52 protein-coding genes (1 of these 52 running past the window's edge) are annotated in these 57,671 nt (G+C 59.8%); 21 read left to right on the top strand and 31 right to left on the bottom strand.

What is annotated here, in order from left to right; genetic code table 11:
- Positions 1-278: 278 nt before the first annotated feature.
- Positions 279-518 carry a hypothetical protein gene (locus ACA074_RS20210; protein ID WP_497677662.1) on the top strand — a complete coding sequence of 80 codons (240 nt, stop codon included), beginning with the start codon at positions 279-281 and terminating at the stop codon, positions 516-518.
- 436 nt (positions 519-954) lie between these two features.
- Here the strand turns inward: ACA074_RS20210 and ACA074_RS20215 are convergent, their stop codons facing one another.
- From ACA074_RS20215 to ACA074_RS20230, 4 genes are all read right to left on the bottom strand, one after another.
- Positions 955-1,995 carry an AI-2E family transporter gene (locus ACA074_RS20215; protein WP_497677663.1) on the bottom strand — a complete coding sequence of 347 codons (1,041 nt, stop codon included), beginning with the start codon at positions 1,993-1,995 and terminating at the stop codon, positions 955-957.
- Between the two features lie 69 nt (positions 1,996-2,064).
- Complete coding sequence (locus ACA074_RS20220) at positions 2,065-2,871, bottom strand: DUF4892 domain-containing protein (protein ID WP_187681300.1); 807 nt, start codon at positions 2,869-2,871, stop codon at positions 2,065-2,067.
- Positions 2,872-2,986: 115 nt separating this feature from the next.
- The gene (locus ACA074_RS20225) at positions 2,987-3,841 is read right to left on the bottom strand and encodes an alpha/beta hydrolase (protein WP_497677664.1); all 855 of its coding nucleotides are present in this window, start codon (positions 3,839-3,841) and stop codon (positions 2,987-2,989) included.
- Positions 3,838-4,644, bottom strand: a complete 807-nt coding sequence (locus tag ACA074_RS20230; protein ID WP_187681298.1) for an alpha/beta fold hydrolase — start codon at positions 4,642-4,644, stop codon at positions 3,838-3,840. Before ACA074_RS20230 ends, ACA074_RS20225 begins: the two co-directional genes overlap by 4 nt.
- A gap of 216 nt (positions 4,645-4,860) precedes the next feature.
- On the opposite strand from ACA074_RS20230, the gene ACA074_RS20235 reads away from it, so the two are divergent.
- Positions 4,861-7,854: an RHS repeat-associated core domain-containing protein gene (locus ACA074_RS20235; RefSeq protein WP_497677665.1), complete on the top strand. Its 2,994-nt coding sequence runs from the start codon at positions 4,861-4,863 to the stop codon at positions 7,852-7,854.
- A gap of 1 nt (position 7,855) precedes the next feature.
- On the opposite strand, the gene ACA074_RS20240 is transcribed toward ACA074_RS20235, so the two are convergent.
- The 5 genes from ACA074_RS20240 to ACA074_RS20260 all read right to left on the bottom strand — a co-directional run bounded on the left by ACA074_RS20240 (position 7,856) and on the right by ACA074_RS20260 (position 12,029).
- Complete coding sequence (locus tag ACA074_RS20240; RefSeq protein WP_497657916.1) at positions 7,856-8,299, bottom strand: hotdog fold thioesterase; 444 nt, start codon at positions 8,297-8,299, stop codon at positions 7,856-7,858.
- 32 nt (positions 8,300-8,331) lie between these two features.
- Complete coding sequence (locus tag ACA074_RS20245; protein WP_497677666.1) at positions 8,332-9,987, bottom strand: AMP-binding protein; 1,656 nt, start codon at positions 9,985-9,987, stop codon at positions 8,332-8,334.
- A 202-nt stretch (positions 9,988-10,189) separates the two neighbouring features.
- Positions 10,190-10,642, bottom strand: coding sequence for a phosphohistidine phosphatase SixA (gene sixA / locus ACA074_RS20250; protein WP_489878976.1), 453 nt, complete (start codon positions 10,640-10,642; stop codon positions 10,190-10,192).
- Entirely contained in the window at positions 10,639-10,986 is a 348-nt protein-coding gene (locus ACA074_RS20255; protein ID WP_095137170.1) for a DUF4389 domain-containing protein, read from the bottom strand. Before ACA074_RS20255 ends, sixA begins: the two co-directional genes overlap by 4 nt.
- A 17-nt stretch (positions 10,987-11,003) precedes the next feature.
- Complete coding sequence (locus tag ACA074_RS20260; RefSeq protein WP_187681295.1) at positions 11,004-12,029, bottom strand: NAD(P)H-dependent glycerol-3-phosphate dehydrogenase; 1,026 nt, start codon at positions 12,027-12,029, stop codon at positions 11,004-11,006.
- Positions 12,030-12,225: 196 nt separating this feature from the next.
- On the opposite strand from ACA074_RS20260, the gene ACA074_RS20265 reads away from it, so the two are divergent.
- From ACA074_RS20265 to ACA074_RS20290, 6 genes are all read left to right on the top strand, one after another.
- Entirely contained in the window at positions 12,226-14,349 is a 2,124-nt protein-coding gene (locus ACA074_RS20265; protein ID WP_497677667.1) for a TonB-dependent receptor plug domain-containing protein, read from the top strand.
- A gap of 1 nt (position 14,350) precedes the next feature.
- Positions 14,351-15,283 carry an ABC transporter substrate-binding protein gene (locus ACA074_RS20270; protein ID WP_497615138.1) on the top strand — a complete coding sequence of 311 codons (933 nt, stop codon included), beginning with the start codon at positions 14,351-14,353 and terminating at the stop codon, positions 15,281-15,283.
- The gene (locus ACA074_RS20275) at positions 15,280-17,184 is read left to right on the top strand and encodes an ATP-binding protein (RefSeq protein WP_497677668.1); all 1,905 of its coding nucleotides are present in this window, start codon (positions 15,280-15,282) and stop codon (positions 17,182-17,184) included. Before ACA074_RS20270 ends, ACA074_RS20275 begins: the two co-directional genes overlap by 4 nt.
- A gap of 247 nt (positions 17,185-17,431) precedes the next feature.
- Positions 17,432-17,947, top strand: coding sequence for a 3-hydroxyacyl-[acyl-carrier-protein] dehydratase FabA (gene fabA / locus ACA074_RS20280; protein ID WP_003227150.1), 516 nt, complete (start codon positions 17,432-17,434; stop codon positions 17,945-17,947).
- 11 nt (positions 17,948-17,958) lie between these two features.
- Complete coding sequence (gene fabB / locus ACA074_RS20285) at positions 17,959-19,179, top strand: beta-ketoacyl-ACP synthase I (protein ID WP_187681291.1); 1,221 nt, start codon at positions 17,959-17,961, stop codon at positions 19,177-19,179.
- Positions 19,180-19,567: 388 nt separating this feature from the next.
- On the top strand, positions 19,568-19,756 hold the full coding sequence (locus ACA074_RS20290; protein ID WP_187680916.1) for a hypothetical protein: 189 nt from the start codon (positions 19,568-19,570) through the stop codon (positions 19,754-19,756).
- Positions 19,757-19,825: 69 nt separating this feature from the next.
- On the opposite strand, the gene ACA074_RS20295 is transcribed toward ACA074_RS20290, so the two are convergent.
- The 7 genes from ACA074_RS20295 to ACA074_RS20325 all read right to left on the bottom strand — a co-directional run bounded on the left by ACA074_RS20295 (position 19,826) and on the right by ACA074_RS20325 (position 28,180).
- Positions 19,826-20,368: a DUF2058 domain-containing protein gene (locus ACA074_RS20295; protein WP_497677669.1), complete on the bottom strand. Its 543-nt coding sequence runs from the start codon at positions 20,366-20,368 to the stop codon at positions 19,826-19,828.
- 25 nt (positions 20,369-20,393) lie between these two features.
- Complete coding sequence (gene mazG / locus ACA074_RS20300; RefSeq protein WP_489878972.1) at positions 20,394-21,227, bottom strand: nucleoside triphosphate pyrophosphohydrolase; 834 nt, start codon at positions 21,225-21,227, stop codon at positions 20,394-20,396.
- Between the two features lie 72 nt (positions 21,228-21,299).
- A complete protein-coding gene (gene relA / locus ACA074_RS20305) occupies positions 21,300-23,543 on the bottom strand; it encodes a GTP diphosphokinase (RefSeq protein WP_401271187.1) in 2,244 nt (747 codons plus the stop codon).
- A 101-nt stretch (positions 23,544-23,644) separates the two neighbouring features.
- Positions 23,645-25,021: a 23S rRNA (uracil(1939)-C(5))-methyltransferase RlmD gene (gene rlmD / locus ACA074_RS20310; protein WP_497677670.1), complete on the bottom strand. Its 1,377-nt coding sequence runs from the start codon at positions 25,019-25,021 to the stop codon at positions 23,645-23,647.
- A complete protein-coding gene (gene cysM, locus ACA074_RS20315) occupies positions 25,021-25,923 on the bottom strand; it encodes a cysteine synthase CysM (protein ID WP_187680918.1) in 903 nt (300 codons plus the stop codon). Before cysM ends, rlmD begins: the two co-directional genes overlap by 1 nt.
- Before the next feature lie 81 nt (positions 25,924-26,004).
- A complete protein-coding gene (locus ACA074_RS20320) occupies positions 26,005-27,471 on the bottom strand; it encodes a sensor histidine kinase (RefSeq protein WP_497677671.1) in 1,467 nt (488 codons plus the stop codon).
- Positions 27,458-28,180 carry a response regulator transcription factor gene (locus ACA074_RS20325; RefSeq protein WP_401271193.1) on the bottom strand — a complete coding sequence of 241 codons (723 nt, stop codon included), beginning with the start codon at positions 28,178-28,180 and terminating at the stop codon, positions 27,458-27,460. The genes ACA074_RS20320 and ACA074_RS20325 overlap by 14 nt, the downstream gene beginning before the upstream one ends.
- A 219-nt stretch (positions 28,181-28,399) precedes the next feature.
- Between ACA074_RS20325 and ACA074_RS20330 the strand changes: the two genes are divergently transcribed.
- Entirely contained in the window at positions 28,400-31,153 is a 2,754-nt protein-coding gene (locus ACA074_RS20330; protein WP_489879130.1) for a response regulator, read from the top strand.
- Positions 31,154-31,235: 82 nt separating this feature from the next.
- Entirely contained in the window at positions 31,236-32,225 is a 990-nt protein-coding gene (locus ACA074_RS20335) for a 2-hydroxyacid dehydrogenase (protein ID WP_489878968.1), read from the top strand.
- Between the two features lie 3 nt (positions 32,226-32,228).
- On the opposite strand, the gene ACA074_RS20340 is transcribed toward ACA074_RS20335, so the two are convergent.
- Positions 32,229-32,681, bottom strand: coding sequence for a hypothetical protein (locus tag ACA074_RS20340; protein ID WP_401271197.1), 453 nt, complete (start codon positions 32,679-32,681; stop codon positions 32,229-32,231).
- Between the two features lie 133 nt (positions 32,682-32,814).
- Here ACA074_RS20340 and ACA074_RS20345 point away from each other — a divergent pair, with 133 nt between their 5' ends.
- Positions 32,815-33,249, top strand: coding sequence for a hypothetical protein (locus tag ACA074_RS20345; RefSeq protein ID WP_401271200.1), 435 nt, complete (start codon positions 32,815-32,817; stop codon positions 33,247-33,249).
- Positions 33,249-33,653, top strand: a complete 405-nt coding sequence (locus ACA074_RS20350) for an META domain-containing protein (RefSeq protein WP_187680907.1) — start codon at positions 33,249-33,251, stop codon at positions 33,651-33,653. Before ACA074_RS20345 ends, ACA074_RS20350 begins: the two co-directional genes overlap by 1 nt.
- Before the next feature lie 99 nt (positions 33,654-33,752).
- Here ACA074_RS20350 and ACA074_RS20355 read toward each other — a convergent pair whose 3' ends face one another.
- Complete coding sequence (locus tag ACA074_RS20355; RefSeq protein WP_497677672.1) at positions 33,753-34,220, bottom strand: TlpA disulfide reductase family protein; 468 nt, start codon at positions 34,218-34,220, stop codon at positions 33,753-33,755.
- 113 nt (positions 34,221-34,333) lie between these two features.
- On the opposite strand from ACA074_RS20355, the gene arsC reads away from it, so the two are divergent.
- The 3 genes from arsC to ACA074_RS20370 are packed head-to-tail and all read left to right on the top strand — an operon-like array spanning position 34,334 to position 35,707.
- The gene (gene arsC, locus ACA074_RS20360; RefSeq protein ID WP_497677673.1) at positions 34,334-34,687 is read left to right on the top strand and encodes an arsenate reductase (glutaredoxin); all 354 of its coding nucleotides are present in this window, start codon (positions 34,334-34,336) and stop codon (positions 34,685-34,687) included.
- Positions 34,684-35,280, top strand: coding sequence for an NAD(P)H:quinone oxidoreductase (wrbA, locus tag ACA074_RS20365; protein ID WP_187680904.1), 597 nt, complete (start codon positions 34,684-34,686; stop codon positions 35,278-35,280). Before arsC ends, wrbA begins: the two co-directional genes overlap by 4 nt.
- A 1-nt stretch (position 35,281) precedes the next feature.
- Positions 35,282-35,707 carry a DUF2069 domain-containing protein gene (locus ACA074_RS20370; protein ID WP_401271208.1) on the top strand — a complete coding sequence of 142 codons (426 nt, stop codon included), beginning with the start codon at positions 35,282-35,284 and terminating at the stop codon, positions 35,705-35,707.
- A gap of 90 nt (positions 35,708-35,797) precedes the next feature.
- On the opposite strand, the gene ACA074_RS20375 is transcribed toward ACA074_RS20370, so the two are convergent.
- Together ACA074_RS20375 and ttcA are read right to left on the bottom strand one after the other, a co-directional pair.
- Positions 35,798-36,472 carry a DNA-3-methyladenine glycosylase I gene (locus ACA074_RS20375; RefSeq protein WP_187680902.1) on the bottom strand — a complete coding sequence of 225 codons (675 nt, stop codon included), beginning with the start codon at positions 36,470-36,472 and terminating at the stop codon, positions 35,798-35,800.
- Positions 36,473-36,539: 67 nt separating this feature from the next.
- Positions 36,540-37,364 (bottom strand): tRNA 2-thiocytidine(32) synthetase TtcA, encoded by an 825-nt coding sequence (gene ttcA, locus ACA074_RS20380; RefSeq protein WP_497677674.1) that lies wholly within the window; start codon positions 37,362-37,364, stop codon positions 36,540-36,542.
- Between the two features lie 464 nt (positions 37,365-37,828).
- On the opposite strand from ttcA, the gene ACA074_RS20385 reads away from it, so the two are divergent.
- Positions 37,829-38,431, top strand: coding sequence for a Yip1 family protein (locus ACA074_RS20385; protein ID WP_007917515.1), 603 nt, complete (start codon positions 37,829-37,831; stop codon positions 38,429-38,431).
- Between the two features lie 148 nt (positions 38,432-38,579).
- Positions 38,580-39,074 carry a SprT family zinc-dependent metalloprotease gene (locus ACA074_RS20390; protein WP_025112945.1) on the top strand — a complete coding sequence of 165 codons (495 nt, stop codon included), beginning with the start codon at positions 38,580-38,582 and terminating at the stop codon, positions 39,072-39,074.
- Between the two features lie 109 nt (positions 39,075-39,183).
- Here the strand turns inward: ACA074_RS20390 and ACA074_RS20395 are convergent, their stop codons facing one another.
- Positions 39,184-40,365, bottom strand: a complete 1,182-nt coding sequence (locus ACA074_RS20395) for a CaiB/BaiF CoA transferase family protein (protein WP_497677675.1) — start codon at positions 40,363-40,365, stop codon at positions 39,184-39,186.
- 145 nt (positions 40,366-40,510) lie between these two features.
- Positions 40,511-41,845 carry a dicarboxylate/amino acid:cation symporter gene (locus ACA074_RS20400; RefSeq protein ID WP_497677676.1) on the bottom strand — a complete coding sequence of 445 codons (1,335 nt, stop codon included), beginning with the start codon at positions 41,843-41,845 and terminating at the stop codon, positions 40,511-40,513.
- 352 nt (positions 41,846-42,197) lie between these two features.
- On the opposite strand from ACA074_RS20400, the gene ACA074_RS20405 reads away from it, so the two are divergent.
- Positions 42,198-43,196: an AraC family transcriptional regulator gene (locus ACA074_RS20405; protein ID WP_497615146.1), complete on the top strand. Its 999-nt coding sequence runs from the start codon at positions 42,198-42,200 to the stop codon at positions 43,194-43,196.
- 856 nt (positions 43,197-44,052) lie between these two features.
- Here ACA074_RS20405 and ACA074_RS20410 read toward each other — a convergent pair.
- From ACA074_RS20410 to ACA074_RS20420, 3 genes are all read right to left on the bottom strand, one after another.
- Positions 44,053-45,399, bottom strand: a complete 1,347-nt coding sequence (locus ACA074_RS20410; protein ID WP_401271220.1) for an ATP-binding protein — start codon at positions 45,397-45,399, stop codon at positions 44,053-44,055.
- A complete protein-coding gene (locus ACA074_RS20415) occupies positions 45,396-46,073 on the bottom strand; it encodes a response regulator transcription factor (protein ID WP_042560510.1) in 678 nt (225 codons plus the stop codon). The genes ACA074_RS20410 and ACA074_RS20415 overlap by 4 nt, the downstream gene beginning before the upstream one ends.
- Positions 46,074-46,223: 150 nt before the next feature.
- Positions 46,224-46,829, bottom strand: coding sequence for a hypothetical protein (locus tag ACA074_RS20420; RefSeq protein ID WP_401271223.1), 606 nt, complete (start codon positions 46,827-46,829; stop codon positions 46,224-46,226).
- A 143-nt stretch (positions 46,830-46,972) separates the two neighbouring features.
- Here ACA074_RS20420 and ACA074_RS20425 point away from each other — a divergent pair, with 143 nt between their 5' ends.
- Together ACA074_RS20425 and ACA074_RS20430 are read left to right on the top strand one after the other, a co-directional pair.
- Positions 46,973-47,764, top strand: a complete 792-nt coding sequence (locus ACA074_RS20425) for a dienelactone hydrolase family protein (RefSeq protein ID WP_497615147.1) — start codon at positions 46,973-46,975, stop codon at positions 47,762-47,764.
- 179 nt (positions 47,765-47,943) lie between these two features.
- On the top strand, positions 47,944-48,669 hold the full coding sequence (locus ACA074_RS20430) for a 4'-phosphopantetheinyl transferase family protein (RefSeq protein ID WP_497677677.1): 726 nt from the start codon (positions 47,944-47,946) through the stop codon (positions 48,667-48,669).
- A 117-nt stretch (positions 48,670-48,786) separates the two neighbouring features.
- On the opposite strand, the gene ACA074_RS20435 is transcribed toward ACA074_RS20430, so the two are convergent.
- Both ACA074_RS20435 and ACA074_RS20440 read right to left on the bottom strand, forming a co-directional pair.
- Entirely contained in the window at positions 48,787-50,397 is a 1,611-nt protein-coding gene (locus ACA074_RS20435) for an ATP-binding protein (RefSeq protein WP_187680893.1), read from the bottom strand.
- A complete protein-coding gene (locus ACA074_RS20440) occupies positions 50,394-51,116 on the bottom strand; it encodes a response regulator (protein WP_489878958.1) in 723 nt (240 codons plus the stop codon). The genes ACA074_RS20435 and ACA074_RS20440 overlap by 4 nt, the downstream gene beginning before the upstream one ends.
- 736 nt (positions 51,117-51,852) lie before the next feature.
- Here ACA074_RS20440 and ACA074_RS20445 point away from each other — a divergent pair.
- Positions 51,853-54,747 carry a ribonucleoside-diphosphate reductase subunit alpha gene (locus tag ACA074_RS20445; protein ID WP_187680891.1) on the top strand — a complete coding sequence of 965 codons (2,895 nt, stop codon included), beginning with the start codon at positions 51,853-51,855 and terminating at the stop codon, positions 54,745-54,747.
- Between the two features lie 166 nt (positions 54,748-54,913).
- Here the strand turns inward: ACA074_RS20445 and flgE are convergent, their stop codons facing one another.
- The 4 genes in view from flgE to flgB are tightly spaced (at most 30 nt apart) and all read right to left on the bottom strand, a layout consistent with a single transcriptional unit that may run on beyond the window.
- On the bottom strand, positions 54,914-56,227 hold the full coding sequence (gene flgE / locus ACA074_RS20450; protein ID WP_497677678.1) for a flagellar hook protein FlgE: 1,314 nt from the start codon (positions 56,225-56,227) through the stop codon (positions 54,914-54,916).
- A gap of 30 nt (positions 56,228-56,257) precedes the next feature.
- Entirely contained in the window at positions 56,258-56,977 is a 720-nt protein-coding gene (flgD, locus tag ACA074_RS20455) for a flagellar hook assembly protein FlgD (RefSeq protein WP_401271937.1), read from the bottom strand.
- Between the two features lie 15 nt (positions 56,978-56,992).
- The gene (gene flgC / locus ACA074_RS20460; protein WP_187680888.1) at positions 56,993-57,436 is read right to left on the bottom strand and encodes a flagellar basal body rod protein FlgC; all 444 of its coding nucleotides are present in this window, start codon (positions 57,434-57,436) and stop codon (positions 56,993-56,995) included.
- A 3-nt stretch (positions 57,437-57,439) separates the two neighbouring features.
- Positions 57,440-57,671, bottom strand: partial view of a flagellar basal body rod protein FlgB gene (flgB, locus tag ACA074_RS20465; protein WP_187680887.1) — the 3' portion only. It continues 179 nt past the right edge of the window; 232 of the gene's 411 nt are visible here — the last part of the coding sequence; the start codon falls outside the window, past its right edge; the stop codon is at positions 57,440-57,442.

A 57,671-nucleotide genomic window follows, 5' to 3' on the forward strand; every position in this document is an offset into this window, starting at 1 on the left:
ATTTTGCTTTTTGAATTATTAGCAAGATCAACAGATCGTGGCGTTTGGCGGTTCTTGCATGTGTGTGTGGGGGGGGGGTGGGGGCATATCCGTTGCTGCGGTAACGGCTGCTTAGGGTTCCGCCCTTACGGCGGGTCACTTTTTCCAGACGCCGAAAAAGTAACCAAAAAGGCTGCCCCCTGACGTACGGCACTTCGCCTAGGCTCAGTGTTCCCTCGCTACGGTGTCCATCCGGGGGCATCGCCTCCGGTTTGCTGCGCTGCACCTCCTCTCGATGTATGCGGCTTCGCCGCACGGCGCTGCGCGCCTACCCCCTGATGAACACCTACGCTCGGCCTGCCGATGGGCTGAAGAGCAAGATCAAGAACAAAAGCAAAGCCGAAGCCGAAGCCAAAGCCAAAGCCAAAGCCAAAGCCAAAGCCAAAGCCAAAGCCAAAGCCAAAGCCAAAGCCAAAGCCAAAGCCAAAGCCAAAGCAGATCAAAAGATCGCAGCCTTCGGCAGCTCCTACAAGGAGTGAGTACACCTACCAGAGCCTGGTCGGCTATCAGGCCGCCATCGCTGGCAAGCCAGCTCCCACAAGAAAATGAATACACCCCACACGCGGCGCATGCCGCCCCACTCAACACAATGAGCGTTAGCTCGAGTAAAGCTCTTGATCTTAAAGCGCCCGTCGGAAGGCTGAGTGGAGGGATTGATCCGGGGGTGGGAGCGCAGCGACCGTTCGACGAAGTCGAACACATCGAGAGGAGGTGCAGCGAAGCAAACCGGAGGCGATGCCCCCGGATCAATCCCGCAGCGAAGGAACCCGAGCCTAAGCGAGGGCCGTACGTCAGGGCACAGACCTTTTGGTTACTTTTGGGGCGTTTGCCAAAAGTGACCCGCCGTAAGGGCGGAACCCTAATCAGCCATTACCGCAGAAACGGATATACACCCAACCCCCACCAACAGCGAACCTAAACCCGAGCCTGACTCTTACTCCAATCCGTCAACAAACTATAAGCAACCGCCAAAAGCGTAGGCCCGATAAACAACCCGATAAACCCAAACGCAATCAACCCGCCAAACACCCCAAGCAACACAATCACCAACGGCAAATTCCCGCCACGACTGATCAGATAAGGCTTCAGCACGTTATCCACGCCACTGATGATGAACGTCCCCCAGATCCCGAGAAACACCGCCATCCCATACTCACCCTTCCACGCCAGCCAAGCCGTTGCCGGTACCCAGACCAACGGTGGCCCCATCGGAATCAGACTCAGCAGGAAAGTCACGATCCCCAACACCAATGCACCCGGCACCCCGGCAATCAAAAACCCGATCAACGCCAGAACCGCCTGTGCCGCCGCCGTGCCGATTACCCCGTTGACCACCCGCTGCACCGTACCGGCCACCAGCTCGATGTAGTACCCGGCACGATCGCCGATCAAACGCTCCAGCAGACCGTGCACGAACGCCGCCAGACGCGGCCCGTCACGATAGAAAAAGAACACAAAGACAATGCTCAACGTCAGCTCGAGAATCCCGCCGCCGATCTGCGCACTGCGCGCCAGCAACCAGTTACCGACTTGCCCCAGATAAGGCTTGATCGACACCATCAACGCCGCGCCCTGCTGATCGATGCTGTTCCAGATCCCGAGCAGCCGCCCGCCCACAAACGGCACAGCGCCCAGCCAGGCTGGCACCTCCGGCAGACCATCAACCTGCACATCCTTGATGAACGCCGTGGCATCGCGTACATGATCGGCCAGGTTGAACCCCAGCCAGACCAGCGGCACTGCCACCAGCAGCATCCAACCCAACGTCAGAATCGCGGCAGCCAGCGACTCACGACCATTGAGCAGCCGAGTCAAAAGACGCATCAGCGGCCAACTGGCAAACGCCAGCACTGCCCCCCAGAAAAGCGCCGACCAGAACGGCGCCATCACCCACAGGCTGGCGCCAAACAACACCAGCAGCAGGATCTGCACCAGCAGTCGATCGTTATTGAGCATGTAAAGTCTCGAAAAAGTCAGTCAGGCCAAGAGTAGGCGAACATGCCGCGCATGCTCGCCCGCCAGAGCTTATCGCAACAGATCAATGCGCAGGCCAACGCCGTCGACATTGCCGGTTTCCATCCGCGCCGCGCGTACGCCCTGATTGATCAGCGCCTGGCGCCAGGCCTCGGCTTTAGGGCCGGACACCGTGACTCGCTGAGTGGTATCGAGGTTCAAACCACGCGAAATCAAGCGCAGCCAGGTGTCATCCGGATCATTGACGAGTTTTGGGAAATCCAGCTCGCCGGTGCTCTTGAGTTGGCGCAACAAGGTCGCCGAAGTCGGCAGCAACTCGCCCAATGGCGCCCCCGCATCGAACTGTTCGACATGCAGATAGGCTTTGCGATTGCCGCGCGTGATGCTGTAGAGCGCCACCAGCGTGTTGTCCTTCGGTGCCGCCAACCTCAGCAACAGATAGGCCTGTTGCTCGTCGGAGCCATACAGCTTGGCATTACCGAACACCTCATTAGCCCACAGACTGCTTTCGCCACAGTCGCGCGCCTGACACCAGAACAGCAACTCGGCATCCTGCTTTTGCAGGGCCTCGCGGGCAGCGGTGAAGGCTTCGGTGGCGGAATGTTCGGGCGGCAACTCGTAAGTGACCGAGGTGGTCTGGCCACGGGCAGTGACTTGGCCGTCAAAGCGCAACTGGCCGCTGATCTTGCGAATCGAGCCCAGCGGGTAGATTCGCTCCAGCTCAACGGGCGGGCGATAGTCGACGATTTGCGCATCGGCCAGACGCGGCACGATCTGCAAATCCTGACTGCCGGGCACATCGGCGGCGAACGAAACGGAACTGAAACAGCACAGCGCCAACAGACTGAGTGACCGCATAGTCAGGCTCATCGGATCGGCATGACTTGGCTATTCGGGGGCGCAGCGGTATAGAAATCCATCGTGGTTGTCTCCCATTTCAACCCGCCCAGCCTCGACAGTTGCCCGCTGCAAGTCAAGGAATGGCGAAGAACCGATTGAAACAGTCTGCGACAAGGTCGGCACCGGCCTCGTCGTTGAGGTGCAAATGGTGCCCGCCCGGCAGCTGTTCCCTGCTAAAGGGTAGACGCTCCAGCAGCTCCGGATGTTTGGCCAGCATGCCGTCGGCCGCGACCACCAATTGCGCCGGGCAACCGATGCGCTGGACGAATGCCATCGCCTGCTCCTGAGTCAGGCGCAATGGCGAAGGCAGGGTCAGGCGATTGTCGGTGCGCCAGGTGTAACCGCCGGGCACCGGCATCAAACCGCGTTGAGCCAACAACTCTGCAGCCTCACGACTGACCGCCACCAAGCCTTTCATTCGCGCTTCGATGGCACGGTCGAGGGTGTTGTAGACCGGTTTGCGCTTCTCGCGCAGATCCAGCTGCGCTTGCAGGGCCATGCCCATGCGCTCGGCAGCGTTTTCGCCTTTGTCTGTAGGAGGAATCACCCCGTCGATCAAAGCCAGATGGCTGATACGCTCCGGCAATGAACCCGCCAGCACCAGTGAAACGATGGCGCCCATCGAATGCCCGAGCAGGCCGAACCGTTTCCAGCCCAGTTGTTCGGCAACTTGCAGCACATCATGGGCGTAGTCCCACAGCGCATAACCGGCGCCCTTCGGTCGATGCCCGGAATGCCCATGCCCAGCCATGTCCAGCGCAATAATGCGCAGGCTTTTGAGCTTGGGCGCCAGGCGCGCGAAGCTGTTGGCGTTGTCGAGCCAGCCATGCAGGGCGATCACCGGCAAGCCATCCTCAGGGCCGAACAAATGCGCTGCCAACTCGATATGCGGCAGGCTCAGGCGCACCTCTTCGACTGTCTGGCTCATGCGCAATCCTTGTCCTGACGGTTTTCCCAGCGAGTGAACAGATTCTTCAGCAGCCGCGCGGTGTCTTGCGGTCGCTCAAGGGGAAACATATGGCCACCGGGCATGCTCAGCGCCTCTCCCTGGGCAAGGCGTGAAACAAAGTGGGTGTGATGGCGCATCACCACGCGACTCTTGTGCCCACGCACCACCGCCAGCGGTACCTGCAACTGACGAGTGCGCCCCGGGCTGGTGTGCGGCACGCCGCGATAGATGCTGATCTCGGTGGCCGGATCGAAACGCAGACGCAGCTTGTCGCCGACCTTGTGCAGGCCATGTTGCAGGTAAGCGTCGAAGCATTCCGGGTCAAAGCCACGAAACAGGCTCTTTCCGGCGAAGTAACTGCGCGCGCTGTCGAGGTCGGCGAACTCTTCGCGGCGCCCGAGTGTGCGGCCGGCCGGAGTCAATCGATCGATGAAACCAAAGCGCTTGGCGGCGCGAATCACCCATTGATCCGTGCGGGTCAGCACCGGCGAATCGAGCATCACCACGCCGCGATACAACTCAGGGCAACGCAGCGCCGCGTGTAAATGCAGCACACCACCGAAGGAATGACCGACGCCCCACACCGGCTGGTCTTGCTGTTTGAGATGGTGGATCAACTCGTCAACGAGGTTGTACCAGTTGTCATCCGCCGGGAAACGCGGGTCATGGGCATGCTGCTCCAGATGCGCGACCCGATACTCGGGCGCCAGCGCCGCGAACAACTTGCCATAGGTGCCCGAAGGGAAACCGTTGGCGTGGGCGAAAAAGATCGGTTGCGACATACCGGTAAATCCATGAGCGGGAAACGTGGCGTTGATTGTCCGTAAGACCGAAGCCGGCGGCAATGACCGTAACTGCCAGGAATGATGACAGTCGCGCCATGGCTATAGCTCAGCCGTCGCCGCGAGGGTGCTGTTGTCAACTGTCAGTTCTGTCAGTTGACCCAATCCGCGTTCAGGCTGATAAGAACATCATCCTCATTAACATTGCCGGCGCCCATGACTCACGCGAATACACCTGCCATCCAAGCCTTCGACGCTCGAGGCCTGGTACTGCGCGGCGTGAATTACCATCGTCGCGATGAGATCTCGGCGCCTGAGCGTTACATCATTCACCATACGCATGACGCGGCTGGCCGCACGGTATTCAGCCGCGACCCCCGACTGTTCCGCGAGCACACATCTGAAAAGCCGGGCCCTGCGAATCAGAGCAATGTGTTCAGCCTGTCGGGAGCCTTGCTGTCGAGCGAAAATACCGACGCCGGCTGGCGCTCGAGCTTGCTCGCAGAGGACGGCGCCCATGTTGAAGGCTGGGATCAGAAGCGCAACCACAGCCGTACCCACCATGATCCTTTGCGACGACCGAGCGCCACTTTCGAGCAGTCTGCGGGCGAGCCTGAACACTGCACGGAGCGCTTCACTTACTTCGACGGAACGGCTGAAGACGACCATAACCGCCTGGGCCGATTGATTCGCCATGATGACACTGCAGGCACCCTGCACTTCCCCGAATTCAACATGAGTGGCCAGCCACTGCAACTTCATCGCGCCTTCAGCGCCGACCCCGGCTGGCCAGTGAACTGGCCGAAAATGGAAGCCGAGCGGGATGTATTTCTGGAAGCTCTCCCCGCCACGACCCATTTCAGCTACAACGCCATGAGCGAGTTGATTGGCCAGACTGATGCCATGGGTAATCGGCAAACGCTGCTGCAAGACCTGGCCGGCCAATTGAAAGAAACCCGTCTGACACTGGCTGCAAATGACGACAGCCAGATGCTGGTCAGCGATATCCGCTACAACGCCTTCGGGCTTATTGAACAGCAGCGCGCTGGAAATGACGTGATCTCCCACGCGACATTCAGCCTCGACGATGGTCGCCTGCAACATCTGACGAGTCAGACCAGCAATGGCTCGATCCTGCAGGATCTGTCCTACGCGTATGATGCGATCGGCAACATCACCCGCATCACCGATACTGCAGAAGCGGTGACCTATCACCGCAACCAGCGATCCGAGGCGATCTGCAGCTACCGTTACGACAGTCTCTCGCGCTTGATCCAAGCCAGTGGCCGGCAGATCCGTAACGCTCCCGGTGGGCCACAGTTACCCGCATTTATCTCTCCCGCCGATCCGGGACAACTGGAAAACTATACGCGTACCTACACCTATGATCCGGCCGGCAATCTGCTATTGATGGAGCACCGCGCCGCCAGTGGAAACCGCACCGAGCGCACGGTTGTGGCCAGCGCCAGCAATCGCAGCCTGCCAGCCCCTCCCGACGGCCAGTTGCCCGATGAGCAGGCGATTGCCGCCGCTTACGACGCCAATGGAAACCGCGTGTTTCTGCAACGCGGACAAGTCCTGCAGTGGAATCCACGCAATGAGTTGCAGCAGGTCGAACAGGTGGTTCGTGAGGATGAGCCGAATGATCTCGAATTTTACGTTTACGACGGCGGCGGTCAGCGCCAGCGAAAAATCCGTCAGGCTTACACTAGCGCAGTGCAACGTTTCAATGAAACCCGTTACCTGCCCGGTCTGGAAATTCGCACAGAGCCGGATCAGATAGTCCACGTCATGACGATCAAGGCCGGTCGCGCGACAGTCCAGGTGCTGCACTGGGAAAAAACTCCACCAGGCGACATGAAGCAAGATCAGCAACGCTACAGCTTCACCGATCACTTGAACTCCAGCACCGTTGAACTGGACGCACTGGCACAGATTATCTCGCGCGAAAGCTACTACCCCTTTGGCGGTACCTGTTGGTGGGCGGGCCGAAGCCTGGTCGAAGCGAACTACAAGACCCAGCGCTATTCAGGAAAAGAACGGGATGCCAGCGGACTGTATTACTACGGTTTTCGTTACTACGCGCCTTGGTTTCAACGCTGGATCAATGCAGACCCACTAGGTGCAACCGATGGCCTGAATCTGTTTGCCATGGTGCACGGCAACCCTATAGGGCATATCGACTTTCAGGGGCTGGTCACTGTAAGAGAGGGCACGGGCGCGGCGCTCGCAACCTTTGCCCGTGACAGTCTGAGTGCACTGGCCGGGGGTGCGATTAAATATTTTGCAGCAAAAGCACTGGAGGGATGGGCAAGCGACGACCCGCACACACCGCCAGACCCGAGTGTCAATCTGGGATTGACCATAGCGGGCAGCATGGCGGGTGCATTGGCCGGTGGATCCATGGGGATAGGAGCAGGCAGTCGTATTGCCAGCAGCCGTAACTACAGCCGCACCACACAGAAAGTCATGGCCGGCATCTTGGGGCTGGCGGGCGCTGCGGCGGGAGCGGCTGCCCCGCTTTATGCGTACCTGGCCGACAGGGAAGCCTTGAATCTCACAGCGATCAGTATTCTTGCCAGCGTGCCGGGGGGCATGACTAGGGAAGCAGGCCAACGCGCGCTCGCCAACGTCGGCCCCAGCGTTACGATTGCTCCTTCCGGCACCACAACGGCATGGCGCACGGCCTTCTATGGGGGTGTTCTTTTGACAGACGGTGCGCTCACGGCAGGGCTCGCGCCCGGCGTTGATTTCATGATCAGTGCTGTCGTCGAAGGTGTGGATGGCGTATCCATCACCACGATCAATTCATTGCGCGGGGGTGAGTATCGCAGTCCGGAACACTCTGAGCTTTCTCTGCCAAACGGCGCGGAATGGCTATATGGCGTAGTGACGCGTACCGCCGGCTCGACCTTGACCGCATCACTGACATTGCTCGCCGAACCTCTGACAAGCGCCATCGACAATGCCCACTTGCGCTCAGCCGTCATCACAAGCCTGGCCACTCCCACCGAGGCCCGGACATACGTGGGACAGCATGTGCAGCGTGGCGCCTTCGAGCTGGCCAGGCACGATGATGGGGACTTCACTCTGGATCGTTTCACTCCAGCGAACCGGATTTGGAGAGATGCGACACCCGCCGGTTATCACCCGGAAACACCGAACGCGGGCGACCTGCCCATGAGTGTGATCAGACGAGGTAGCGTATGACTCAACTCGAAGGTGGCGTCTGCCCCAAAGGCACCACCGCCATGGTCAATCGCGACACACAACTGGCCTTGCCTTCATCGCTGGTCAGACGGATATCCCACACGTGCGTCGTGCGGCCGATATGAATCGGCTTGGCCACCGCCGTCACCCGACCACTGCGCAAGCCGCGCAAATGGTTGGCGTTGATCTCCAGCCCCACGCAGTAAAACTTGCTCGCGTCGATGCACAAATAGCTGGCCATCGAACCGACGGTTTCCGCCAGCACCACCGATGCGCCGCCATGCAGCAATCCGTAAGGCTGGTGAGTGCGATGGTCGATGACCATGCTCGCGGTCAGCGATTCTTCATCGAACGCTTCGAAGCGGATATCCAGCACTTCGCCGATGGTGTTTTTCTGGATCGCGTTCAACTGCTCGATGTTCGGGATGGTGCGCCACAGACTCATCGCAGACTTCCTTTGTTGTTTTTAGTGGTCGCTCAATCCTGCCACAGCACTGCCTCACTGCGCTCGCTCCATTCTTCGAAGCGGGTGCCGTAGGTGTCTTCGATGACGTTGCGTTTGATTTTCAGGGTCGGCGTGAGAAAGCCGTTTTCCACCGCCCAACTGTCCTTGACCACCACTAACCGACGCAGGCGTTCGTGTTTGTCGAGCACGGCATTGACGTCTTCCAGAAGTTTTTCCAGGCTCGAATGCAGACTCGCACGCGGCTCCTCCTGATTGACGCTTGAGAGTACGCACAAGCCCAGCGGCGCACTCAGGCCATCACCGACCACGCACACCTGCTCGATTCGCGAATGCACCGCCAGACGGTTTTCGATCGGTGCCGGCGCCACGTACTTGCCTTTGCTGGTCTTGAAAATCTCCTTCAACCGCCCGGTTAATCGCAGACGTCCCTCGGCATCCTGCTCGCCCTTGTCGCCAGTACGCAGGAAGCCATCTTCTGTGAGGGTTTCAGCGGTTTTCTGCGGTTCCTTGAAATAGCCGAGCATGTTCGCCCGACTGCGCACCTGCACCTCGCCTGACTCATCGATGCGCACCTCGACATCCGGGCACGGTTTGCCGATCCAGCCCTGTTTGTACTGGCCCGGCAGGCAGATGTGCGAGTAGCCGCAACTCTCGGTCATGCCATAGACCTCCAGCACATCGAGCCCGAGCTTCTGATACCAGGTGAGCAAAGTCTGCGGCACCGGTGCTGCGCCGGACAGAGCAACGCGCAAGGCATCAAGCCCCAGGCCTGCCAGCACTTTGTGCCCTACCCGCTTGCCAATGAATGGCAGGCCGAGGAGGAAATCCAGACGCTTGGCCGGGATCTTGCTGTAGACGCCCATCTGGAATTTGGTCCAGATCCGCGGCACGCCGAACATCGCCGTCGGCCGCGCACGTTTGAGGTCAGTGATAAAAGTGTCGAGGCTTTCAGCAAAGAACACGGTCTGCCCGGTGTAGATCGAAGCCAGTTCAACGAACATGCGCTCGGCGACGTGGCACAACGGCAGGTACGACAGCAGTCGGTCACTCTCGTTGAGCCCGAACAACTGCGTGCCCCGGGTCGTCGCGAACCCGAGATTGGCAAAGCTGTGCATCACGCCTTTGGGCAGGCCAGTGGTGCCGGAGGTGTAGATGATGGTCGCCAGTTGCTCGGCGGCGGGACGCGGGTCATCCTGGATCGGTGAACTGCGCTGCAGGTCATCCCAACTGAAATCGAACTCGCCGGGCGGATGCAGCGGGAGGCTGATGGTCGGCAGATCTGCCGGCACACCTTTGGACATGCCCGGCCAGTCATCGAGTTTGCCGATGAACGCCAAGACGCTTTCCGAGTGATTGAGTACTTGAGCCACGGAGTCGGCTGTGAGGTTGGGATACAGCGGCACCGAAACGTGCCCGGCCATCCAGATCGCCAGATCGGCAATGATCCAGTGTGCGCAGTTTTTCGAGATCAGGGCGATGTGGCTGCCTTGCGGCAATTCCCGGGCACGCAGCCAGTGCGCAGCGCAGCGGGCCTGATGACCGACGTCGGCCCAGGTCAGGGTCTCGACCTGCCCACCGCCGACAGGTTGCACGAGGAAGCGCTGGCGCGGGTGCCGGCCCTCGCGTTCGTAAAACACGTCCAGCGGCAAACGGAATGCGGCAGACATGCGACTCGCTCCTGTTTTTTTGGTCTGGAGCAAGCGTAGTCAACCAAGCAAGTGCTTGGTTGGAAAATTCACACAAATAATTTCCGACGACACAGAGAACATGTGGGAGCGAGCCTGCTCGCGAATGCAGGGTGTCAGGCACATAAGTTGTGAATGACACTCCGCTTTCGCGAGCAGGCTCGCTCCCACAAAGGGATCAGCGTTATGGGTGCTTGAGGCTGTTGAGGGTCATCGAGCCGATCAGCAGTTCAGGACTCTCAAGCTCAGCCAACCCCGCCGTGCTGACCCGCTCCGGCGGATACCCGGCGCCATGTTGCAGGTAGCTCAACAGATTGCCCACCAACGGGTTGTGACTGACCAGCAGTACATTGCTCACCGACACCAGCTGATCGGTGACCTTGTCCGGATCAACTTCCGGCGTCAGCCACTCGACCGTGCGAATCTCCGGCTCGAATTTCAGCACCTCGCGGACAATCTGTGCAGTCTGCTGCGCGCGCAGATAAGGGCTGGCGTAGATTGCGGTCAATGGCTTGCCCTTCAGGTGGGCCGCACTGCGCAGGACTTCTTTGCGACCGTGCTGGGTCAGCTCGCGCTCGGAATCGGGGCGCGAGCCATAAGGCACGGCCTCGCCGTGACGCAATACCCAGAGTTTCATAGCTTGGGTTCCTCATCTCGGGCCGGATGCGGTGCTGGCGGCACGGCGTGCGGCGCTTCACCTTCCGGGGTACGCGGCGTTGGCCAGTCGGCGAACGGCCAGGGTTTCTGGTCGCTGTGGAAGCTGCCGAAGCGGCCGATCTGCGCCAGAAACTGGCTCAGGCTGTCGCCGAAATTCATCAGGCTGGCGCTCGGGGCGCCATAGATCAAACGATAGATCAGTTGCACCAGCACCACCGCGCCGAGGATGAACTGCGCCACTTGCCAGACCAGCACGTAGACGATCATCCACAACACCCGCAGAAGGATGGATTCGTACTTGGCTTCGGTTTTCGGATCGTTCATATGTCGTTCCCTGTGAATCAGTTGAAACCACTGGTGGAAATAAAGTCGACGTCGGTTTTCGGCTCGGCCCGCATCAGTAGACCAATCACCTGCTCCAGCGTGCGTCCTTCGAACAGAATGGCGTGCAGCCCGGCGACCAGCGGCATGTACACGCCAACCTCCTGGGATTTGGCTTTGAGCACCTTCAGGGTGTTCACCCCTTCGGCGACTTCACCGAGGCGCGATACCGCTTCTTCAAGGCTCAGGCCCTGACCGAGGGCGAATCCGACCTGATAGTTGCGGCTCTTGGGCGACGAGCACGTGACGATAAGATCGCCAACGCCGGCCAAGCCAAGGAAGGTCATCGGGTTGGCGCCCTGATTGACCGCAAACCGGGTCATCTCGGCCAAGGCGCGAGTGATCAGCATACTCTTGGTGTTCTCGCCCATTTCCAGCGCCACCGCCATGCCGGCGATGATCGCGTAAACGTTTTTCAAGGCCCCGCCCAGCTCGACACCGAAACGGTCGGCGCTGGCATAAACGCGGAAGGTGCGGCCATGCAGCGCCGCTTGCACCTGCTTGCACAGTTCTTCGTCCTCACTGGCAACCACCGTGGCGGTCAGCGCGTGTTCGGCGATTTCCCGCGCCAGATTCGGCCCGGACAACACGCCGATACGTGCCTGCGGGGCGATCTCTTCGAGGATCTGGCTCATCAGTTTGAAGGTGTGGGCTTCGATGCCTTTGGTCAGGCTGACCAGCATTTTGCCGCTCAGCCGCTCGGCGTGAGCCGCCAGCACCGTGCGCAACGCGCTGGACGGCAGCGCGACAAAGCACAGGTCGCAGGCGTCGAGGGTGGCTTGCAGGTCAGTGACCGCAGTCACGCCCGGCAGAATCTTGATGCCTTTGAGGTAACGCGGGTTTTCGCGATTGACCCGGATGGCCTCGGCCTGCTCCGGGTCACGCATCCACTGCAAGACTTGATGGCCGTTCTCGGCCAGAAGATTGGCCACGGCGGTACCAAAACTTCCGCCTCCCAGGACCGCAATCGGGCGCTGTTCAGTCATATGCAATCCGTTAATCCATACCAGTGGCGATGGCGGCATTATACGGGGCGACCCGGTCGCGGCCAGCCCCCACGTCAATTACCGACACTTGTAGGAAGAAGACCAATAAAACCTAGGAAAATGCCTGCAACGTGACTGGAAAAGTCGCAGCCCTCGGTTAACATGCGCGCCAATTCTTCACTCTATAGGCTGTGTCGTGTTTTCTGGCCCTTCCCCATCACGTTCCTCTCTGCTGCTGGCGCTGCTGTTCAGCCCTTTGTTGCAGGCGGACGATCTGTTCATGGACAGCGAAGCGCTGCCACAGGTGCTGACGGCCACTCGGTTGAAACAGACGCCTGCGGAAGTGCCGGGGAGCATGACCGTGCTCGACAGCGAATTGATCACCGCCAGCGGCGCCCGCGACATCAGCGAACTGCTGCGTCTGGTGCCGGGGATGATGGTCGGCAACATCAGCGGCAATCAGGCAGCGGTCAATTATCACGGCACCAACGCCAGCGAAGCACGGCGCATGCAGGTGTTGATCGATGGCCGTTCGGTGTACCGCGCAGGCCTGGCCACGGTGGACTGGAGTGATATTCCGGTGGCCATCGAGGACATCGAGCGCATCGAAGTCTTTCGTGGCCCTAACACCGTCAGCTACGGTGCCAACGCGTTGATGGCGGTGGTCAACATCATCACCCGCAACCCGGCGGACAGCCACGGCACGCGGCTGAAGATTACTCGCGGCCAGCGCGGCATCAATGACTTCTATGCCAGCCAGGGCACGGGATGGAATGGCGGCGACCTGCGGCTGTCGCTGTCCGGTCAGGAAGATGATGGGTTCGACACCGATCGAACCGGTGCCGATTACCGTGACAATCGTCGCTTGAATCGTTTCAGTCTCGCCGTCAGCCAAACCCTCAGTGACAACCAGAGTATCGACTGGCAGGTCAACGCAAAGGACGGCACCAACCAGCGGCCCTACACCTACCGCCCGGTGTTCTCGGGGATTACCGCCGCCGGGAACAATTCCGACGTGATAGCCAAGGACTACGCCGGTTCGGTGCGCTGGAACCTCGACATCAATCCCGAACACAGCCTCTATATCCAAGGCTCGGCGCAACACTGGGATCGCCAGCAAACCTGGCGCGCCTGCGACGCCGAGGTGTCGTTCAGCCCCGAGTTGACGCAACTGTGGCAAATCGACCCGAATTACACCGAACGCCTGGCACGCAATATCAACCGTTTCCTCGGCCCCGGCCCGGAATCCGGCACGCCGCAGCAAATGGCGCTGGCCAATCGTGTGCTCGATCAGTGGCGCAACGGCGCCAGTCAAACCCTGTGCGGCGATATCGATCAGAGTGCCCGCGAGTCGCGCTACGACCTCGAACTGCAAGACACCCTCAGCCTGTCCGACAGCCTGCGTCTGGTCAGCGGCATGAACTATCGTTACGACCGGGCCGATTCCGAGACCTACTTCAACGGCACGCTGGATGACACCACCTGGCGTGCATTCGGCCAATTGGAGTGGCGCGCGACTGAACACTGGTTGTTGCAGGGCGGAGCGATGTTCGAAGACACCCAACTGATCGGCAGTTCGCTGACCCCGCGCTTCGCCGTCAATTACCTGATCAATCCGCGCCACGGCCTGCGTGCGGTGTACTCGGAGGCGATCCGCTCGCCGGACATGTTCGAGAACAACGTCAACTGGAGCTATCAGGTGACCAAGCTGCGGCCTTCGGCCTACGGCCAGTCGTCGGCGCGCTATTTCGTCAAGACTCGCGGCCCTGGCGATCTCGACAAGGAACATATGCGTTCGCGCGAACTCGGCTACAACGGCTATTTCCCCGAGCAAGGCCTAGCGCTGGATGTGAAGCTGTTCTACGACGAAATCACCGGCATGATCAGTGAGCCACTGCGCAACAACCAATACATCGCCAGCAACGCCAACAGCTCACGGTTTCGCGGCAGCGAAGCACAACTCGACTGGCGCGTGAGCAGGGTCGACCGCTTGCGTTTCACTTACGCCTACGTCGACGCCGAGGCGAGCAATCCGCTGGATCAGCAATTCACCGCGAGCAACAGCGGTTCCGCCGGCTGGCTGCGCGATTGGGGGCACGGCTGGAACAGCGCCCTCTTCTATTACGGCGACAACGCCCTCAACGGCTACCGCTTCGAACGGGTCGACACGCGCATCGCCAAACGCATCGCTTTGGGCAAGGCCCAACTGCAACTGGCCGGCGTGTTGCAACAGCGGCTCGACCACGAACCGACCACGTTCGTCGACAACAACTATGACGAACGCCGCGTGATGTACTTCAGCGCCGAGTTGGAGTTCTAGGATGCGCTTCGGCCTGTCACGGAAGACGCCGACCCTTGGCCACTGGCTGGCCGTGCTGTGCCTGTTTTTGACCGCATGGCTGCATGGCGTGGCGGTGCAGGCGGCCGACATTCTATTGACCGGCGCCGAAGAAAGCCCCGGCGTGCAGGCCTTCGTTCAGGCGCTGAGTGAGTTGCGCCCGACCGATAATGTGCGTTTCCAGCCATTGGCCAGTCTGCCGGTGCCGGGCAAACTCCCCTCCAGCCTGCGCCTGATTTTGCTCGACCTGCCGAGCCTCGACTGGCGTCTGCAAGAGTCGCAAGGCCCGCCCACGCTAGTCTTGCGCATCAGCCGTTTGCAAGCCCGGCAACGTCTTGGCTCGGCACAGCCGTCGCACCTGAGCTTGCTGTGGAGCGATCCACCTCTGGGCCGGCAGTTGCAACTGATCCGGCGAATCCTGCCCCAGGCGCGACGGGTTGGCGTGTTGTTCGATCAGCACAGCGAGTTCCTCCTTAAAGAACTGCAACTGGCAGCCCGCCCCTTGGACCTGGAAATCGTCAGTCAACGCTGGGACAACACCCACGACAGCCGCCCACTGCAAGAGGTGCTGAAAAACAGCGACGTGCTGCTGGGCCTCGACGACCCGGATCTGTACAACCCGAAAACCGCGAAAAACCTGCTGCTCAGCAGTTACTCAAGGCAATTGGCGCTGGTCGGCCCCAACGCCGCGTTTGTCCGTGCTGGCAGCCTGGCGAGCACTTACAGCGACCAGAGCGACTGGCTGAGCGTGCTCGACCATTTGCTCGACCAAGCGCCTGCCAATTGGCCGAGAACGCTCTATCCCGCACACTTTAAAGTCTCAAGTAATGCGCAGGTGGCTCGTTCCTTAGGGATCGAACCGCTTGATGACGCGTCTGTCGCCAGCGCTTTGGCTGAAGGAGAACGCCGCCCATGAGTTTTCGTCGCCGTTGGGACATCAACACCCGCACCCAGATGATCAGCCTGGGCCCGGCGCTGTTGCTGACCTTAATGCTGATCAGTTTCTTCACCTTTGTACGCATTCAGGATTTGCGTCAGGAGCTGAACCACACCGGCCAACTGATCGCCAACCAACTGGCCCCCGCCACCGAATACGGAGTGATTTCCGGCAACAACGAAGTGTTGGAAAGCCTGCTCAAGGCCACGCTGGCAACGCCCAACGTGCGGTTTCTTGAGGTACAGGACAGCGCCAACCGAATTCTGGCGTACGTCGAACAACCGGCGGATGCACACCGTCGCCCGCATCAGGTCGAAGTGTTCCAGGCGCCGGTGCGGTTGCAACGAATCGCTTTGAACAATGATTTTTTTCACGACGCAAAAGCCAGCAGTGGTGCGGCCAACGAGGATTATCTGGGGCGTGTGATCGTCGGTCTGTCCAACGATGCCTTCAGTCAGCGTCAGCAGGAAATCCTGCTCAAGGCCGGGATTCTGGCGATGTTCGCCCTGCTCTTCACCTTCGTCGTGGCGCGACGCCTGGCGGGCAGTCTGTCGCAGCCGATCCGCGATATCGGCAATGCGGTCAAGGCGATTCAGGACGGCGACTTCAAAACACCGCTGCCGATTGTCGACGACACCGAACTGGGTGCCCTGTCGCAGCACATCAACAACCTCGCTCAGGCGCTGGAACAGGCCAGTCGTGAACAGCAGCAGGCCATGGCGCAATTGATCCAGACCCGCGAGGAAGCGGAAAAGGCCAACAACGCCAAATCCGATTTTCTGGCGATGATGAGCCATGAACTGCGCACGCCGATGAATGGCGTGTTGGGCATGCTGCAACTGCTTGAAACAACAGAAATGACCGAGGAGCAAATCGAATACGCCGCGCTAGCCTCGGAATCCACCGAGCACTTGCTCAAGGTGATCAACGACATCCTCGACTTTTCGCGCATCGAACGTTCCGAGCTTGAGATGGAACACATTCCGTTCAATCTCGCTGAAGTAATCGGGGCCTGCGCGCAGTCGTTCCAACACAGCGCGGTGCAGCGTGGTCTGGCGCTTGATCTGCGAATTCCCGAGGACATGCGCGGCTTGCAGGTGCAGGGCGACCCGACGCGGATTCGGCAGATTCTGGTGAACCTGGTCGGCAATGCCCTGAAGTTCACCGAACAGGGCCGGGTCAGTATCGAAGCGCAGTGGCAATCGCTGGATCACGAACTGCTGTGGTTCACCTGCTCGGTACGCGACAGTGGCATCGGCATTTCGTCCGAAAGCCTGGAGCTGATGTTCAACGCGTTCCAGCAGGCCGACAGTTCGATCTCGCGACGCTACGGCGGCACCGGTCTGGGCCTGCCGATCGCCCGCACCCTCGCCGAACGCATGGGCGGCACCTTGCGTGCGCAGAGCGAAGAAGGTCGTGGCTCGGTGTTCACCCTGGAAATTCCACTGGCCTTATATAAGCAGGCGTTACCACAACTGGCCGCACCACGGGCACTGAATGGCAACGACCATGGCGAGGGGCGCAAAGTCTTGTTGGTGGAAGATAATCCGGTCAACCAGACCGTGATTGAAGCGATGCTGCGCAGTCTGGGCTTTACTGTCAGTGTCGCCACTGATGGCGCGCAAGCGGTGCGCAGTGCCGAGAGCAGTGATTTCGAAGTGATCCTGATGGACTGTCGCCTGCCGATCATCGATGGCTACGAGGCGACCCGGCAGATTCGCTGTCTGCACGGACGCAGCGATGTGCCGATCATCGCATTGACGGCAAACGCTTTGCAGGGTGACCGGGAAACCTGCCTGTCGGCGGGCATGAACGATTATCTGGCCAAGCCGTTCAAACGCAATGACTTGCAGCAGATTCTGCAGCGATGGGTGTCGTAGTGACGGCTTTTCGACCATCTGCGACTGGCGTGAAAAGCGAAAGTGCGGCAGTCTTAGGCACCCGAACGAGCCTCAAAAGAGGCTTGAATAAAAATTTCAGTGCACAAGTGTACATTCATGTCCTTGGTGCTGTGACTTTCACCACAACGCAATAGTCTATGAGTAGGCTGCCGGTTCGAGGCATGAACGCTTCGAACGGTCGGGAAGATTTGCCCCACCTGCCGCATGGGATTATTGAGGAGCTCGCATGACCAAACAAAACGCCTTTACTCGGGAAGATCTGCTGCGCTGCAGTCGCGGTGAGCTGTTCGGCCCAGGTAACGCGCAACTGCCCGCCCCGAACATGCTGATGGTCGATCGCATCACTCTGATCAGTGAAGAAGGCGGCAAGTACGGCAAAGGTGAATTGGTCGCCGAACTGGATATCAACCCTGACCTGTGGTTCTTCGCTTGCCACTTCGAAGGCGATCCGGTGATGCCGGGCTGCCTGGGTCTGGATGCCATGTGGCAACTGGTCGGCTTCTTCCTGGGCTGGCAAGGCCTGCCGGGCCGCGGCCGTGCGCTGGGTTCGGGCGAAGTGAAGTTCTTCGGTCAGGTGCTGCCGACCGCCAAGAAAGTCACCTACAACATTCATATCAAACGCGTCCTCAAGGGCAAGCTGAACCTGGCCATCGCCGATGGTTCGGTGACTGTCGACGGTCGCGAAATCTACACCGCCGAAGGCCTTCGCGTCGGCGTGTTCACCTCCACTGACAACTTCTAAGGGTTATTCGCATGCGCCGCGTCGTTATCACTGGTCTGGGCATTGTTTCGTGCCTGGGCAATGACAAAGAGACCGTCTCCGCTAACCTGCGTGCAAGCCGCCCTGGCATCCGGTTCAACCCGGAATATGCCGAAATGGGTCTGCGTAGCCAGGTTTCCGGCTCCATCGACCTCAACCTTGAAGAGCTGATCGATCGCAAGATCTATCGCTTCGTCGGCCACGCAGCGGCTTACGCCTACCTGGCCATGAAAGACGCCATTGCTGACTCCGGCCTGACCGAAGAGCAAGTGTCCAACCCGCGTACCGGCCTGGTTGCCGGCTCCGGCGGTGCTTCCACGCTGAACCAGATGGAAGCGCTGGACATCCTGCGCGAGAAAGGCGTGAAGCGCGTCGGCCCATACCGCGTAACGCGGACCATGAGCAGCACCGTTTCCGCTTGCCTGGCCACGCCATTCAAGATCAAAGGCCTGAACTACTCCATCGCTTCTGCCTGCGCCACCAGTGCTCACTGCATCGGTACCGCCATGGAACAGATCCAGATGGGCAAGCAGGACATCGTTTTCGCCGGTGGCGGTGAAGAAGAGCACTGGAGCCAGTCGTTCCTGTTCGACGCAATGGGCGCTCTGTCCAGCAAGCGTAACGACACCCCGGAAAAAGCCTCCCGCGCCTACGACGCCGACCGTGACGGTTTCGTCATCGCTGGCGGTGGCGGCATGGTCGTGGTTGAAGAGCTGGAACACGCTCTGGCCCGTGGCGCGAAGATCTACGCCGAAATCGTTGGCTACGGCGCGACGTCCGATGGCTACGACATGGTTGCCCCGAGTGGCGAAGGCGCGATCCGCTGCATGCAGATGGCGATGTCCACCGTTGATACCCCGATCGACTACCTGAACACCCACGGCACTTCGACTCCGGTCGGCGACGTTGCGGAAATGAAAGGTGTGCGTGAAGTGTTCGGCGACAAGGCTCCAGCGATCAGCTCGACCAAGAGCCTGTCCGGTCACTCCCTGGGCGCCGCCGGCGTTCACGAAGCGATCTACTGCATGCTGATGATGGAAGGCAACTTCATTGCCGGTTCCGCCAACATCGACGAGCTGGACCCTGAAGTGGCCGATCTGCCGGTGCTGACCAAGACCCGCGAGAACGCCACCATCAACACCGTGATGAGCAACAGCTTCGGCTTCGGCGGCACCAACGCCACGCTGGTACTGAAGCGCTGGGAAGGCAAGTAATTCCCCTGGCTTGAGCCACACCTGAAAACGCCCCGACTGGTTCGGGGCGTTTTTTTGGTCTGCAGAAAACTCATGGCCGACACAAATCCCCCATGTAGGAGCTGCCGAAGGCTGCGATCTTTTGACTGTGATTTTTAAAAGACAAGATCAAAAGATCGCAGCCTTCGGCAGCTCCTACATGGGATTGTGTGAGGCTGAAAATGAAACTTCTGTCATGCAACTTACCGCCCTGCGACCGAATGTCGCGGATTTAGCGGCCTGCAGCACTGTTGCAAAAAACGCAACAACACCTTGCGCGAATCAGCCGTTTACTTAGCCTCCTAACAAATTCTATAACAGAGCCCTGCACACGCCTTGCTGCAGATAACTTGAGATTTGGAGCTAGCAGATGACTGTAAAAGTAACTGAACGCGACGATTCACACATGTCCCATGAAGGCGTAGCCGCCGGTATCCGGATCTGGGACGTGCATCAACAAGACCTGCTGGTCGGGATGTTCCATAACGAGAACGACGCCCACAACTACAAGGCCGAACTGGAACTGCAAGAACAGCAACGGGATTTATGTTCCGCCTGAAGCAACCACAGCATTGAAAACGACAAACCCCGCCATGAGCGGGGTTTGTCGTTGTTACAGCTTATCGATTTACCACATCAGATCATCAGGGATCTGGTAAGCCGCGTACGGATCGTCCTCGGTGCTGACTTCTTCGGTCTGCACGTTGAGCTGCACGATGCGTTGCGGGTCGCGCTCCTGGATCTTCAGGGCCGCATCACGCGGGATCACTTCGTAGCCGCCGGCATGATGGACGATCGCTAGCGAACCACTGCTGAGCTTGTTGCGCATCAGCGTGTTGACCGAGATACGCTTGACCTTCTTGTCGTCGACGAAGTTGTAGTAATCCTCGGTGGTCAGCTTCGGCAGACGCGAGACTTCGATCAACTGCTTGACCTGCGCGGCACGGGCCTTGGCCTCGGCTTTCTCTTTCTGCTGACGGTTGAGCTCCTGGTCGCGCTTGACCTTCTCGGCCATGGCTTCCTGGGCGGCGCGCTGCTGCGAGTCATCCAGCTCGATCTGACCTTTGTGGGCCAGACGCTGCTGTTTCTGCTTGTCCTTGCTGACCTGTTTGGCCTGCTTTTGGTTGACCAGGCCTGCTTTGAGCAACTGATCGCGAAGGGAAATACTCATGGTGCTTACTCACTTGGGCAGTTGCTCAGCCGCAGCTAGGCAAATTCTTTTCCTGACGTTTGGCTTCACCCCACAGGGCGTCCAACTCTTCGAGGGTGCAATCTTCTATGGGACGGTGGGTGTCGCGCAATGCCTGTTCGATAAATCGGAAACGTCTTTCGAACTTGCCGTTGGCGCCACGCAGTGCGGTTTCCGGGTCGACCTTCAAATGCCGGGCCAGATTGACCACGGAAAACAACAGATCGCCGATCTCGTCAGCCACCGCGACGGGATCGTTTTCAGACATGGCCTCGAGCACTTCGTCGAGCTCTTCGCGCACTTTGTCGAGCACCGGCAAGGCATCCGGCCAGTCGAAACCGACCTGCCCTGCACGCTTCTGCAATTTGGCCGAGCGCGACAATGCGGGCAACGTGGCAGGCACGTCGTCGAGCAGTGACAGTTGCTCGGGTGCGGCGGATTTCTCGGCACGTTCTTCGGCCTTGATTTCCTCCCAACGCTGCTTGACCTGCTCTTCGGTCAAACGCGGCACGTCCAGCGGCGCATACAGATCGCCGGTAGGGAAAACATGGGGATGACGGCGAATCAGCTTGCGGGTGATGCTGTCGATCACCCCGGCAAATTCGAAGCGCCCTTCTTCGCGAGCCAACTGGCTGTAATAGACGACCTGAAACAGCAGATCTCCCAACTCGCCCTGCAAGTGATCGAAGTCGCCGCGTTCGATGGCATCGGCCACTTCGTAGGCTTCTTCGAGAGTGTGCGGGACGATGGTCGCGTAGGTTTGTCTGATGTCCCACGGGCAACCGTATTGAGGATCGCGCAGGCGGCTCATAAGGTGGAGCAGGTCTTCGAGGCTGTACATAAAAATCTCACTCAACCCTTTGCGATCTTGATCGTTCCCACGCGGAGCATGGGAACGATCAACGATCAATCTTCAAGGGGTGCGGTTACGCCGCGTTTCGATGATGTTCGGCAACTGGGAAATCCGCCCCAGCAGCCGCCCCAGCGCATCCAGACCCGGGATCTCGATGGTCAGGGACATCAGCGCGGTGTTGTCTTCCTTGTTCGAGCGGGTGTTGACCGCCAGTACGTTGATCCGCTCGTTGAGCAGCACCTGCGAGACGTCACGCAGCAGACCGGAACGGTCGTAGGCGCGGATAACGATATCCACCGGATAGGTGAGCACCGGCACCGGGCCCCAGCTGACCTGAATGATCCGCTCCGGCTCGCGCCCGCCCAGTTGCAGCACCGAAGCGCAATCCTGACGGTGAATGCTCACGCCACGCCCCTGAGTGATGTAACCGACAATCGCATCGCCCGGCAGCGGCTGGCAGCAGCCCGCCATTTGCGTCATAAGGTTGCCGACGCCCTGGATCTGGATGTCGCCACGCTTGCCCGGTTTGTAACCGGTGGCTTTGCGCGGGATCAGTTCCAACTGTTCGTTGCCGCGTTCCGGCTCGACCAACTGCTGCGCGAGGTTGACCAGTTGCGCCAGACGCAGATCGCCGGCACCGAGTGCGGCAAACATGTCTTCGGCGGTTTTCATGTTGGCCTTGTCCGCCAACTTGTCGAAATCCACCGCTGGCAGACCGAGACGCGTCAGTTCGCGCTCGATCAGGGTTTTACCGGCGGCAACGTTCTGGTCACGGGCCTGCAACTTGAACCAGTGAACGATCTTCGCCCGCGCCCGCGACGTGGTGACGTAACCCAGGTTCGAGTTCAGCCAGTCACGACTTGGCGTGCCATGTTTGCTGGTGATGATCTCGACCTGCTCACCGGTCTGCAGGCTGTAGTTGAGCGGCACGATGCGCCCGTTGATCTTCGCGCCACGGCAGTTGTGACCGATTTCGGTGTGCACGCGGTAGGCGAAGTCCAGCGGGGTTGCGCCTTTGGGCAAGTCGATGGCGTGACCGTCGGGAGTGAAGATGTAAACCCGATCCGGCTCGATATCGACCCGCAACTGTTCAGCCAGGCCACCGATATCACCCAGCTCTTCATGCCACTCGAGCACCTGACGCAGCCAGGAGATTTTCTCTTCGTAGTGATTGGAGCCGGATTTGACGTCGGTGCCTTTGTAGCGCCAGTGCGCGCAAACGCCGAGTTCGGCTTCTTCGTGCATGGAATGGGTGCGAATCTGCACTTCCAGCACTTTGCCTTCCGGGCCGATCACGGCGGTGTGCAGCGAGCGATAGCCGTTCTCTTTGGGGTTGGCGATGTAGTCGTCGAACTCTTTCGGAATGTGCCGCCACAGGGTGTGGACGATGCCGAGCGCGGTGTAGCAGTCGCGCATTTCCGGCACCAGCACACGCACGGCGCGCACGTCGTAGATCTGGCTGAATTCCAGACCTTTGCGCTGCATTTTGCGCCAGATCGAATAGATGTGTTTGGCCCGACCGCTGATATCCGCGTCGACGCCGGTAGCCTGCAATTCATCCTTGAGCTGGGTCATCACATCGGCGATGAAACGCTCACGATCCAGCCGTCGCTCATGGAGCAGCTTGGCGATCTGTTTGTATTGATCAGGCTCAAGGTAGCGGAAGGACAAGTCCTCCAGTTCCCATTTGATATGACCGATGCCGAGCCGGTGCGCGAGCGGCGCATAGATGTCGAAGACTTCCCGGGCGACACGGTTACGTTTTTCGTCGTCGGCGGTTTTCACCGCACGAATGGCGCAGGTGCGTTCGGCCAGCTTGATCAGCGCGACGCGGACGTCATCGACCATCGCCACGAGCATCTTGCGCAGGTTTTCCACCTGCCCTTGCGTGCCCATGACCATCGACTGACGCGGACTGAGGCTGGCGCTGATGGCAGCCATGCGCTGCACGCCGTCAATCAGCTTGGCAACCACCGGGCCAAAGCGCTGGCTGATTGCCGCCAGCTCGATCTGGCCTTCGCGCACGCCGCGATACAGGACAGCGGCGACCAGCGAATCCTGATCGAGCTTGAGGTCGGCGAGAATCTCGGCGATTTCAAGGCCGGCGCTGAAACTGCCGGAGCCTTCGGCCCACAGATTCTTCTTGGCATTGGACTGTTGTTCGGCCTCGCGAGCAAACTCGCAGGCTTCTTTCAAGGCTTCGCGATCCAGTGCCAGATCGACACTGACCGCGTGATCGAGCCAAGCCTCGAGATTGATACTGCCGTCAGTGTTGATCGGCTGGTGTGCTCTCACCTGTACCATCTTGCTTTACCTTCCCTACGACGCAGATTCAATGCGTCAAATCGCTGATCTTCAACGCCCGTTTGCGCTCGCGGGGCTATTGCGAGCGCGGCACGGACAGATCAGACGGATTCAGACGAGCCATCCTGGCTCGCTTCAAATAACGCCATGGCCTCGACATGTGCCGTCTGTGGAAACATATCGAGAATCCCGGCACGTTTTAACCGGTAGCCCTGCTTTATCAATTCGACCGTATCGCGCGCCAGCGTTGCCGGGTTGCACGACACGTAAACCAGCCGCTTGGCACCCAGGGTCGCGAGCTTGCGCACCACCTCGAAAGCACCGTCACGCGGTGGGTCCAAGAGTACCGCAGAAAAGCCGTTTGCGATCCACTCGGCATCGGCCAGAGGCTGGGATAAATCGGCTTGAAAAAACTTTGTGTTATGCAAATTGTTACTAGCGGCGTTCGCAGCGGCGCGCTCGACCATGGTCTGCACGCCCTCCACTGCCACCACTTCGCGTGCGGTTTTGGCCAGCGGCAAAGCGAAGTTGCCAAGACCGCAGAACAGGTCCAGCACACGCTCGTCGCGGGTCGGTTTCAGCCAGTCCAGCGCCTGCGCGACCATTGCTTCGTTGACGCCAGCGTTGACCTGAATGAAATCCCCCGGCCGGTAAGCCAGATCCAGACCCCACTGTTCCAGGCGATAGCCCAGCGATTGCGCAGCGTCGACCGGTTGCGGCTCACCTTCACCATGCAGCCACAGTTGCGCTTCATGGAACTGGCAGAAGTCCTTGAGAATCGTCAGATCCGCCTCGGACAGCGGCGCCATGTGCCGCAGCAACACTGCCAGCGATGAACCGCTGAACAATTCCACATGGCCCAGCGCCTGAGGCTTGCTCAAACGGCGAAGCATCTCCGGCAAACGGGTCATGATCGGTTGCAAGGGCTGTACCAGCACCGGGCACTCGCTGATCGCGACAATGTCCTGACTGCCGGCGGCGCGGAAACCGACTTCGAGCGTCTTGGCTTTCATGTCCCAGCGCACAGCGATGCGGGCACGACGGCGATAGCCGAACTCGGGGCCGGTCAACGGGGCTGCCCACTCTTGCGGTTCGACACCGGCGACCTTCGATAATTGCTCGGCAAGCATGCGCTGTTTCAGGGCAAGCTGTTCGCTGTGGGGCAAATGCTGGACGCTGCAGCCGCCGCAACGGCCGGCGTGCTGACACGGCGCCGGACGGCGCAGTTCGCTGGCGGTGAATACGCGCTCGGTGCGCGCTTCGACCACTTTGCCATGGGTGCCGAGCACCCGTGCCTCGATCTCTTCACCGGCCAGGGCGCCGAGGACGAACCAGGTGCGGCCTTCGAAAAACGCGATGCCGCGACCGTCATTGGCCAGTCGCTCAATGCTCAAGCGCTGCTTTTTGCCGGTCGGGATTTGCGGGGCCTTGCTGCCGCCGGTGGGCTGGAAGCGCAGGCCTCTCTCGTGCTTGGCCATCAGTTGGGCGCGTCGAAAATGCCGGTCGACAGATAACGGTCGCCACGGTCGCAGATGATCGCGACGATCACCGCGTTTTCAACTTCTTTGGACAGGCGCAGCATCGCTGCCACCGCACCGCCCGAGGACACGCCGCAGAAGATGCCTTCTTCGCGAGCCAGACGCCGGGTGACGTCCTCGGCTTCGCTTTGTGCCATGTCGACGATGCGGTCGACGCGGTCGGCCTGATAAATCTTCGGCAGGTATTCCTGCGGCCAGCGGCGAATGCCGGGAATGGCCGAGCCTTCCATCGGTTGCAGACCGACGATCTGCACGGTGTCGCTCTGCTCTTTCAAGTAGCGCGAAACGCCCATGATGGTGCCGGTGGTGCCCATGGAGCTGACGAAATGGGTGATGGTGCCCTGGGTCTGGCGCCAGATTTCCGGGCCGGTGCTGGTGTAATGCGCTTCAGGGTTGTCGCCATTGGCGAACTGATCGAGCACCTTGCCACGGCCTTCGGCTTCCATCCGTTGGGCGAGATCGCGAGCGCCTTCCATGCCCTCTTCCTGACTGACCAGAATCAGCTCGGCACCGTAAGCGGTCATTGCCGCCTTGCGCTCTGCGCTGGAGTTGTCCGGCATGATCAGGATCATCTTGTAACCCTTGATCGCGGCAGCCATCGCCAGGGCGATCCCGGTGTTGCCCGAGGTCGCTTCGATCAAGGTGTCGCCAGCGTGGATCTGCCCGCGCAACTCGGCACGGGTGATCATCGACAGCGCCGGACGGTCCTTGACCGAACCCGCCGGGTTATTCCCTTCGAGCTTGAGCAATAGGGTGTTGCTGGTGGCACCGGGCAGGCGCTGCAAACGCACCAGCGGAGTGTTGCCGACGCAATCGGCGATGGTTGGGTACTGCAGGGTCATGGCGTATTCGCAATCCAGACGTGCGGGGGCGCCTATCATACCGGCAAACCCGCGCAGGCCATATCACGCAAAGTGCGGTGCTTATGGTTTATGGGAATAAGCAGCAAAAGTCTCACCAGCGGTGAGACTTTTGAGTTGAGGCGATGCGACTGGCCTCATCGCTGGCAAGCCAGCGATCGTGTCGGGACTGACAGCGCTGTCATCAGCAAGCAGTCGCAAATTGAGCCGCAACCCCGCCCCGCTGTTGTCCGCCCACAACATCCCGCCCTGGCGCTGCACCGCATTTCGGGCAATGCTCAACCCCAACCCGAACCCGCCATCCCCCGGCCGCGAGCCGTCCAGTCGAGTGAATGGCGAAAATATCCGCTCCAGGTCCCCGTCAGCCACCCCGCCGCCCTGATCTTCCAGCCACAGATGCCAGTAATCGCCCTCCCGCCGTCCATCCAGCCGCACGATCCCGCCCACCGGCGAATGACGAATGGCATTGCGCACAATGTTCTCCAGCGCCTGCGCCAGGGTGTTGAGATTACCGCGCACCCAGCACGACGAGTCGACCGCGCACTGCAATTGCAAACTCGGCCAACCGCTTTCGTAGCAGGCGTTTTCGGTGAGCATTTCCCACAGGGCCTGAATCTGGATTGCTTCGTCGGGGAGTGGCGAGCGGTCGGTATCGAGCCAGGCCAGTTGCAGGGTGTCTTCGACCAGCCGTTGCATGCCGTCGACCTCGCGACCGATGCGCTCGCGCAATTGCACAAGCCCCTGCTCACTTTCACTGGCCACGCGCAATCGGCTCAGTGGCGTGCGCAGTTCATGGGAGAGGTCGCGCAACAATTGCTGCTGCAGCGCGACGGTGCTTTGCAGGCGTTCGGACATCGAGTCGAACGCCCGGGCCAGTTCACCGAGTTCGTCCGGTCGCTGAGTGATGCCACTCGACAAGCGCACATTCAGTTGATCGGCGCGCCACGCATTTGCCTGCTCACGCAAGTTGTTCAGCGGCACCACCAGCAAGCGATACAGGCCGACGCACAGCAACAGGGTGAATAGACCGGGAATCACGCCGTTGGTAATCACCCGCCAGAACACTCGATACTTGCCCGGCAAGAAGCGCTCGGGCAATTCGATCACCAGACTGCCGGCGGCCGGTTCCTCGGGAAACGGGATACGCAGCCATGGCCGACCTTGTTTGTGAATCGGCCAATCGAGCCCACGCAAAAAAGTCAGGCGCTGGACTTCCTGCTCGTTCAGCGGCTCATTGCTCAGCGACTGCAAATTACCGCCAATCACACCGACCCAAGCGGCCTCGCGCAATTCCATGCTCTGCAACCAGCTATCGACGCCGTCACGCTGACCGCGCTGCCACGCCCGCTCGGCTTCAGCGGCATAACGTGTGAGGGTGCCGCGAGCTTCATCGGAGAGGAACTGGTTGCGTTTCTCCATATACCGGCCCCACGACCAGCTCAGCCAGATCATCAGCAGACAGAACGCCACCAGCAGACAGGCGAGTTTCCAGAACAGCGAATGGCGCCCGGGCAATTCAGACACTTTCATCAGCGCCACTCAGCACGTAACCCTTGCCCCACACCGTGCGCACCTCGCGCTCGGTGTAACCAATGGCCTTGAGTTTGCGGCGGATCTGGCTGATGTGCATGTCGAGACTGCGATCATGGGCCGCATAACCGCGTTGCAGGACGTGCTGATAAAGGAAGGCCTTGCTCAGCACTTCTTCATCGTTGCGATTGAGGGTTTCCAGCAGACGGTATTCGCTGCGGGTCAAGCCGGCCGCTTGCTCACGGAAAAAAACGTCGCATTGCTCATCGTCGAAATGCAGTGTGCCTGTCGCCACTGGCACGGCGATGGCAGCCGGGCGGCGGTCGAGTGCCACCCGGCGCAGGATCGCTTCGATGCGCACATGCAGCTCGGCCATGCTGAACGGCTTGGGCAAATAATCGTCGGCGCCCAAACGAAAACCGCTGATGCGATCCGCCTCGGCACCGAGCGCCGACATCAGCAGCACCGGCGTCGAATGGCTCTGCCGCAATTGCGTCAGTACGTTCAGACCGTCCAGGCCCGGCAGCAGAATATCCATCAACACCACGTCGAAAGGCTGGCGTTTGGCGATGCTCAAGCCTTCCTGACCGTTCTGGCACCAGGTCACCTGAAAGCCGCTGCGGCCCAGATGTTCATGAACATAGGCACCGAGGATCGGATCGTCCTCAATGGAAAGTATGCGTGGCTGGCCAACGGAAACAGGAGTCATGAGTATCTGCAAGTCATTCTCAGTTGAGCGCGATTATTCAAGATTGCCAGGCATCGGGCAACTCATGGTTGAGCGGCCGGACGAACGCGCGTCTGCACAAGGACCGACAACGTCACCATTTTTCCGGAGATTGCCTGCGAGCAAATCGCTACACTGCGCCCATGTCGCGTGCCGGATGCACGCATGAGTCAACAGATCAGCGGGATGCAGGAGATAGGCGTGCTCAAGAAACTGGGAATCAAAGGTCGCGTGTTGTTGCTGACCTTGTTGCCGACCAGCCTGATGGCGCTGGTGCTGGGTGGTTATTTCACCTGGACGCAGCAGGCCGACTTGCAGAGCCAATTGATGCAGCGCGGCGAGATGATCGCCGAGCAACTGGCGCCGCTGGTGGCGCCCGCGATGGGCCATGGCAACAGCGAACTGCTTGAGCGCATTGCCACCCAGTCCCTCGAACAACCGGACATGCGCGCGGTGACTTTCCTTGCGCCGGATCGCACGCCGCTGGCCCACGCCGGCCCGACCATGCTCAATCAGGCGCCCAGCGGTGACAGCGCGCACCTGCAACGGCGCAGCGGCAATGACGCGACCCGTTATCTGATGCCGGTCTTCGGCAAGCATCGCAACCTCGCCGGCGAACTGATCCCCGAAGAGTCCGAGCGCCTGCTCGGCTGGGTCGAACTGGAGCTGTCGCACAACGGCATGCTGCTGCGCGGTTATCGCAGCCTGTTCGCCAGCCTGTTGCTGATCGCCGCCGGCCTGGCCGGTGCCGCGCTGCTCGCTTTGCGCATGGGCCGCACGATCAATCGGCCGCTGGGCCAGATCAAGCAGGCCGTCGCGCAACTCAAGGACGGTCATCTGGAAACCCGCCTGCCGCCGCTCGGCAGTCAGGAGCTGGATGAACTGGCATCGGGCATCAACCGCATGGCCGGTACCTTGCAGAACGCCCGCGAAGAATTGCAGCACAGCGTCGATCAGGCCACCGAAGATGTGCGCCAGAATCTGGAAACCATCGAAATCCAGAACATCGAGCTGGATCTGGCCCGTAAAGAGGCGCTGGAGGCGAGCCGGATCAAATCCGAGTTCCTCGCCAACATGAGCCACGAGATCCGCACGCCGCTCAATGGCATTCTCGGCTTCACCCATCTGTTGCAAAAAAGCGAACTGACCCCGCGCCAGCTCGACTATCTCGGCACCATTGAAAAGTCCGCCGACAGCCTGCTCGGGATCATCAACGAGATCCTCGACTTCTCGAAAATCGAAGCCGGCAAACTGGTGCTCGACCACATCCCGTTCAACCTGCGCGACTTGCTGCAAGACACCTTGACCATTCTCGCCCCCGCCGCTCACGCCAAGCAGCTTGAGCTGGTCAGTCTGGTCTATCGCGATACGCCGCTGTCGCTGGTCGGTGACCCGCTGCGCTTGAAGCAGATCCTCACCAACCTGGTCAGCAACGCGATCAAGTTCACCCGCGAAGGCACTATCGTTGCCCGGGCGATGCTCGAAGAAGAACACGAAGACAGCGTGCAACTGCGCATCAGTATTCAGGACACCGGCATTGGCCTGTCGAATCAGGACGTGCGTGCGTTGTTCCAGGCCTTCAGTCAGGCCGACAACTCGTTGTCGCGCCAGCCCGGCGGCACCGGTCTGGGGCTGGTGATTTCCAAGCGTCTGATCGAACAGATGGGCGGCGAGATCGGCGTCGACAGCACACCGGGCGAAGGCTCGGAATTCTGGATCAGCCTGAGCCTGCCGAAAACCCGCGACGACGCCGAAGACCTGCCTTCGGCGCCACTGCTCGGACGTCGGGTGGCGGTACTGGAAAACCACGAACTGGCGCGTCAGGCCTTGCAGCATCAGTTGGAAGACTGTGGCCTCATTGTCACGCCGTTCAATACACTGGAAACCCTGACCAATGGCGTCACTGGCGCGCACCAGACCGATCAGGCGATTGATCTGGCGGTCATCGGCATCACCAGCAACGACATGCTCCCGGAGCGCCTGAACCAGCACATCTGGGATCTCGAACACCTCGGCTGCAAAGTGCTGGTGCTGTGCCCGACCACCGAGCAGACGCTGTTCCATTTGTCGGTACCCAATCCCCACAGCCAGTTGCAGGCCAAACCTGCCTGCACGCGCAAACTGCGCCGCGCGCTGTCGGATCTGGCCAACCCGCGCCAACCACGCAACGAACCCGGCGAACCCCTGTCGAGTCGCGCGCCGAAAGTGCTGTGCGTCGACGACAACCCGGCCAACCTTTTGCTGGTGCAGACCCTGCTCGAAGACATGGGCGCCAAAGTGCTTGCCGTGGAAAGCGGATATGCGGCGGTGAAAGCTGTGCAGACCGAGTCCTTCGATCTGGTGCTGATGGATGTGCAGATGCCGGGCATGGACGGCCGCCAGAGCACCGAAACCATCCGCCAGTGGGAGAGCGAGCGGCATTGCACGCCGCTGCCGATCGTCGCCCTCACCGCCCACGCCATGGCCAACGAAAAACGTGCGCTGCTGCAAAGCGGCATGGACGACTACCTGACCAAACCGATCAGCGAGCGGCAGCTGGCGCAAGTCGTGCTGAAGTGGACCGGCCTGGCCCTGCGCAATCAGGCACCGGAGCGGGTCAGCGACAGCGCGGCGGGCAGCAACGAATTGCCGGTGCTCGATCACGAGGAAGGCTTGCGTCTGGCTGCCGGTAAAGCGGATCTGGCAGCAGACATGCTGGCGATGTTGCTGGCTTCGCTGGAAGCCGACCGCGAAGCCATTCGCAGCGCCCGCGACAGCCACGACCAGAATGCCCTGATTGAACGTGTGCATCGCTTGCACGGCGCCACGCGTTACTGCGGCGTGCCGCAATTGCGTGCGGCCTGTCAGCGCAGTGAAACCCTGCTCAAACAGGAAGATCCGAAAGCGTCGACAGCGCTGGATGAGCTGGAGCGGGCAATCAACCGCCTCGCCGCGCAGGCGAAGATCAGCGCCTGACCCAGCGCAATGCCGGCCAACGCCGATCCGGCTACAGTGGACTCGGGTGATGCCACCCGAGTCCATGTTCAAGGAGGATGTCATGCGTACGATCGTTTTCAGTAGCCAGACCTACGACCGAGACAGTTTCCTCGGCGCCGATTGCCCTGCCAGTCTCGAACTGCACTTTCAATCGGCCCGGCTCAGTCTCGACACCGCGGCACTGGCCGACCAACACGAAGTGGTCTGCGCCTTTATCAATGACGACCTCAGTGCTGCGGTGCTGGAACGTCTGGCCGCCGGCGGCACGCGATTGATCGCCTTGCGTTCGGCCGGTTACAACCATGTCGATCTACTCGCCGCGAAACGCCTGGGACTGGCCGTGGTGCGTGTCCCGGCTTACTCACCCCATGCCGTTGCCGAACATGCTGTCGCGCTGATTCTCGCCCTCAACCGTCGCTTGCACCGCGCCTACAACCGCACCCGTGAGGGCGATTTCACGCTGCACGGGCTGACCGGTTTCGATCTGGTGGGCAAAACTGTCGGCATCGTCGGCACCGGGCAGATCGGCGCCACATTCGCGAAAATCATGCACGGTTTCGGCTGTGAGTTGCTGGCATACGACCCGTATCCGAATCCCGACGTTCTGGCATTGGGCGCGCGTTATCTGAGCCTGCCGGAATTGCTCGCGCAGTCGCGAATCATCAGCCTGCACTGCCCGCTCAACGCGCAGAGCAAACACCTGATCAACCGCGATTCACTGGCGCACCTGCAAGCGGGTGCCATGCTCATTAACACCGGTCGCGGCGGACTGGTCGATACGCCAGCACTGATCGACGCTTTGAAGGACGGTCAGCTCGGCTATCTGGGGCTGGATGTGTATGAAGAAGAGGCGCAGCTGTTTTTCGAGGATCGTTCCGACCTTCCATTGCAGGACGACGTGCTGGCGCGTTTGCTGACCTTTCCCAACGTGATAATCACCGCGCACCAGGCCTTTCTGACCCACGAGGCGCTGGGCGCGATTGCCGCGACCACCCTGCACAACATCGCGACCTGGGCGGCGGGGTCGCCGCAGAACCAAGTCGAGGGTTGACGCTTATTTCGGCGACAGCGAGGACGCCAGAATCAATAGCGCCAGCCAGCCGAAGCCGAACAAACGCTGCTTCGCCGAGTGACCACTGCGCAGCAGAAACCAGACGAACACCATCGGCAGCAGAAACACCATGATCTTCAGCCAGCCTTCCACCGGACGGCTGCCATCTTCATTGATTTGCGGCGCAACCGTTTCGGCCTGTTGCCGACGCCGACGCCCCGCTGCGGCCGGCATGACTTTCGGTAAAGGCTCTGGCGCGTGAGGGACAACCGCCTCGGGCACAGCCCGGTTGCGCGGCAGACTGCCGAAGGAAATCGTCGACGCCTGAGCCGGTGCCGCTGCTGCCTGCGCTTGTGCGTGGGCCGGCTGCTCCGCCATCGGAGCTCCACAATGAATACACGCTTGGGCTTCGGAGCTGATGCTCCGCTTGCATTCATAACATTCGATCAGCGCCATGTTCCGTTCCTTCAGAGTCGAGGGCGGCAGTTTGCCATGTGCGCCGGTCGATTTGAACCGGATCGAAGGTCGCAAGCGCACATCATTCTGCAACGTGGCCCGTGCTAGCATGTCGCGCATATTTGGAGGACCCATGGTCGAACACGATTTCCGCTACAACCTGATGAACCCGCAACACACCCTCACCGAATGCCGCGCCCTCGTTCCGGGCCGCTATCAGGTCACCGGCAACGGTGGCTCGATCCGCATCGGTGACGCCCTGTTGGTCACCCTCAAAGGCAGCAAGGACTTGTCCATGCGCCTGACCGTCGAAACCGTCCGCCACCTGATCAATCCGCCGGGCCAATGGACCGCGATGACCACAGGCCCGGTGTTCGGCGAACTGGCCATTCATACCTGGCAGGTCAACTGCGACAGCTGCGCCAAAGAGCTCAGCTTTGAATTCGCCGTGGACGCCAAACTGGGTAAAAACGCAGAAAAACCGGCCGCCACTGCGCGCATCGCCGAGCTGGGCTGGAAAGCCGTTGGCGACAAGCACCTGTGCCCGAAATGCCAGGAGCCTGCGTGATGAAACGCCTTGCCCTGACCGTTCTGGTCGGTGTTGGCCTGGCGGGTTGCGCCGCAGAGCCTGTGCAACTGCAACAGAACCGCAGCTACATTCTGGAGTGGATCGGCGAGCGGCCATTGATGGATTACAGCCATCTGACCGTGACCCTTGGCGATGATGGTCGCGCCTATGGCAACGGCGGCTGCAACCATTGGTTCGCGCCGTACACGCTGGATGGCGACAAGCTGACTTTCGGCAAAATCGGCAAGACCCGCAAGCTGTGCGCGCCGGCGTTGATGGAGCAGGAAGAACGCTTCCTGCAAGCGCTGGAAGGCGTGCAGCGCTGGGACATCTCGCCGATCGAGCAGATGCGCTTCTGGCCGGCCCAAGGCAAGCCTTTGCGGTGGTGGCTGGAAGAGGGTTGATCATTCAGCCACAAAAAAGATCGCAGCCTTCGGCAGCGCCTACAAGGTGTACTCAATCCATGTAGGAACTGCCGAAGGCTGCGATCTTTTTTTCATGACCTACTGGGTCGACTGCAACGCCTGTAGCTTCGCCATCACTCCCGCCGCCGTCTGCTCGCCCAACAACTGTTCCCGCACCTTGCCCTTGTTGTCGATGATGTACGTCACCGGCAAGGCCTCACTGCGCGGCAAGTCGAACAGCTCCGCCGGATCCTGCGCCAGCACGGTGAACTTGATGCCCAGTTTCTCGCTGGCGCTCTTCAGTTCTTCACCCTGCACGTTGTCGAAGTTGACCCCGAACACACCGACGTTTTTGCTCTTGAGCTCATCGGCCAGATGATTGAGTTCCGGGATCTCGGTCCGGCACGGTCCACACCATTCAGCCCAGTAATTGAGCACCACCCATTGTTTGTCGAGGCGCTCGGACGCAACCTTCTGACCGTTCTGGTCAATGCCATAGTCGTTGCCGCAGCCCCCCAGCATCAACGCCCCGATTATCGTCAATGCTGCTGCCAATCGCCGTGTCATGTCGTGTTCCTTGTGAAAATTTGAATGCGCCTGCGACCCATCGCCTCTGAAGGTTCTGGATTGCGCGCTGCACAGTTAGAATAGCCGCCACTTTACGCCAGAAGCGACCCGCCATGACCGATCTGACGCTTTATCACAATCCGCGCTGCTCGAAATCCCGCGGCGCACTGGAACTGCTTGAAGCCCGCGGCCTGACCCCGACCATTGTGCGCTACCTCGAAACCCCGCTGGATGCCGCGCAAATCAAGGCCCTGCTTGGCAAACTCGGGATCACTGCGCGACAACTGCTGCGCACCGGGGAAGATGAATACAAAACCCTGAACCTGGCAGACGCCAGTCTCACCGAGAAACAATTGGTCGAAGCGATCGCGGCCCATCCCAAGCTGATGGAGCGTCCGATTCTTGAAGTCGGCGACAGAGCCGTCATTGGCCGTCCACCTGAGCAGATCCTGGAGTTGCTGCCGTGAGCGCGCCGTACATTCTCGTTCTGTATTACAGCCGCAACGGCTCGACCAACGAGATGGCGCGGCAGATCGCTCGCGGCGTTGAGCAGGCAGGCATGGAAGCGCGTCTGCGCACCGTGCCGGCGATCTCCACCGAGTGCGAAGCGGTGTCCCCGGACATCCCGGACGAAGGCGCGCTCTACGCAACCCTCGATGATCTGAAAAACTGCGCCGGTCTGGCGCTGGGCAGTCCGACCCGCTTCGGCAACATGGCCGCGCCGCTCAAATACTTCCTCGACGGCACCAGCAACCTGTGGCTGACCGGGGCGCTGGTCGGCAAACCGGCCGGGGTGTTCACCTCCACCGCCAGCCTGCATGGCGGCCAGGAAACCACCCTGCTATCGATGATGCTGCCGCTGCTGCACCACGGCATGCTGATCACCGGCCTGCCTTACAGTGAGTCGGCGCTGCTGGAAACCCAGGGCGGCGGTACGCCTTACGGTGCCAGCCATCACGCCGGGGCGGATGGCAAAAGCGGTCTCGATCAGCACGAAGTGGCGCTGTGCCGAGCGCTTGGCCTGCGTCTGGCCAAGACTGCACAGAAACTGGAGGGCTGACGTGGCGAAGAAGCCGAAAGTCCTGCCCTCCGTCGAGTGGCTTGAGCCGCGGGTAAAAGCGATGCGGGTGCTCAGCCTGCTGAGCTTTTTTGCCCTGGCCGGATTGCTCGCCGCTTACTACCTGATATTCGCCGACCTGCATGGCGCGCGACCGTGGGTGATTCTGCTGGTCGAACTGATCCCGTGGCTCGTCCTCGCCCCGGCGATGATCATGGGCAGTGCCCGCGGTCATTCGTGGATGTGTTTTGTGGTGAATCTGTACTTCATCAAAGGCGCACTGGCGGCGTATGACCCGAACCGACACTGGTTTGGTGTGCTGGAGATGCTCGCGAGTTTGGCGGTGTTCTGCTCGGCGCTGCTGTATGTGCGGTGGCGGTACCAGTTGAATCGCAAGTTGGCAGGTGAAGGCGAGATCAGCGTCACCTGATCTGACGCCTTCGCGAGCAGGCTCGCTCCCACATTTGAAATGTATTCCCCCTGTGGGAGCGAGCCTGCTCGCGAATGGGGCGACGCGGTCTCAGTGATTGACGGTGTAGGCCAGCATCATCGAAATCTGGCTCATCGGCCGCCCGCCACTCTCCTCATGCCACTGGTTGAACACGTTCTGCACAATCGCCAGATCGCGCAAACTGGTCGGCGCCTTGTCAACGATCTTCTGCGCATTCAGCGCAGCGACCACGTCGTAGCTCGGTACAAACGTATCCTTGCCGACCATGCGCAAAAACCGTGGCGCCGACAGCCCGCCCAATTGATGGCCGTGCTTTTTCAGGTACGTCCACAGGCCGACGATATCGGTCACCGGCCAGTCGGCGATCAACGCGCCGAAACTGCCCTTCTCTTTCTCCACATCCAGAATGAACTGCGCATTGCGCGGCACACTCTTGAGCTTGCCCAGATGACGAATAATCCGCGCATCCTGCATCAGCCGCTCAAGATGTTCGGCACTCATCAGTACGACTTTTTCCGGATCGAACTTGAAGAACACTTCTTCGAAGGCCGGCCACTTGGCGTCCACCAGACTGTGCTTGAGCCCGGCGCGAAACACACGCAGGGCCATGGTCGAGAGGTAACGGTCGTCGCTGATCCTGCGCAGTTGTGCCGGGGTCTTGGGAACGGGCAGATGGGCTTCCAGTTCAGCCGCTGAACCAAAGCGGTTCAGACAGTATTCGTGCAGCCACTTGTAATCGCGCATGCCCTCTCCTTGAAATGAAAATAAAAACGGCGCCCGCAAGCGCCGTAAGTCAGAGCTGCCGAAACCGTCAGAGGTTCACGACATTGACGAAGCGCGACGCCGCGGTTTCGTCGATCTTGAGGCTGGTGAAGTCGAACAGGTTGCGGTCGGCCAGTTGCGACGGCACCACGTTCTGCAGGCTGCGGAAGATGCTTTCGGTACGGCCCGGGGTCTTGCGGTCCCAGTCCTGGAGCATTTCCTTGACCACCTGACGCTGCAAGTTTTCCTGCGAGCCGCAGAGGTTGCACGGGATGATCGGGAATTCCTTCAAGTCAGAGTAAGCCTGAATGTCTTTCTCGTTGCAGTACGCCAGCGGACGGATCACCACGTTGCGGCCATCATCGGCGCGCAGCTTCGGCGGCATCGCCTTGAGGCTGCCGTTGAAAAACATGTTGAGGAAGAACGTCTCGACGATGTCGTCGCGATGATGACCGAGGGCCATTTTGGTCGCGCCGATTTCGTCGGCAAAGGTGTACAGCGTGCCGCGACGCAGACGCGAGCACAGCGAGCACGTGGTCTTGCCTTCCGGAATCAGCTCCTTGACCACCGAGTAGGTGTCTTTCTCGACGATGTGGTACTCGATGCCCAGCGTTTTGAGGTAGGCCGGCAGCACGTGCTCGGGGAAGCCCGGCTGCTTCTGGTCCATGTTCACGGCGACGATCTCGAACTTGATCGGTGCAACCTTCTGCAGGTGCATCAGCACGTCGAGCATGGTGTAGCTGTCCTTGCCCCCGGACAGGCAGACCATGACCTTGTCGCCGTCTTCGATCATGTTGAAGTCGGCAACAGCTTCGCCGGCCAGGCGGCGCAGGCGCTTTTGCAGTTTGTTCTGGTTGACCGAAAGAGTGCCCATGACGCGAAATCCGTGAGGTGTGACGAAAGGCGGGCATTTTACGCAAAAACGTCGTGGGGGCGAAGGGCCGCGGGTCTGTCCCATTCTTCCGAGGTCTGCATTGCCCTCTGTGGCGAGGGGATTTATCCCCGATCGGCTGCGCAGCAGTCGTCAAGCCATCCAACGGGAAGTATCGGGAAAATAGAGTTCTGAGGTTTTGGGGCTCCTCCGCACCCCATCGGGAATAAATCCCCTCACCACAAATGTATTTCAAAGATAAAACAGAGCTGATGCCAAGACCCTGCGGCGATTAAGCCCAGCGTTTACAGCGCGATTTGCTCTAAGCCCCTAGTGCCTGTGCGGTTAAGACCTTTCTATACTGCGACATAAGGTCGCATACATCTGAAGACCTGAATTTGCTCGGCCTCATTGGCCCGAAAGCGCTCCGCTGGGGGGCGACGGCAATAACAAGAGGAGTGACTGGCATGATCCATCACGTAGTGGGACTTTTTACCCACCCCGATCAGGAATGGAAGGAAATCCGTGGCGACCAAGAGGAAAGCATCAGCCACATGTATCTCACGCACACGCTGATTCTGGCGGCAATCCCGGCCGTGTCGGCCTTCATCGGCACCACGCAGGTCGGCTGGGTGATCGGCAACCGCGCGCCGGTCATGCTCACCGTTGAAAGCGCCATCTGGATGACGGTCATGTCGTACCTGGCAATGCTCGGCGGTGTCGCGGTCATGGGCGCCTTTGTGCACTGGATGGCCCGCACTTATGACGCCAACCCGAGCCTGGCCCGTTGCGTGGCGTTTGCCACGTACACCGCGACACCGTTGTTTGTCGGCGGGCTGGCAGCGCTATATCCGCACATGTGGCTGGGGATGATCGTCGGCACGGCCGCCATCTGCTACACCGTGTATCTACTGTATGTCGGGTTGCCGACCTTCATGAATATTCCGTCAGATGAAGGCTTTCTGTTTTCCAGCTCAGTGCTGGCGGTGGGTCTGGTGGTGCTGGTGGCCATCATGGCGTTCACCGTGATCGTCTGGGGACTGGGCGTGGGGCCCGTCTATACCAACTAGCGCAATGACTCACCGAGAAAAACAAGATCTGCCAATACAGGCCGCCGCAAGGCGGCCTTCTCGTGTGGAGGATGACCATTCGGCAGTTCAGCGATTCGCAAGTCCTGAGGGTTGCGGCATACTCGACGCCTCTGGAGATCCATCAAGCATGCCCGAGCAACTCAATACCCGCGTCGAAGACTGTTACCAACTCGCTGAATCCTTTTTCAAACGTCATTTCCAACGCCCTGTGGTGAGTCTCAAGCTGCGCGGGCAAAAAGCCGGGGTCGCGCATCTGCACGAGAACCTGCTGCGCTTCAACCCGCAGCTGTACCGGGAAAACACCGAACACTTCCTCAAGCAGACCGTGGCCCATGAAGTCGCGCACCTGATCGCCCATCAGTTGTTCGGCGACCGCATCCAGCCCCACGGCGAGGAGTGGCAACTGATCATGCGCGGCGTTTACGAACTGCCGCCGGATCGCTGCCACACCTACGCAATCAAACGCCGCAGCGTGACGCGCTACATCTACAAGTGCCCATGCGCGGACAGTGATTTCCCGTTTTCGGCGCAGCGCCATAGCCTGGTCAGGCAGGGGCGGCGGTATTTGTGTCGCCGCTGCCGGAATACCTTGGTGTTCAGTGGTGAGATGCGGGTGGAATAATTGAGGTTTGTGTCCTTCACATTGACCTCTTCGCGAGCAGGCTCGCTCCCACCCTGGAATTCAGTCACCTGTGGGAGCGAGCCTGCTCGCGAAAGGGCAGGTACAGACACTAGAGAATGACCTTGGCTCGGCGCAGTTCAGCAATCCGCTCAGCACTAAACCCCAACTCCCCCAACACCTGATCCGTATGCTGCCCCAACCCCGCCCCGACATGCCGGGGAGCAGGCAAATCCTCGGAAAACTTCAACGGACAAGCAATCTGCGCCTGCATCGTCCCATCCCCCCGCGGCACCTGCGTCACCAGCTCCCGCGCCTGCAATTGCGGATGTTTCACTGCCTCGCTCAGACTCAACACCGGCTCGACACACGCATCAATCCCGGCAAACAACGCACACAGCTCTGCAAAGTCATGCTTCTCGAACTCGACCTTCAACGCCTCCTTCAGCGCCTGCTGTTGCTCCGGTTTGGGTGACAAGCCTTGCGCCGCCAACTCAGGCCGGCCCAGCGCCGCACACAATGGCTGCATGAATCCCGGCTCAAGACTGCCCACCGACATCCAGCGCCCATCGCGAGATCGGTAGTAGTCATAAAAACTGCCGCCATTGAGCATCTGGTCTTCCCAGCCCGGCTCCTCACCACAGGCCAGATACCCGGCGCCGGCCATGGCGTTCAGGCTGAACGCGCAATCAGTCATGCTCACATCCAGATGCGTGCCCTGCCCGCTCTGCTGGCGAGCAATCACCGCCGCCAGCAAGCCGATCACCCCGTGCAGCGAACCGCCAGCGACATCCGCCACCTGCATGCCCAGCGGCAGCGGCCCGCTGTCAGCCCGGCCGGTGTAGCTGGCGAGCCCGGCCAGCGCCAGATAATTGATGTCGTGACCGGCGCGATCCTTGTACGGGCCGGTCTGGCCGTAACCGGTGATCGACACGTAAATCAGCTTCGGGTTGATTGCTTTCAGAGCCTCATAACCCAGGCCCAGGCGCTCCATCACGCCGGGGCGAAACTGCTCCAGGACGATGTCGTAATCGGCGAGCAGTTGCTTGACCACTTCAAGTGCTTCTGGCTGTTTCAGATCCAGCGCCAGACTGCGCTTGTTGCGGTTGAGATACGCGTGACTGGCCGACATTCCCTGATCATGTGGCGGCAACACCCGCAGCAGATCCAGGCGCGTCGGCGATTCGATGCGCAGCACCTCGGCGCCCATGTCCGCCAACAGCAGCGAGGCGAACGGCCCCGGCAACAGGGTCGAGAAATCCAGAATCTTGAGTGAGGCCAGCGGTGCGGACATGGGCGAACTCCTTGTGCGATGCACCCAGCCTAGGCAGCGATGGCGCTTACAGCAATCACCGGATCCATCAGGCGAAGTGACCGTTGCGCTCAAATCCCGGGCAAGAAAAAACCCGCCGAAGCGGGTTTTTTCTTTCAAGCGATGCTTACTTCACATTGCTCGGGGTTGGGCCTTCAGCCACACCCAGGTCGTCTTCTTCACGCTCATCAGAGATACCGCGACCGCCAGAAGCCAGTTCGGCTTGCAGTACATCGGTGTCCAGCTCTTTCACCCACTTGGCAACAACGATGGTCGCAACGGCGTTACCCACCAGGTTGGTCAGCGCGCGGGCTTCGGACATGAAGCGGTCGATACCCAGGATCAGCGCCAGACCGGCCACCGGCAAGTGACCTACGGCCGACAGGGTGGCCGCCAGCACGATGAAGCCCGAACCGGTGACACCGGCAGCGCCTTTGGAGGACAGCAGCAGCACCAGCAGCAGGGTGATCTGGTGAGTGATGTCCATTTGGGTGTCGGTCGCCTGAGCGATAAACACAGCCGCCATGGTCAGGTAGATCGAGGTACCGTCGAGGTTGAACGAGTAACCGGTCGGAATCACCAGACCGACTACCGATTTCTTCGCACCCAGACGCTCCATCTTGATCAGCATGCGCGGCAGTGCCGATTCAGAGGACGAAGTGCCCAGTACGATCAGCAGCTCTTCGCGGATGTAGCGAATCAGTTTCAAAACACTGAAACCGTGCGCGCGGCAGATCCCACCCAACACCACCAACACAAACAGCACGCAGGTGATGTAGAAGCAGATCATCAACTGACCCAACTGCACCAGCGAGCCGACACCGTAGGCACCGATGGTGAACGCCATGGCACCGAACGCACCGAGTGGCGCCAGTTTCATGATCATGTTGATGATGTTGAACATCACGTGGGCGAAGCGATCGATCATGTCCAGCAGCGGTCGGCCGTAGGAGCCCAGGCGATGCAAGGCATAACCGAAGATCACCGAGAACATCAGCACTTGCAGGATATCGCCCGTGGCGAATGCACCGACAATGGTGTTCGGGATCACGTTAAGCAGGAAGCCGACAATGCTCTGGTCTTTACTGGCCGTCACATAAGTGGCGATTTTCGAAGCGTCCAGGGTGGTCACGTCGATGTGCATGCCGGCGCCCGGTTGCACGACGTTGACCACGACCAGACCGATCAGCAAGGCGATGGTGGAAACGATTTCGAAGTACAGCAGCGCGTAGCCGCCAGTCTTGCCCACCGATTTCATGTTCTGCATGCCGGCGATGCCGCTGACAACGGTACAGAAAATGATCGGGGCGATGACCATTTTGATCAGTTTGATGAACCCGTCACCCAGCGGCTTGAGGGCCACACCGGTCTGTGGGTAGAAGTGACCGAGCAGAATGCCGATGGCGATTGCAACGATCACCTGGAAGTACAGGGATTTGTAGAGTGGCTGACGAGTCGTCATTGCAAATTTCCTCAAGAGTCCCACGGGGCAACATCCATCTGTTGTCCGCGAAACCTTAAATTGCGAACCCTCCTGCACTGGAGGGATTTGTTGTTGGAACGGCGCTTTCTCCTGAGGGATAAACGCACGCTTCTGTCGCTCTTATCGCAAACCTCGTGCCACATTGGTGCAATTCACTGCCAGCCTTTTGATATCAGGTACTACAGGTTCATTTGTGTCACCGTCCGGTTACCCAGGTATGGCGGATTTCCGCCAACTCACCGAGTCTCGTCCTACAATTTGGCGGAAATCCGCCTTGTTGCCCATGCCACCCACGGCTACCATCCGGCGCTTGAGGAAGGATTTGCCGCTTATGCGCGAACGCACCATCGCCAGTCATTTCGCCCGTGCCGCCCTCGGTGGCGCACGCCGCCTGGGGTTCGACTACGCGGGCCTGTTGCAGCAACTGGGAATCAGCCCTGAATTGCTCGATGAGCCTCGTGCGCGCATCGCCCCGGAGCAGTTCACCCGGTTGATCCAGGGCCTGTGGCTGGCGCTGGACGACGAATACCTCGGTTTTGGCAAGGCACCGAGCAAACCCGGCAGCTTCGCAATGATGTGCCATGCCTCGATTCACTGCCGCAATCTGGAGAAGGCCCTGCAACGCGGCTTAATGTTTTATAGCCTATTCCCCGAAGCCCCCCGCTTGAGCCTCACCCGCGAAGACGAATGGGTGCGCCTGAGCCTCGACGATTCGCAGTTATGGGACCCGGATCACTTTCTCAGCGAAAGCCTGCTGGTGATCTGGCACCGCCTCGGCAGTTGGCTGATCGGCCAGCGAATCCGTCTGGAGCAGGCAACCTTCAGCTATGCAAAACCTGCGCATGGCGCTGAATACGATCTGCTATTCCCCTGCCCTCTGGAATTTTCAGCGCAGCAAAGCAGCCTGCTGTTCCACAGCCGCTACTTGCACATGCCACTTTTGCAGGACGAACGCACTCTCAAACACTTCCTCGAACGCTCCCCCGCTGACTTGCTGTCACGCCCGGATGATGGCGACAGCCTCAGCAGTCGCCTGCGCCGCTTGCTCAGCCGCGACAGTGCGCGCTGGCCGGATCTGGAAGCGGTGGCCGCTCATCTGCACATCAGCCCACAGACCCTGCGCCGGCACTTGCGTGACGAAGGCACCAGTTTTCAGGAGCTGAAGGATCAACTGCGGCGGGATATCGCCATCTATCATTTGGGGCGGGCGGATCTGTCGTTGCAACAGATTGCCGAGCAGTTGGGGTTTTCCGAACCGTCGGCGTTTCACCGGGCGTTCAAGAAGTGGACGGGGCTGACGCCGGGGGCTTATCGGGCGCAGGAGCAGTGAGGCGGCTTCAAGATCCCGCCTTCTGAGTTTTGGATTTGGATTTGGATTTGGATTTGGATTTGGATTTGGATTTGGGTGTATATCCGTTGCTGCGGGTGTTGCTGATTAGGGTTCCGCCCTTACGGCGGGTCACTTTTTCCAGACGCCGAAAAAGTAACCAAAAAGGCTGCCCCCTGACGTACGGCACTTCGCCTAGGCTCAGTGTTCCCTCGCTACGGTGTCCATCCGGGGGCATCGCCTCCGGTTTGCTTCGCTGCACCTCCTTTCGATGTATGCGGCTTCGCCGCACGGCGCTGCGCGCCTACCCCCGGATGAACACCTTCGCTCGGCCTGCCGATGGGCTGAAGAGCAAGATCAAGATCAAGAGCAAGATCAAAAGCCAAAGCCAAAGCCAAAGCCAAAACAGATCAAAAGATCGCAGCCTTCGGCAGCTCCTACAATTGGAATGGGTGCACCTGCCAGAGATTGGTCGGCTGTCAGGCTGGCTCCTACAGTTTTAACTGCGTACAACCCAAGCGGCAAAGCCGCACCACTCAACACAATGAGCGTTAGCTCGAGTACCGCTTTTGATCTTAAAGCCCGTCGGTAGGCTGAGTGGAGGGATTGATCCGGGGGTGGGAGCGAAGCGACCGTTTGGCGCAGCCAAACACATCGAGAGGAGGTGCAGCGAAGCAAACCGGAGGCGATGCGCCCGGATCAATCCCGGAACGAAGGAACCCCGAGCCTCAGCGAGGGGCCGAACGTCAGGGCACAGACCTTTTGGTTACTTTTGGGGCGTTTGCCAAAAGTGACCCGCCGTAAGGGCGGAACCCTAATCAGCAACACCCGCAGCAACGGATATACACCCAAAACCAAATCACACAGCCGGAAAATGAATCCGAAACGCCGCCCCGCCCATCGGTGAATCGCCCAAGGTCAGCTTGGCGTTATAGCTTTCGATGATGTCCTTGACCACCGCCAACCCAATCCCCTGCCCCGGATGCTGCCGATCCAAACGCTCACCGCGCTCAAGAATCCGCGCCCGCTGATCCGGCGGCACCCCCGGCCCATCATCCTCAACACACAACTCAACCCCGGCGAGCGTCTCACGCACACTAATGCGCACTTCCCCAAGACACAGCCGATAAGCGTTCTCCAGCAAATTCCCCATCATCTCCAACAAGGCACCCTGCTCGATCGGCACATAACAATGCTCCGGCAGATCAAACGCCACCTGCACACGCTTGTCGCGATACACCTTGTCCAGCGTATCGCACAGGCTTTGCAGCACCGGACGCAGCCGCACCTGATGTCGCACCAAACCGCTTTTACGCAAACTCGCCCGTTGCAGCTGATAACTGATCTGCTGACTCATCCGTTCGATCTGACTTTGCAGCACCCACGCCTGATCGATGTCTTTGGGCCGCTGAGCCATGTCCTCACTGACACCCTGCAACACCGCCAACGGCGTTTTCAGGCTATGGGCCAAGTCGTCGAGAGAGTCGCGATAACGGCTGCGCTGCTGGCGCTCACTGAGCAGCAAGCGGTTGAGCGAGCCAGTCAGACGCAGCAATTCGCGCGGGTGTTTTTCCGTGAGGCTTTCGCGGGTGCCGCCCTCGATTTCGTCGAGTTCCTGGCTGAGTTGGCGCAAGGCCTTCAAACCCCAGGTCAAGCCGATCCACAGCAGCGCCAACAGCACAAGCAAGGCTGCGCCAAAGCCCAGATACAGATTCTCGCGCAGGCCTTCGAGGGTGGTTTCGTACTCGCGCACCGGTTGCAGGGCGACGATGCTGAATGCCGCGCTCTTACCGCCGAGCAGTTTCACTTCAACGTCGTAAACGAAGAATTCCTGACCGTTGCTCTCGCGAATCCGCGCGAACTCATTACCGAGCCCGTCGTAGCGCGGCTTGTAGTTGATCTGCTCTTCCTGAGTGGCTTTCGAGCGCCAGACCAGATGCCCTTCGCGGTCGTAGATGTAACCCAGCAGACGGAAGTCGGTAAGGTTGAAACGCTCATCCGGCAACTGCGAGGGCATGACCAGTTTGCCGCTTTCGATGCGTGCGGCAGAAATCAGCGTGGTGACGTCCGACGCCAGACGCTGCTCGATCGAGTCCTGCAACGCGAGGCTGAACGCGCCCTGCATCGCCGGCAGCAAGGCGAGCATGAACAACACCGCCAACGTAGTGGCGGCGAGCATCAAACGGACGCGAAGGGAACGAATCAAGTGCAGCGCTCATTGAACAGGTAGCCGAGGCCACGCACGGTGTCGATCGGCTTGAACCCTGCCGGGCCTTCGAGTTTGCGGCGCAAGCGGCCGACCAGCACTTCGATCACGTTCGGATCGCGCTCGTCGTCATCCGGATAGAGTTGTTCCATCAGGCGATCCTTGGGCACCACCTGCTGGTGATGCCGCATCAGGTATTCAAGAATGCGGTATTCGTAGGCGGTCAGCGCCAGCGGTTGCTCGTCGAGGCTCGCTTGCTTGCGATTGAGATCGAGCAACAGAGGGCCGGCGACGATGGTCGACTGGGTGAAGCCGCTGGAGCGACGCAGCAAGGCATTCAGGCGCGCGTCGAGTTCTTCGAACTGGAACGGTTTGACCACGTAATCGTCGGCGCCGGCAGCCAGACCTTCGACCTTGTCCTGCCAGTTGCCGCGCGCGGTGAGGATCAGGATCGGGAAGGTCTTGCCGCCCGAACGCAACTGACGGATCAGGTCGAGGCCGCCCATGCCCGGCAGACCAAGGTCGATCACCGCCAGGTCAAAGTTGAACTGTCCGGTCTGATACAGCGCCTCCTCGGCATTGGCCACGGACTCGACCACGTGACCGCTCTCCGTCAGACGGGTTTGCAGGTGATGGCGCAACAGCGCTTCATCTTCGACGACCAACAGTTTCATATTGCTCTCCCGGGCAAATCAAACATCTCCGACTACACATCTGTGGGAGCGAGCCTGCTCGCGAAAGCGGTGAGTCAGTCAATGAAGATGTCGACTGACACATCGCTTCGCGAGCAGGCTCGCTCCCACATTGAATTTGGCGGCAACTCCTTAGAAATTGTAGTTGGCCGACAGGTAAGTCTGCGCGCTGCTGTTCAGATCCAGCGAGCCTTGCTTGCTGCCACCGCGTTCGCTCATCTCGGTGCTGGCGTTGCTCATCAGGTAACGGTAACCGAGTTCCACCGAGGTGTTTTGCGATACTTGCTGCAACACACCGAACTGGCCGCCGACGGCGTAACCGATGTCACTGTCGCGGCTATAGCCTGGCGACTCCTGGGTCAGTTTGGTCAGACCGGCCGTCGCACCGCCGAACAGTTTGGTGGTACTGCCCACCGGGTAGAACAGATCGTAGCTGCCCAGCAGGTTTTCCTGGCGCAGTTTAATGCCATTGTGCGAACCGGACACGTTGTCGTAGGTGGCGTAGTAGCGACCTTGCGAGTTTTGCTGACCGAGGCGTACGCCGTAGGTGTTGTTGCCGTCGATCGCGCCGGTGGCGTTAGGGTGATCGAGGTTGTTGTTCAGAGCATGGGATTTGTCGATTTTGTTGCTGGTCTGGCCGAAGGTCAGGCCGGCGAAGTTCGAAGTGGTGTCGGCCTGGGCCGCGATACTGGCGCTCATAACGGTCATTGCCAGCAGCAGTTTGTTTAAACGAGTCATGGGTATTTCCTCTTTCACAGTGCTGTTTAGGTATGGCGCAAGGTTACTGACCCTCCCCTGTACCGACCCTGAACGCTCTCTGAACCTGACCTGAACCAAATCGACTAGGCTGTTCTGACCACTTTTCGATAAGGACAACGACCATGCGCCTGTTCCTCGCCCTCACCTTGCTGGCCGTCAGCAGCCTCACCCAGGCAGCGATCAAGACCGAAGAAATCCCCTACCAGAGTGCCGACGGCACCAAGCTGATCGGCTACTACGCCTACGACGACGCCATCAAAGGCAAGCGCCCGGGAGTCGTTGTGGTGCACGAATGGTGGGGCCTGAACGATTACGCCAAGCGCCGCGCGCGGGATCTGGCCGAACTCGGCTACAGCGCATTGGCGATTGATATGTACGGCGAAGGCAAGAACACCGAGCACCCGAAAGATGCAATGGCGTTCATGCAGGCGGCGACGCAGGACGCGGCCGCTTCCAGCAAGCGCTTCGAGGCCGGCCTGAATCTGTTGAAGAAACAACCGCAGACCGACGTGAACAAACTCGCCGCCATCGGTTATTGCTTCGGCGGCGCCGTGGTGCTGAATGCCGCGCGACAGGGTGAGCCACTGGCGGGCGTGGTGAGTTTCCACGGCGCACTGGCGACCAAGACACCGGCCACGCCCGGCAGTGTGAAAGCGAAGATTCTGGTGGAGCATGGCGCACTGGACAGTATGGTCACACCCGCAAACGTCAGCGCGTTCAAAGCGGAAATGGACAAGGCCGGGGCGGACTACAAGTTCGTCAGCCTGGATGGGGCCAAGCATGGTTTTACCAATCCGGACGCCGATCGCTTGGGTCATGGTGAGCACGGTGGCCCGGACATCGGCTACAACAAGGCTGCCGATGAAAAATCCTGGGCGGATATGAAAGCGTTCTTCCAGACAATATTTGGCTGACCCAAAACCTGCGCGATCAAAAATCTTCATTGGATCGCAATGCCCCTGTAGGAGCTGCCGAAGGCTGCGATCTTTTGATCCTGTTTTTAACAATCAAAATCAAAAGATCGCAGCCTTCGGCAGCTCCTACAGGTGTGTGCCTCTACCCAGTTTTGATGCTAACCGGCAAAATGCCCGCCATGAATCCAACGCCTGCCCTCCCCGCCTGCTGCACCCCGCTCGATGCCCACTGGCCGTTGCCAACGGTGTTGCCTGACACGGTGCTGCTCAGCACCCATTTCGATCCGTCACAACTGCTCGGCGATGACTTCCGACGCAGCGCCATCGAGCCACCGCCGAGCATCCAGCGTTCGGTGGCCAAGCGGCAGGCGGAGTTTCTCGCCGGTCGAATCTGTGCCCGCGCGGCGTTGCAGCAACTCGAAGGCAGCAGCGTCATCCCGGCGATTGGCGAAGATCGCGCGCCGGTATGGCCGGCGCACATCTGCGGCTCGATCACCCACAGCACCGGCCGCGCGGCGGCGATCGTCGCCAACAAGCAACATTGGCGCGGTCTGGGTATGGATCTGGAAAACCTGCTCAATACCGAACGTGCCGAACGACTGGCCGGGGAAATCCTCACGCCGCCGGAGATGCAACGCATGGCGGCGGGTTCTCGGGATCAGTTGGCGCTGTGGGTGACGCTGACGTTTTCGGTAAAAGAGAGTTTGTTCAAGGCGCTGTACCCGATCGTGCAGAAGCGCTTTTACTTTGAGCACGCCGAAGTGCTGGAGTGGACTGAACAGGGTGAGGTGCGGTTGCGTCTGTTGACGGATCTGTCGAGTGAATGGCGCAACGGGACGGAGCTGGATGCGCAGTTTGGTGTGCAGGATGGGCAGTTGTTGAGTCTGGTCAGCATCAAAGCCTGAAGATTTTCGGCGCCTGTGCAGCCCTCTTCGCGAGCAGGCTCGCTCCCACATTTGGAATGCATTTCACCTGTGGGAGCGAGCCTGCTCGCGAAAGCTATCGTCCAGCCACTGCGGGGCTCAGCGGCGCTCCTGATTTCTCGGCCAACTCAAACTGAAACAAGCCCCACCCAGACTTTTGCTCTTGCCAATGATCGCCCGGCCGTCATGCCAATGGATGATCCGTCGCACAATCGACAACCCCAATCCATGCCCGCCTGACGCCCGCGTGCGGCTGTCATCCAGCCGTAGAAACGGCGTGAAAATCCGCTCCCACGCCACTTCCGGCACACCCGGCCCGTCGTCCTCGACGTCCACCCGGCAACGCAACTGGCCGACCTGATAACTCACCGTGACCTTCGAGCCTGCATGGCGCATGGCGTTGCTCACCAGATTCTGCAGCGCCCGGTGCAGGTAACGCGGCTCAGCCTCGACCCAGGCGTCGTCGTTATCGGCAGCAGATAGGCACAAGCCGCGCTGCACCGTGACCTCGGCACGCAGCGGCGCCAACTCTTCAATCACTTGATTGACCAGCGCATCAAGGTCGATGCGCTGAAATGTCAGCGCCGGCGAACCCTGCTCCAGTCGTGCATAAGTGAGCATTTCATCGACCAGCTTATCGAGGTCTTCGATGTCGTGATCCATGCCTTCACGGTACTTTTCCAGCGCTTGCGGTGTGGTCGCCGAGCCGATCATCTCCAGGCCGAAACGCAACCGCGCCACCGGCGTGCGCAACTCATGGGACACCGCGCGCACCAGTTCGCGCTGGATCGCCAGCAATTGCTGCAAGTGCTCCGCCATGCCATTGAACGCGGAAGCCAGCCGCCCGACCGAGTCGGCACCGCGCGCCGGCACGCGGGTTTCCAGACTGCCCTTGGCGATCCGCGTGGCCGCCGCTTCGAGGCCGCGCAAGCGCCGCTCCAGTTGGCGCACCAATAGATAAACGATCAGACCGATCAAACTGAGGCCAAGCGCAGCGATCAACACCAGCCACTCCGGTGGATACGGATTCATCTGATACAACGGACCGATTTCCAGCACCCACGGCGTGCCGACCATGCCGGCAAACACCCGGATCGAATCCCCCCCCTTGCCCAACGCCATCACCGTGTCGCCCTCGGCCACGCGACGGCTCTGGTCTTCGTCCATATCGGCGTCGTTCACCGTGACCAGACGCAGATCGAAACCGAAGCCCTTGTCTTCCTTTATCTGCGCCAACCGCTTGGGCTGCTCGGCCACTGGCACGCGCACCAGCTCATCGGCCAACAGGTAAATAGTCGCGCGAGCCAATTGCTCACTGATCTGCTGCACCTCGCCCGTGAGCACCAACTGTTCTTTGTCACTGACCAGTCGGTAAACCTTCGCCGCGTGCGGGCCGGTCTGCTCCACCAACGCCGAACCGCGCAGCACGCGGGTGCGCTGGGTCAGGTCGAGATCGGTTTCGGCAAACTTCTTCAGCGCCAGCGGAATCCCGAGCAAACGCTCCCACACCAGCAGCGCACGATGGCGCTCGGTCTGGTTCATCGGTTGCAGGTTGTCGGCCATCAGCGAGAACGTGCCATGGGCCAGCCGTTCGCGGTATTGCTCGCTGCGCACCTGGTTGAGCAGGTTCAGCGCCAGCACGCCGAGCACCGCCACCAGAATCAGCGCGGCGCACATGCCGCCGTAGATGCGCAGGAAGATCGAGTTCACAGCGTCAGGTCTACGCAGGCTTCAGGGACAAACAGATAGCCTTTGCTGCGGATGGTCTTGATCAGGCGCGGATGGTCAGGGTCATCGCCGATTTTCGGGCGGATGCGCGAAATACGTACATCGATCGAGCGGTCCTGGCCGTCGTAGCCGATGCCGCGCAACGCCGTGAAGATTTCTTCGCGGGAGAGGATTCGCCCGGCATTGGACACCAGCAACCAGAGCAGGTCGAACTCGGCGCTGGTCAGTTCGATGCCGTTGTCGCTCAACCAGGCTTCGCGCAAGGCGTTGTCGACCACCAGCGGGCCGAATTGCAGACGGCGGCTTTTTTCCGCGCTCGGCTCCGGTGTGTCACTGCGTCGCAGCAACGCCTGAATCCGCGCCAGCAACAGCCGTGGGCGCACCGGTTTGCACACGTAATCGTCGGCGCCGAGATCAAGCCCCTGGATCTGGTCGGCGTCATCGGTGCGCGCGGTGAGCATCAGGATGGGGCCGTCATAACGGTCACGCACCTTGCGGCAAATGCTCAGACCATCTTCACCGGGCAGCATCAGATCAAGGATCACCAGATCCGGCTGTTCCTGGATAATCCGCGCCGCCGCCAGCGCACCGTTGCCTTCGATTTCGACGCGCAATCCATTGGCTTGCAGGTAGTCGCGAGTGAGTTCGGCCAGACGCTGATCGTCCTCGACTATCAATACCTGAAAGGCTTGTTGCTCCACGGGTGACCTCTGCTTGCCAGGTTTACTAATAAAAGAAGGGATCCTCCGGTCTTTTTGTCATCTTTCTGGAGGATAAGAATGCCTGCGCATGGGCCGATTGTATAAACGGCGTACAGCCAGAACACAAGTCGGTAAATGCGTTCGGACAAGGCGGTTTTTTGTGATAGGGTTCGCGCCCTTAAAAATCCGCTGAAGCGTTTTTCCGGTTGAAAGAACAGTGACAAACGGTCTAGCTCAGTGGGTTCGCGGCCTACACGTGAATTCCTGCTTTCTTACACAATTTACGCACAGGTTTATCCACAGGCTGTCCGTTGCATTCCTCCCCTGAAACGCATTATCTTGTAGCACGGCGAAAACGGAGACCCTACATATGGGGTTTTCGACTGAAACGCCCAACCACATTTCAGACCTGAAACTCAAGCGCTTTATGGCAAGTTTCGGGTTGAACGAAACAAGTTTTTCGAAGCCCAAACCGCGCTTGCGGATGGCACCGTTTTTTTAGCTCCAAATGGCAAAGAACGGTATGGGTGTTGCAGTCATTACTGTCACCCGGGAAGGAATCCGGTTCGAGCGCAGGCTCGCAACCAAAACTTCGGCAGGGACGCGGCGATGTAGCCTTTTTCCTACTGCTCCGAAGTTGTTAGGCCGACGCTCGTCGGTTGTAGTGCTTCGGGACAGAACGGTGAGCACCATGATGGTGCTCAAACAAACATAGAGAATGTGGAGACAATCCCCCATGCAAACCGACACAACTCGCGAGAACCCGCAGGGCACCTTGCCGCAGGCCGCCGATTCGAATTCGGATCTGGCAGCTACCGCGCCTGGTCAACTGCGCGTGATCAAGCGCAATGGCACTGTCGTTCCTTACACCGATGACAAGATCACCGTCGCTATCACCAAAGCGTTTCTCGCAGTTGAGGGCGGCACCGCTGCCGCCTCGTCGCGAATCCACGACACCGTTGCCCGCCTGACCGAACAAGTCACCGCGACCTTCAAGCGTCGCATGCCTTCGGGCGGCACCATCCACATCGAAGAAATCCAGGACCAGGTCGAACTGGCCCTGATGCGTGCCGGCGAGCAGAAAGTCGCTCGCGACTACGTGATCTACCGTGACGGCCGTTCGAAAGAACGCGCTGCCCACGCGCCGGCCGAAGAAGCGGTCAACGCGCACCCGTCGATCCGCATCACCCGTGCCGACGGCAGCCTGGCGCCGCTGGACATGGGCCGCCTGAACACCATCGTCACCGAGGCCTGCGAAGGTCTGGAAGAAGTCGACGGCGACCTGATCCAGCGCGAAACCCTGAAAAACCTGTACGACGGCGTGGCCCTGACCGACGTCAACACCGCTCTGGTGATGACCGCCCGTACCCTGGTTGAGCGTGAGCCGAACTACTCGTTCGTGACCGCCCGCCTGCTGATGGACACCCTGCGTGCCGAAGGCCTGAACTTCCTCGAAGTCGCCGAAAGCGCCACCCATCACGAAATGGCCGACCTGTACGCCAAGGCCCTGCCGGCCTACATCGCCAAAGGTATCGAGTTCGAACTGCTGAACCCTGTGCTGGCCACCTTCGACCTGGAAAAACTGGGCAAGGCGATCAACCACGAGCGTGATCAGCAATTCACCTACCTGGGTCTGCAAACCCTGTACGACCGTTACTTCATCCACAAGGATGGCGTGCGTTTCGAACTGCCGCAGATCTTCTTCATGCGCGTGGCCATGGGCCTGGCGATCGAAGAGAAGAACAAAGAAGACCGTGCGATCGAGTTCTACAACCTGTTGTCGTCCTTCGACTACATGGCCTCGACTCCAACACTGTTCAACGCCGGCACTCTGCGTCCACAGCTGTCGAGCTGCTACCTGACCACCGTTCCGGATGACCTGTCGGGCATCTACCACGCGATCCACGACAACGCCATGCTGTCGAAATTCGCCGGTGGCCTGGGCAACGACTGGACGCCTGTCCGTGCTTTGGGTTCGTACATCAAAGGCACCAACGGCAAGTCGCAAGGCGTTGTTCCGTTCCTGAAAGTCGTGAACGACACCGCTGTAGCCGTTAACCAGGGTGGCAAGCGCAAAGGCGCTGTGTGTGCCTACCTGGAAACCTGGCACATGGACATCGAAGAGTTCATCGAGCTGCGCAAGAACACCGGTGATGATCGTCGTCGTACCCACGACATGAACACTGCCAACTGGATCCCTGACCTGTTCATGAAGCGTGTCTTCGATGACGGCAAGTGGACCCTGTTCTCGCCATCCGAAGTACCGGACCTGCACGACCTGACCGGTAAAGCCTTCGAAGAGCGTTACGAGTACTACGAAGCGCTGTCCGAGTACCCGGGCAAGATCAAGCTGTTCAAGACCATCCAGGCCAAAGACCTGTGGCGCAAAATGCTGTCCATGCTGTTCGAAACCGGCCACCCATGGCTGACTTTCAAAGACCCGTGCAACCTGCGTAGCCCGCAGCAGCACGTCGGCGTGGTTCACAGCTCGAACCTGTGCACCGAGATCACCTTGAACACCAACAAGGATGAAATCGCTGTTTGCAACCTGGGCTCGATCAACCTGCCGAACCACATCGTCGACGGCAAGCTGGACACCGCCAAGCTGCAACGCACCGTGAACACCGCCGTGCGCATGCTCGACAACGTGATCGACATCAACTACTACTCGGTGCCGCAAGCGAAGAACTCCAACTTCCGTCACCGTCCGGTAGGTCTGGGCATCATGGGCTTCCAGGACGCTTTGTACCTGCAGCACATCGCCTACGGCTCCGACGCTGCCGTCGAGTTCGCAGACAAGTCGATGGAAGCGGTCAGCTACTACGCGATCCAGGCTTCCTGCGACCTGGCCGACGAGCGCGGCGCGTACGAGACCTTCAACGGTTCGCTTTGGTCCAAAGGCATCCTGCCTCTGGATTCGCAACAGATCCTGATCGAGCAACGCGGCCAGAAGTACATCGACGTTGACCTGAACGAAACCCTGGACTGGGCACCGGTTCGCGCCCGTGTACAGAAAGGCATTCGTAACTCCAACATCATGGCCATCGCACCGACCGCGACCATCGCCAACATCACTGGCGTATCGCAGTCGATCGAACCGACCTACCAGAACCTGTATGTGAAATCGAACCTGTCGGGCGAATTCACCGTGATCAACCCGTACCTGGTTCGCGACCTCAAGGCTCGCGGTCTGTGGGACTCGGTCATGATCAACGACCTGAAGTACTACGACGGTTCGGTTCAGCAGATCGAGCGCATCCCGCAAGAACTCAAAGAGCTCTACGCGACCGCGTTCGAAGTGGACACCAAGTGGATCGTTGACGCGGCCAGCCGTCGTCAGAAGTGGATCGACCAGGCCCAGTCGCTGAACCTGTACATCGCCGGCGCATCGGGCAAGAAACTCGACGTGACCTACCGCATGGCTTGGTACCGTGGTCTGAAAACCACCTACTACCTCCGTGCCCTGGCCGCGACCAGCACCGAGAAGTCGACCATCAACACCGGCAAGCTGAACGCTGTTTCCAGCGGCGGCAACCATGGTGATGATTCGGTTCTGGCAGCTCCGGCCGGTCCCGCTCCAGTGCCAAAGGCTTGCGCGATTGACGAGCCGGATTGCGAAGCTTGCCAATAAGCTGAGCCGGTGAGCGCCGCAAGGCGCTGACCTGAAAACCCCCGATCAGTCCTCTGGATTGTCGGGGGTTTTCTTTTGCCTGCCTTTTAAGATCTTTTGATCCTGATTCCACCAGGCAAAAAAAAGCCCCTCTCACGAGGGGCTTCTTATGCAGCGCCAACCAGCATCAAGTCATCTGAATGATGGTCTGCATGATGGTGCTCTGGGTGGAGATGGTCTTGGCGTTCGCCTGATAGTTGCTCTGCGCCTTGATCAGATCCACCAGCTCATTGGTCAGGTTAACGTTCGACTCTTCCAGCGAGTTCGACACGATCGAACCCAGCGTACCGGTCTTCGGCGAATCAACCCCGGCCACACCCGACGCGAACGTCTCCTTCCAGCGCGTACCGCCAATCGGCTGCAGACCCTGCTCGTTGGCAAAGCTCGCCACCGCCACCTGACCAATCGCCTTGGTCTGCTGGTTGCTGAAGTTAGCCGTCATCACACCGGTCGAATCGATGGTCAGGCTGGAGATCTGGCCAGTCGCATAACCGTCCTGATATTGCGCAGTACGCGCGGTCGGAGCGTTATAGGACGTGGTCAACGCGGTGTTGAACGCGATACCGGTCGAGTTGGCCTTGGAACCGTTCGGGCCCCAGGTCACTGGCGAGGTCGTCGCGTTGGTCACCACACCTGGAATCCAGCCGCTCATGGTCAGGGTGTTGCCGGTTTTGGTCCAGCCAGCGCCCGCCGTCAGGGTCGCGATGGAACCATCAGAGTTGAACGTGAGGTCGTGGGTCATCGGTGTCAGGGTGTTGTTGGCCGGATCCGATGGGGTACGACCATCCATGTAGGTGTAGACGCGCCAGGCATTGGTACCCGTTTTCACGTAGTACTGATCCATGCGGTGCTCGTTACCCTGAGTATCGTAGACCGGCGTGGAAATGAGCTTGTTGTAGCTGTTCAGGTCAGTCGGGCTGAACGTGGTCACGGTAGGCAAGGTGTCCTCCGAGTTCACGTTCATGGTCTGATCGATCTTGGACGTCGCGTTCGGCTTGAGGGCCGAAGTGTCGATCTTCAGGTCAGTCAGCACGCCGGTCATGATCTTGCCGTTGGCATCAACGCCGTAACCTTGCAGACGGTTACCGTTGTTATCGACCACGTAGTTTTCAGCGTCGGTCTTGAATGCACCGGCGCGGGTGTAGCTCAGGGAACCGTTGTCGCTGAGGATGAAGAAACCGTTGCCCTGGATACCCATGTCCAGCACGTTGCCGGTGTTGCTCACATCACCTTGGCCGAACTGCTGGGAAACGTTGGCCAGACGCACGCCGTTACCGACGGTTTTGCTACCGGTACCCAGGCGAGTGGCCGAGTACACGTCTTCGAATTCTGCACGGGACGATTTGAAACCGGTGGTCGCAACGTTGGCGATGTTGTTGCCGGTCACGTCCAGTTGCTTGTTGGCAGCATAGAGACCGCTAAGGCCGATATTGAAAGACATATTCCACTCCTTTGTGCCGGTTAGTCGGCTCTATATACCAATGGTTTGTACTTTGGACAGCGCAACGCTGCCCAGGCCCGCCAGGTTCAGCATCAACTCACCGCCGGTCTGGCTGATGGTCACGCTGTTGACGGTCGCTGGCAGGTAAGTCACCAGCGAAGTGGCCTTGCCGTCGTAAGTGGCGCTGGCGGTGAACGTGTAAGTGCCCGCCTTCGCGACCGCACCGGAAGCGTCCTTGCCGTCCCAGATGAAGCTGGCGTTGCCGGCTTTCTGGGTGCCCATGTCGATGGTGCGCACGACTTTGCCATCGGCATCTTTGATCGAGAGCGAAACTGCGCCAGAGGCCGGAACCACGACGGTGCCATTGAGGCTTTTGCTGGTGTCGACTACAGCCTTGTCGGTCTGCGCGATGACCGAACGGCCAACCAGCGACGACGCCTGCAATGCTTGCGAGGAGTTGTAGTTGCCGGCAATGCCGGTGACGGTGTCGTTCAGCGTGGTGATGCCTTCCAGGCTGCTGAACTGCGCCAACTGAGCGACGAACTCGCTGTTGTCCTGCGGATCGAGCGGGTTCTGGTTCTTCAGTTGGGTGACCAGCAGTTGCAGGAAGGCATCTTTGCCCAAAGCCTGCTTGCCGGTGGCGCTGTTGGTGGCCGCAGCCAGACCATCAGTGGTCGTCCCGGTCTTGACCGAAGAATTGGCCAGAACGTCTTTGATGCTTACGCCGCTGGTGGAATCGGAAACACTCATGGCAGTCGCCCCTTATTACTGACCGAGGGTCAGTACCTTCTGCATCATGGTTTTGGCGGTGTTCATCATTTCGGCGTTGGTCTGGAAGGAACGGCTCGCGGAAATCATGTCAGCCATTTCTTCCACCACGTTGACGTTCGGGTAGTAGACGTAGCCTTTGCCGTCAGCGGCCGGATGGTTCGGCTCGTAACGCGCTTCGAGGTTGCTCTGGTCTTCGACCACACCGAGTACCTGCACGCCTTGACCGGCCGCATCCTGGCTCTGGAACAGCGAGTTGCTGCCGCTGTTCTGGCCACCCTGGAACATGGTGGCGAACACCGGGTGACGGGCGCGGTAGGTCTGGTCGATGCTCGAAGAGACGGTTTCGGCGTTGGCGATGTTCGAAGCCACGGTGTTCAGACGCGTGGTTTGTGCGCTCATGCCGCTACCGGCAATGTTGAAAACGCTGGACAGGGACATGGATTACTCTCCGCGCAGGGCTGATACCAGCCCTTTGAATTTGCTGTTGAGCAGCGTGAAGCTGGCCTGGAAGCCGACGGCGTTTTCCGCGTAATTCGACTGTTCCAGTTGTGCATCCACGGTGTTCTGGTCGATCGACGGTTGCATCGGCGTGCGATACATCAGCGACTCGTCGCCGTTGCCCAGTCCTTCAGCCTCGATGTGACGGCTGTTGGTCATGTTCAGGGCAAACGTG

It is taken from the genome of Pseudomonas sp. LBUM1655 (assembly GCF_059716085.1).

What these genes read in the sequence shown, in the direction of transcription:
- ACA074_RS20210 (WP_497677662.1), top strand. Translation starts at nt 279, where the DNA reads ATGCGGCTTCGCCGCACGGCGCTGCGCGCCTACCCCCTGATGAACACC.
- ACA074_RS20215 (WP_497677663.1), bottom strand. Translation starts at nt 1,995, where the DNA reads ATGCTCAATAACGATCGACTGCTGGTGCAGATCCTGCTGCTGGTGTTG.
- ACA074_RS20220 (WP_187681300.1), bottom strand. Translation starts at nt 2,871, where the DNA reads ATGCGGTCACTCAGTCTGTTGGCGCTGTGCTGTTTCAGTTCCGTTTCG.
- ACA074_RS20225 (WP_497677664.1), bottom strand. Translation starts at nt 3,841, where the DNA reads ATGAGCCAGACAGTCGAAGAGGTGCGCCTGAGCCTGCCGCATATCGAG.
- ACA074_RS20230 (WP_187681298.1), bottom strand. Translation starts at nt 4,644, where the DNA reads ATGTCGCAACCGATCTTTTTCGCCCACGCCAACGGTTTCCCTTCGGGC.
- ACA074_RS20235 (WP_497677665.1), top strand. Translation starts at nt 4,861, where the DNA reads ATGACTCACGCGAATACACCTGCCATCCAAGCCTTCGACGCTCGAGGC.
- ACA074_RS20240 (WP_497657916.1), bottom strand. Translation starts at nt 8,299, where the DNA reads ATGAGTCTGTGGCGCACCATCCCGAACATCGAGCAGTTGAACGCGATC.
- ACA074_RS20245 (WP_497677666.1), bottom strand. Translation starts at nt 9,987, where the DNA reads ATGTCTGCCGCATTCCGTTTGCCGCTGGACGTGTTTTACGAACGCGAG.
- sixA (WP_489878976.1), bottom strand. Translation starts at nt 10,642, where the DNA reads ATGAAACTCTGGGTATTGCGTCACGGCGAGGCCGTGCCTTATGGCTCG.
- ACA074_RS20255 (WP_095137170.1), bottom strand. Translation starts at nt 10,986, where the DNA reads ATGAACGATCCGAAAACCGAAGCCAAGTACGAATCCATCCTTCTGCGG.
- ACA074_RS20260 (WP_187681295.1), bottom strand. Translation starts at nt 12,029, where the DNA reads ATGACTGAACAGCGCCCGATTGCGGTCCTGGGAGGCGGAAGTTTTGGT.
- ACA074_RS20270 (WP_497615138.1), top strand. Translation starts at nt 14,351, where the DNA reads ATGCGCTTCGGCCTGTCACGGAAGACGCCGACCCTTGGCCACTGGCTG.
- ACA074_RS20275 (WP_497677668.1), top strand. Translation starts at nt 15,280, where the DNA reads ATGAGTTTTCGTCGCCGTTGGGACATCAACACCCGCACCCAGATGATC.
- fabA (WP_003227150.1), top strand. Translation starts at nt 17,432, where the DNA reads ATGACCAAACAAAACGCCTTTACTCGGGAAGATCTGCTGCGCTGCAGT.
- fabB (WP_187681291.1), top strand. Translation starts at nt 17,959, where the DNA reads ATGCGCCGCGTCGTTATCACTGGTCTGGGCATTGTTTCGTGCCTGGGC.
- ACA074_RS20290 (WP_187680916.1), top strand. Translation starts at nt 19,568, where the DNA reads ATGACTGTAAAAGTAACTGAACGCGACGATTCACACATGTCCCATGAA.
- ACA074_RS20295 (WP_497677669.1), bottom strand. Translation starts at nt 20,368, where the DNA reads ATGAGTATTTCCCTTCGCGATCAGTTGCTCAAAGCAGGCCTGGTCAAC.
- mazG (WP_489878972.1), bottom strand. Translation starts at nt 21,227, where the DNA reads ATGTACAGCCTCGAAGACCTGCTCCACCTTATGAGCCGCCTGCGCGAT.
- relA (WP_401271187.1), bottom strand. Translation starts at nt 23,543, where the DNA reads ATGGTACAGGTGAGAGCACACCAGCCGATCAACACTGACGGCAGTATC.
- rlmD (WP_497677670.1), bottom strand. Translation starts at nt 25,021, where the DNA reads ATGGCCAAGCACGAGAGAGGCCTGCGCTTCCAGCCCACCGGCGGCAGC.
- cysM (WP_187680918.1), bottom strand. Translation starts at nt 25,923, where the DNA reads ATGACCCTGCAGTACCCAACCATCGCCGATTGCGTCGGCAACACTCCG.
- ACA074_RS20320 (WP_497677671.1), bottom strand. Translation starts at nt 27,471, where the DNA reads ATGAAAGTGTCTGAATTGCCCGGGCGCCATTCGCTGTTCTGGAAACTC.
- ACA074_RS20325 (WP_401271193.1), bottom strand. Translation starts at nt 28,180, where the DNA reads ATGACTCCTGTTTCCGTTGGCCAGCCACGCATACTTTCCATTGAGGAC.
- ACA074_RS20335 (WP_489878968.1), top strand. Translation starts at nt 31,236, where the DNA reads ATGCGTACGATCGTTTTCAGTAGCCAGACCTACGACCGAGACAGTTTC.
- ACA074_RS20340 (WP_401271197.1), bottom strand. Translation starts at nt 32,681, where the DNA reads ATGGCGCTGATCGAATGTTATGAATGCAAGCGGAGCATCAGCTCCGAA.
- ACA074_RS20345 (WP_401271200.1), top strand. Translation starts at nt 32,815, where the DNA reads ATGGTCGAACACGATTTCCGCTACAACCTGATGAACCCGCAACACACC.
- ACA074_RS20350 (WP_187680907.1), top strand. Translation starts at nt 33,249, where the DNA reads ATGAAACGCCTTGCCCTGACCGTTCTGGTCGGTGTTGGCCTGGCGGGT.
- ACA074_RS20355 (WP_497677672.1), bottom strand. Translation starts at nt 34,220, where the DNA reads ATGACACGGCGATTGGCAGCAGCATTGACGATAATCGGGGCGTTGATG.
- arsC (WP_497677673.1), top strand. Translation starts at nt 34,334, where the DNA reads ATGACCGATCTGACGCTTTATCACAATCCGCGCTGCTCGAAATCCCGC.
- ACA074_RS20375 (WP_187680902.1), bottom strand. Translation starts at nt 36,472, where the DNA reads ATGCGCGATTACAAGTGGCTGCACGAATACTGTCTGAACCGCTTTGGT.
- ttcA (WP_497677674.1), bottom strand. Translation starts at nt 37,364, where the DNA reads ATGGGCACTCTTTCGGTCAACCAGAACAAACTGCAAAAGCGCCTGCGC.
- ACA074_RS20385 (WP_007917515.1), top strand. Translation starts at nt 37,829, where the DNA reads ATGATCCATCACGTAGTGGGACTTTTTACCCACCCCGATCAGGAATGG.
- ACA074_RS20390 (WP_025112945.1), top strand. Translation starts at nt 38,580, where the DNA reads ATGCCCGAGCAACTCAATACCCGCGTCGAAGACTGTTACCAACTCGCT.
- ACA074_RS20395 (WP_497677675.1), bottom strand. Translation starts at nt 40,365, where the DNA reads ATGTCCGCACCGCTGGCCTCACTCAAGATTCTGGATTTCTCGACCCTG.
- ACA074_RS20400 (WP_497677676.1), bottom strand. Translation starts at nt 41,845, where the DNA reads ATGACGACTCGTCAGCCACTCTACAAATCCCTGTACTTCCAGGTGATC.
- ACA074_RS20405 (WP_497615146.1), top strand. Translation starts at nt 42,198, where the DNA reads ATGCGCGAACGCACCATCGCCAGTCATTTCGCCCGTGCCGCCCTCGGT.
- ACA074_RS20415 (WP_042560510.1), bottom strand. Translation starts at nt 46,073, where the DNA reads ATGAAACTGTTGGTCGTCGAAGATGAAGCGCTGTTGCGCCATCACCTG.
- ACA074_RS20420 (WP_401271223.1), bottom strand. Translation starts at nt 46,829, where the DNA reads ATGACTCGTTTAAACAAACTGCTGCTGGCAATGACCGTTATGAGCGCC.
- ACA074_RS20425 (WP_497615147.1), top strand. Translation starts at nt 46,973, where the DNA reads ATGCGCCTGTTCCTCGCCCTCACCTTGCTGGCCGTCAGCAGCCTCACC.
- ACA074_RS20430 (WP_497677677.1), top strand. Translation starts at nt 47,944, where the DNA reads ATGAATCCAACGCCTGCCCTCCCCGCCTGCTGCACCCCGCTCGATGCC.
- ACA074_RS20445 (WP_187680891.1), top strand. Translation starts at nt 51,853, where the DNA reads ATGCAAACCGACACAACTCGCGAGAACCCGCAGGGCACCTTGCCGCAG.
- flgE (WP_497677678.1), bottom strand. Translation starts at nt 56,227, where the DNA reads ATGTCTTTCAATATCGGCCTTAGCGGTCTCTATGCTGCCAACAAGCAA.
- flgD (WP_401271937.1), bottom strand. Translation starts at nt 56,977, where the DNA reads ATGAGTGTTTCCGATTCCACCAGCGGCGTAAGCATCAAAGACGTTCTG.
- flgC (WP_187680888.1), bottom strand. Translation starts at nt 57,436, where the DNA reads ATGTCCCTGTCCAGCGTTTTCAACATTGCCGGTAGCGGCATGAGCGCA.